The 54,736-nt window shown below is 59.1% G+C and carries 57 protein-coding genes, 6 pseudogenes and 1 other annotated feature (2 of these 64 running past the window's edge); of the genes and pseudogenes, 34 read left to right on the top strand and 29 right to left on the bottom strand.

The genetic code is table 11. The features are described 5' to 3' along the window. The 4 genes in view from QP027_RS12100 to QP027_RS12085 are tightly spaced (at most 30 nt apart) and all read right to left on the bottom strand, a layout consistent with a single transcriptional unit that may run on beyond the window. On the bottom strand, positions 1-7 hold the start of the coding sequence (locus QP027_RS12100) for a hypothetical protein (protein WP_284825119.1). Its footprint begins 578 nt before the window's first position; 7 of the gene's 585 nt are visible here — the first part of the coding sequence; the start codon lies at positions 5-7; the stop codon falls past the left edge of the window. Positions 8-37: 30 nt separating this feature from the next. Next, on the bottom strand, positions 38-247 hold the full coding sequence (locus tag QP027_RS12095) for a hypothetical protein (protein ID WP_284825118.1): 210 nt from the start codon (positions 245-247) through the stop codon (positions 38-40). Next, positions 225-1,403 (bottom strand): nickel pincer cofactor biosynthesis protein LarC, encoded by a 1,179-nt coding sequence (larC, locus tag QP027_RS12090; protein WP_284825117.1) that lies wholly within the window; start codon positions 1,401-1,403, stop codon positions 225-227. Before larC ends, QP027_RS12095 begins: the two co-directional genes overlap by 23 nt. 2 nt (positions 1,404-1,405) lie before the next feature. Then, the gene (locus QP027_RS12085) at positions 1,406-1,900 is read right to left on the bottom strand and encodes a TetR/AcrR family transcriptional regulator (RefSeq protein ID WP_284825116.1); all 495 of its coding nucleotides are present in this window, start codon (positions 1,898-1,900) and stop codon (positions 1,406-1,408) included. 68 nt (positions 1,901-1,968) lie between these two features. Here QP027_RS12085 and QP027_RS12080 point away from each other — a divergent pair, with 68 nt between their 5' ends. From QP027_RS12080 to QP027_RS12065, 4 genes are all read left to right on the top strand, one after another. Beyond that, positions 1,969-2,943, top strand: coding sequence for an alpha/beta fold hydrolase (locus QP027_RS12080; protein WP_284825115.1), 975 nt, complete (start codon positions 1,969-1,971; stop codon positions 2,941-2,943). A gap of 67 nt (positions 2,944-3,010) precedes the next feature. After that, positions 3,011-5,356, top strand: a complete 2,346-nt coding sequence (locus QP027_RS12075) for an ABC transporter permease (protein WP_284825114.1) — start codon at positions 3,011-3,013, stop codon at positions 5,354-5,356. Positions 5,357-5,378: 22 nt separating this feature from the next. Further along, positions 5,379-5,900, top strand: a complete 522-nt coding sequence (locus QP027_RS12070) for an ABC transporter ATP-binding protein (RefSeq protein WP_284825113.1) — start codon at positions 5,379-5,381, stop codon at positions 5,898-5,900. Continuing rightward, positions 5,798-6,130, top strand: coding sequence for an ATP-binding cassette domain-containing protein (locus QP027_RS12065; RefSeq protein ID WP_432418636.1), 333 nt, complete (start codon positions 5,798-5,800; stop codon positions 6,128-6,130). Before QP027_RS12070 ends, QP027_RS12065 begins: the two co-directional genes overlap by 103 nt. Here the strand turns inward: QP027_RS12065 and QP027_RS12060 are convergent. Next, positions 6,127-6,504 carry a cytochrome b5 domain-containing protein gene (locus QP027_RS12060; RefSeq protein WP_284825111.1) on the bottom strand — a complete coding sequence of 126 codons (378 nt, stop codon included), beginning with the start codon at positions 6,502-6,504 and terminating at the stop codon, positions 6,127-6,129. The two genes, QP027_RS12065 and QP027_RS12060, sit on opposite strands and share 4 nt — an antisense overlap. Positions 6,505-6,597: 93 nt before the next feature. On the opposite strand from QP027_RS12060, the gene QP027_RS12055 reads away from it, so the two are divergent. The 3 genes from QP027_RS12055 to QP027_RS12045 are packed head-to-tail and all read left to right on the top strand — an operon-like array spanning position 6,598 to position 8,886. After that, the gene (locus QP027_RS12055) at positions 6,598-7,143 is read left to right on the top strand and encodes a TetR/AcrR family transcriptional regulator (protein WP_284825110.1); all 546 of its coding nucleotides are present in this window, start codon (positions 6,598-6,600) and stop codon (positions 7,141-7,143) included. Positions 7,144-7,186: 43 nt separating this feature from the next. Continuing rightward, positions 7,187-8,107, top strand: a complete 921-nt coding sequence (locus QP027_RS12050) for an ABC transporter ATP-binding protein (protein WP_284825109.1) — start codon at positions 7,187-7,189, stop codon at positions 8,105-8,107. Further along, complete coding sequence (locus QP027_RS12045) at positions 8,104-8,886, top strand: ABC transporter permease subunit (protein WP_284825108.1); 783 nt, start codon at positions 8,104-8,106, stop codon at positions 8,884-8,886. Before QP027_RS12050 ends, QP027_RS12045 begins: the two co-directional genes overlap by 4 nt. A gap of 101 nt (positions 8,887-8,987) precedes the next feature. Here QP027_RS12045 and QP027_RS12040 read toward each other — a convergent pair whose 3' ends face one another. Further along, positions 8,988-9,392, bottom strand: coding sequence for a MerR family transcriptional regulator (locus QP027_RS12040; protein WP_284825107.1), 405 nt, complete (start codon positions 9,390-9,392; stop codon positions 8,988-8,990). Positions 9,393-9,480: 88 nt separating this feature from the next. On the opposite strand from QP027_RS12040, the gene QP027_RS12035 reads away from it, so the two are divergent. From QP027_RS12035 to QP027_RS12020, 4 genes are all read left to right on the top strand, one after another. Then, the gene (locus QP027_RS12035) at positions 9,481-10,983 is read left to right on the top strand and encodes a SulP family inorganic anion transporter (RefSeq protein ID WP_284825106.1); all 1,503 of its coding nucleotides are present in this window, start codon (positions 9,481-9,483) and stop codon (positions 10,981-10,983) included. A gap of 155 nt (positions 10,984-11,138) precedes the next feature. Then, complete coding sequence (locus tag QP027_RS12030; RefSeq protein ID WP_284825105.1) at positions 11,139-11,888, top strand: Crp/Fnr family transcriptional regulator; 750 nt, start codon at positions 11,139-11,141, stop codon at positions 11,886-11,888. A 91-nt stretch (positions 11,889-11,979) separates the two neighbouring features. After that, positions 11,980-12,201, top strand: coding sequence for a heavy-metal-associated domain-containing protein (locus tag QP027_RS12025; protein WP_284825104.1), 222 nt, complete (start codon positions 11,980-11,982; stop codon positions 12,199-12,201). A 151-nt stretch (positions 12,202-12,352) separates the two neighbouring features. Beyond that, positions 12,353-14,266, top strand: a complete 1,914-nt coding sequence (locus tag QP027_RS12020; RefSeq protein WP_284825103.1) for a heavy metal translocating P-type ATPase — start codon at positions 12,353-12,355, stop codon at positions 14,264-14,266. A gap of 145 nt (positions 14,267-14,411) precedes the next feature. Here QP027_RS12020 and QP027_RS12015 read toward each other — a convergent pair whose 3' ends face one another. The 4 genes from QP027_RS12015 to QP027_RS12000 form a co-directional block, all read right to left on the bottom strand. Then, entirely contained in the window at positions 14,412-14,627 is a 216-nt protein-coding gene (locus tag QP027_RS12015; RefSeq protein ID WP_284825102.1) for an NUDIX hydrolase, read from the bottom strand. A gap of 112 nt (positions 14,628-14,739) precedes the next feature. After that, a complete protein-coding gene (locus QP027_RS12010; RefSeq protein WP_284825101.1) occupies positions 14,740-15,585 on the bottom strand; it encodes an HAAS signaling domain-containing protein in 846 nt (281 codons plus the stop codon). Then, entirely contained in the window at positions 15,582-15,926 is a 345-nt protein-coding gene (locus QP027_RS12005; protein WP_284825100.1) for a PadR family transcriptional regulator, read from the bottom strand. The genes QP027_RS12010 and QP027_RS12005 overlap by 4 nt, the downstream gene beginning before the upstream one ends. Positions 15,927-16,053: 127 nt before the next feature. Then, positions 16,054-17,568: an SLC13 family permease gene (locus tag QP027_RS12000; protein WP_284825099.1), complete on the bottom strand. Its 1,515-nt coding sequence runs from the start codon at positions 17,566-17,568 to the stop codon at positions 16,054-16,056. Positions 17,569-17,754: 186 nt separating this feature from the next. On the opposite strand from QP027_RS12000, the gene QP027_RS11995 reads away from it, so the two are divergent. From QP027_RS11995 to QP027_RS11985, 3 genes are all read left to right on the top strand, one after another. Beyond that, the gene (locus QP027_RS11995) at positions 17,755-18,189 is read left to right on the top strand and encodes a DUF2871 domain-containing protein (RefSeq protein ID WP_284825098.1); all 435 of its coding nucleotides are present in this window, start codon (positions 17,755-17,757) and stop codon (positions 18,187-18,189) included. A 22-nt stretch (positions 18,190-18,211) separates the two neighbouring features. Next, complete coding sequence (locus tag QP027_RS11990) at positions 18,212-18,790, top strand: pyridoxamine 5'-phosphate oxidase family protein (RefSeq protein WP_284825097.1); 579 nt, start codon at positions 18,212-18,214, stop codon at positions 18,788-18,790. Between the two features lie 120 nt (positions 18,791-18,910). Further along, positions 18,911-20,341, top strand: a complete 1,431-nt coding sequence (locus QP027_RS11985) for an MFS transporter (RefSeq protein WP_284825096.1) — start codon at positions 18,911-18,913, stop codon at positions 20,339-20,341. Here QP027_RS11985 and yidC read toward each other — a convergent pair. From yidC to QP027_RS11970, 3 genes are all read right to left on the bottom strand, one after another. Then, positions 20,338-21,612, bottom strand: coding sequence for a membrane protein insertase YidC (gene yidC / locus QP027_RS11980; RefSeq protein WP_284825095.1), 1,275 nt, complete (start codon positions 21,610-21,612; stop codon positions 20,338-20,340). The genes QP027_RS11985 and yidC overlap by 4 nt on opposite strands. Positions 21,613-21,778: 166 nt before the next feature. Next, positions 21,779-22,066: a hypothetical protein gene (locus tag QP027_RS11975; protein ID WP_284825094.1), complete on the bottom strand. Its 288-nt coding sequence runs from the start codon at positions 22,064-22,066 to the stop codon at positions 21,779-21,781. 276 nt (positions 22,067-22,342) lie between these two features. Continuing rightward, positions 22,343-22,543, bottom strand: coding sequence for a hypothetical protein (locus QP027_RS11970; protein WP_284825093.1), 201 nt, complete (start codon positions 22,541-22,543; stop codon positions 22,343-22,345). Between the two features lie 127 nt (positions 22,544-22,670). Here QP027_RS11970 and QP027_RS11965 point away from each other — a divergent pair. After that, positions 22,671-23,385 (top strand): annotated as a pseudogene (locus tag QP027_RS11965) (IS6 family transposase). Positions 23,386-23,463: 78 nt separating this feature from the next. Next, a pseudogene (locus QP027_RS11960) lies at positions 23,464-23,622 on the top strand (SulP family inorganic anion transporter); the annotation flags it as partial. Here QP027_RS11960 and QP027_RS11955 read toward each other — a convergent pair. Then, positions 23,619-23,993: pseudogene (locus tag QP027_RS11955) on the bottom strand (NUDIX hydrolase); the annotation flags it as partial. The pseudogenes QP027_RS11960 and QP027_RS11955 overlap by 4 nt on opposite strands. Before the next feature lie 42 nt (positions 23,994-24,035). Here QP027_RS11955 and QP027_RS11950 point away from each other — a divergent pair. From QP027_RS11950 to QP027_RS11930, 5 genes are all read left to right on the top strand, one after another. Continuing rightward, a protein-coding gene (locus tag QP027_RS11950) for an IS3 family transposase (RefSeq protein WP_284825092.1) occupies positions 24,036-25,300 on the top strand; the annotation gives its coding sequence in 2 pieces (ribosomal slippage) (positions 24,036-24,327 and positions 24,327-25,300; 1,266 coding nt in all). Continuing rightward, positions 24,326-24,457, top strand: a sequence feature (AL1L pseudoknot). It overlaps the preceding gene by 132 nt. 390 nt (positions 25,301-25,690) lie before the next feature. Beyond that, entirely contained in the window at positions 25,691-26,611 is a 921-nt protein-coding gene (locus tag QP027_RS11945) for an ABC transporter ATP-binding protein (RefSeq protein WP_284825091.1), read from the top strand. Between the two features lie 30 nt (positions 26,612-26,641). Continuing rightward, on the top strand, positions 26,642-27,448 hold the full coding sequence (locus tag QP027_RS11940; RefSeq protein ID WP_284825090.1) for an ABC transporter permease: 807 nt from the start codon (positions 26,642-26,644) through the stop codon (positions 27,446-27,448). 17 nt (positions 27,449-27,465) lie between these two features. Further along, a complete protein-coding gene (locus tag QP027_RS11935) occupies positions 27,466-28,650 on the top strand; it encodes a sensor histidine kinase (RefSeq protein ID WP_284825089.1) in 1,185 nt (394 codons plus the stop codon). Next, a complete protein-coding gene (locus QP027_RS11930; RefSeq protein ID WP_284825088.1) occupies positions 28,647-29,270 on the top strand; it encodes a response regulator transcription factor in 624 nt (207 codons plus the stop codon). Before QP027_RS11935 ends, QP027_RS11930 begins: the two co-directional genes overlap by 4 nt. A gap of 185 nt (positions 29,271-29,455) precedes the next feature. On the opposite strand, the gene QP027_RS11925 is transcribed toward QP027_RS11930, so the two are convergent. Further along, entirely contained in the window at positions 29,456-30,469 is a 1,014-nt protein-coding gene (locus QP027_RS11925; RefSeq protein ID WP_284825087.1) for an alkylhydroperoxidase domain protein, read from the bottom strand. 135 nt (positions 30,470-30,604) lie between these two features. Between QP027_RS11925 and QP027_RS11920 the strand changes: the two are divergent. After that, a pseudogene (locus tag QP027_RS11920) lies at positions 30,605-30,745 on the top strand (IS1380 family transposase); the annotation flags it as partial. A 74-nt stretch (positions 30,746-30,819) separates the two neighbouring features. On the opposite strand, the gene QP027_RS11915 reads toward QP027_RS11920, so the two are convergent. Then, on the bottom strand, positions 30,820-31,434 hold the full coding sequence (locus QP027_RS11915) for an IS6 family transposase (RefSeq protein WP_432418596.1): 615 nt from the start codon (positions 31,432-31,434) through the stop codon (positions 30,820-30,822). 74 nt (positions 31,435-31,508) lie between these two features. Here QP027_RS11915 and QP027_RS11910 point away from each other — a divergent pair, with 74 nt between their 5' ends. Continuing rightward, positions 31,509-32,015, top strand: coding sequence for an aminotransferase class I/II-fold pyridoxal phosphate-dependent enzyme (locus tag QP027_RS11910; protein WP_284825086.1), 507 nt, complete (start codon positions 31,509-31,511; stop codon positions 32,013-32,015). A gap of 1,174 nt (positions 32,016-33,189) precedes the next feature. On the opposite strand, the gene QP027_RS11905 is transcribed toward QP027_RS11910, so the two are convergent. Both QP027_RS11905 and QP027_RS11900 read right to left on the bottom strand, forming a co-directional pair. Beyond that, entirely contained in the window at positions 33,190-33,471 is a 282-nt protein-coding gene (locus tag QP027_RS11905; protein ID WP_284825085.1) for an antitoxin, read from the bottom strand. Between the two features lie 498 nt (positions 33,472-33,969). Beyond that, positions 33,970-34,584: an IS6 family transposase gene (locus QP027_RS11900; RefSeq protein ID WP_432418596.1), complete on the bottom strand. Its 615-nt coding sequence runs from the start codon at positions 34,582-34,584 to the stop codon at positions 33,970-33,972. Between the two features lie 74 nt (positions 34,585-34,658). On the opposite strand from QP027_RS11900, the gene QP027_RS11895 reads away from it, so the two are divergent. Beyond that, positions 34,659-35,528 carry a hypothetical protein gene (locus QP027_RS11895; protein WP_284825084.1) on the top strand — a complete coding sequence of 290 codons (870 nt, stop codon included), beginning with the start codon at positions 34,659-34,661 and terminating at the stop codon, positions 35,526-35,528. Between the two features lie 166 nt (positions 35,529-35,694). Here QP027_RS11895 and QP027_RS11890 read toward each other — a convergent pair whose 3' ends face one another. After that, positions 35,695-37,416 (bottom strand): DUF5635 domain-containing protein, encoded by a 1,722-nt coding sequence (locus QP027_RS11890; protein ID WP_284825083.1) that lies wholly within the window; start codon positions 37,414-37,416, stop codon positions 35,695-35,697. 122 nt (positions 37,417-37,538) lie between these two features. On the opposite strand from QP027_RS11890, the gene QP027_RS11885 reads away from it, so the two are divergent. Beyond that, positions 37,539-37,748, top strand: a complete 210-nt coding sequence (locus tag QP027_RS11885) for a hypothetical protein (protein WP_284825082.1) — start codon at positions 37,539-37,541, stop codon at positions 37,746-37,748. 104 nt (positions 37,749-37,852) lie between these two features. Here QP027_RS11885 and QP027_RS11880 read toward each other — a convergent pair whose 3' ends face one another. Next, positions 37,853-38,254, bottom strand: coding sequence for a hypothetical protein (locus tag QP027_RS11880; RefSeq protein WP_284825081.1), 402 nt, complete (start codon positions 38,252-38,254; stop codon positions 37,853-37,855). A 333-nt stretch (positions 38,255-38,587) separates the two neighbouring features. On the opposite strand from QP027_RS11880, the gene QP027_RS11875 reads away from it, so the two are divergent. From QP027_RS11875 to QP027_RS11865, 3 genes are read left to right on the top strand one after another with little or no spacing between them, the layout of a single operon-like run. After that, complete coding sequence (locus QP027_RS11875) at positions 38,588-39,031, top strand: hypothetical protein (RefSeq protein WP_284825080.1); 444 nt, start codon at positions 38,588-38,590, stop codon at positions 39,029-39,031. Beyond that, complete coding sequence (locus QP027_RS11870) at positions 39,028-39,339, top strand: transcriptional regulator (protein WP_284825079.1); 312 nt, start codon at positions 39,028-39,030, stop codon at positions 39,337-39,339. Before QP027_RS11875 ends, QP027_RS11870 begins: the two co-directional genes overlap by 4 nt. A 43-nt stretch (positions 39,340-39,382) precedes the next feature. Next, the gene (locus QP027_RS11865; RefSeq protein WP_284825078.1) at positions 39,383-39,511 is read left to right on the top strand and encodes a hypothetical protein; all 129 of its coding nucleotides are present in this window, start codon (positions 39,383-39,385) and stop codon (positions 39,509-39,511) included. Positions 39,512-39,621: 110 nt separating this feature from the next. On the opposite strand, the gene QP027_RS11860 is transcribed toward QP027_RS11865, so the two are convergent. The 4 genes and pseudogenes from QP027_RS11860 to QP027_RS12385 form a co-directional block, all read right to left on the bottom strand. Continuing rightward, on the bottom strand, positions 39,622-39,972 hold the full coding sequence (locus QP027_RS11860) for a hypothetical protein (RefSeq protein ID WP_284825077.1): 351 nt from the start codon (positions 39,970-39,972) through the stop codon (positions 39,622-39,624). 398 nt (positions 39,973-40,370) lie between these two features. Then, positions 40,371-40,682 carry a hypothetical protein gene (locus QP027_RS11855; protein ID WP_284825076.1) on the bottom strand — a complete coding sequence of 104 codons (312 nt, stop codon included), beginning with the start codon at positions 40,680-40,682 and terminating at the stop codon, positions 40,371-40,373. Between the two features lie 140 nt (positions 40,683-40,822). After that, entirely contained in the window at positions 40,823-41,539 is a 717-nt protein-coding gene (locus tag QP027_RS12325; RefSeq protein ID WP_349293169.1) for a hypothetical protein, read from the bottom strand. Positions 41,540-41,650: 111 nt separating this feature from the next. After that, a pseudogene (locus QP027_RS12385) lies at positions 41,651-42,067 on the bottom strand (ApeA N-terminal domain 1-containing protein); the annotation flags it as partial. 463 nt (positions 42,068-42,530) lie between these two features. On the opposite strand from QP027_RS12385, the pseudogene QP027_RS11845 reads away from it, so the two are divergent. Together QP027_RS11845 and QP027_RS11840 are read left to right on the top strand one after the other, a co-directional pair. Then, positions 42,531-43,709, top strand: a pseudogene (locus QP027_RS11845) (IS1249 family transposase). Positions 43,710-43,863: 154 nt separating this feature from the next. Continuing rightward, the gene (locus tag QP027_RS11840; protein WP_284825074.1) at positions 43,864-44,517 is read left to right on the top strand and encodes a hypothetical protein; all 654 of its coding nucleotides are present in this window, start codon (positions 43,864-43,866) and stop codon (positions 44,515-44,517) included. 251 nt (positions 44,518-44,768) lie between these two features. On the opposite strand, the gene QP027_RS11835 is transcribed toward QP027_RS11840, so the two are convergent. From QP027_RS11835 to QP027_RS11820, 4 genes are all read right to left on the bottom strand, one after another. Then, positions 44,769-45,659: a DUF4231 domain-containing protein gene (locus tag QP027_RS11835; RefSeq protein WP_284825073.1), complete on the bottom strand. Its 891-nt coding sequence runs from the start codon at positions 45,657-45,659 to the stop codon at positions 44,769-44,771. Continuing rightward, positions 45,659-46,204 carry a TIR domain-containing protein gene (locus tag QP027_RS11830; protein WP_284825070.1) on the bottom strand — a complete coding sequence of 182 codons (546 nt, stop codon included), beginning with the start codon at positions 46,202-46,204 and terminating at the stop codon, positions 45,659-45,661. The genes QP027_RS11835 and QP027_RS11830 overlap by 1 nt, the downstream gene beginning before the upstream one ends. A 747-nt stretch (positions 46,205-46,951) precedes the next feature. Next, on the bottom strand, positions 46,952-49,537 hold the full coding sequence (locus QP027_RS11825) for an AAA family ATPase (RefSeq protein ID WP_284825068.1): 2,586 nt from the start codon (positions 49,535-49,537) through the stop codon (positions 46,952-46,954). 144 nt (positions 49,538-49,681) lie between these two features. Then, positions 49,682-50,470, bottom strand: a complete 789-nt coding sequence (locus QP027_RS11820) for a hypothetical protein (protein ID WP_284825066.1) — start codon at positions 50,468-50,470, stop codon at positions 49,682-49,684. On the opposite strand from QP027_RS11820, the gene QP027_RS11815 reads away from it, so the two are divergent. Then, entirely contained in the window at positions 50,435-51,421 is a 987-nt protein-coding gene (locus QP027_RS11815; RefSeq protein WP_284825065.1) for an NAD(P)-dependent oxidoreductase, read from the top strand. The two genes, QP027_RS11820 and QP027_RS11815, sit on opposite strands and share 36 nt — an antisense overlap. Continuing rightward, positions 51,414-52,637, top strand: coding sequence for an MFS transporter (locus QP027_RS11810; protein WP_284825064.1), 1,224 nt, complete (start codon positions 51,414-51,416; stop codon positions 52,635-52,637). The genes QP027_RS11815 and QP027_RS11810 overlap by 8 nt, the downstream gene beginning before the upstream one ends. On the opposite strand, the gene QP027_RS11805 is transcribed toward QP027_RS11810, so the two are convergent. Further along, positions 52,583-53,503: a LysR family transcriptional regulator gene (locus QP027_RS11805; protein ID WP_284825062.1), complete on the bottom strand. Its 921-nt coding sequence runs from the start codon at positions 53,501-53,503 to the stop codon at positions 52,583-52,585. The genes QP027_RS11810 and QP027_RS11805 overlap by 55 nt on opposite strands. 79 nt (positions 53,504-53,582) lie before the next feature. Between QP027_RS11805 and QP027_RS11800 the strand changes: the two genes are divergently transcribed. Both QP027_RS11800 and QP027_RS11795 read left to right on the top strand, forming a co-directional pair. After that, positions 53,583-54,500, top strand: a complete 918-nt coding sequence (locus QP027_RS11800; protein WP_284825060.1) for an EamA family transporter — start codon at positions 53,583-53,585, stop codon at positions 54,498-54,500. Then, positions 54,497-54,736 carry the start of an NAD(P)-dependent oxidoreductase gene (locus QP027_RS11795; RefSeq protein ID WP_284825058.1) on the top strand. It continues 429 nt past the right edge of the window, so 240 of the gene's 669 nt are visible here — the first part of the coding sequence; the start codon lies at positions 54,497-54,499; its stop codon lies beyond the right edge, outside the window. The genes QP027_RS11800 and QP027_RS11795 overlap by 4 nt, the downstream gene beginning before the upstream one ends.

Here is a 54,736-nt window from a genome sequence, read left to right as displayed (position 1 = left end):
CGATCATGGCCAGCCCTACTGCGGCGAACAGCAGAATCTACCGCCCCATCGGTCGGCGCGAGATTGCTTCTAGGACGGTATAAAAGTTCGCGGAATTGCTGCGGAAGCTGGGATCCCACGCGATGAGCAGCACCAGAAGGCCGAGCAGCCCGTACACCGTGCCGAAGACAGTGAGTCCAACACGCACAAATAACAGGTACCACCTGTTGTGCTGGACTGTGGCGCTAAGTTCGCGGACGGGCTTCACGCAGGGTAACTCTAGCGGAGTGCTCGGCAACGCGAGCGAGCATCTCTTTCACGGTAATCCCTAGTGCCTCGGCAGCTTGGCGCACGTCCTCAAACTCCGGCTGGCGGGTCTGCTCCACGCCATCGCGGGAGCCCACCTTCACGCGGATCTCATGCCCGTCAATCACCACTGCGTCGAAGTGTCGATCCAGCCCCTCCCGCTGCACAGTCCAGGAGCGCACGCCGAACGTCGTGGTGTGGGTGAACAGGATGTCCTTCGCGGCCTCGGCATCGTCGGTTAACACGTGGATCGTGTGCGCCGGGCGGCCTTTCTTCATCTGGATGTGGGTCAGCCAGGCGTCCTTCGCCCCAGCGTCAAGCAGCTTATCGACGACCACCGGCCACACACGCGGGTCCATGTCATCCACGTTGGCCTCGAGCTGGGTCAAGGTGCCGGTGTCGGGGTTCGCTGCCTCGAGCACGAATACGCGCACGATATTGGGCCGCGCGGGAAAATCCTTGCTACCAGCGCCGACACCGACGGTCCGCACGGTTCCATCCGGCATCGCGCCTACAGTCGGAGCAAAGTGACGCACCAAGGCAACCCCGGTGGGCGTGGCCAGTTCCCCTTCCCCACCAGCAAGGGCAGGCCAGCCCAACATAAGCTCTGCCACCGCCGGGACCGGCACAGGGATATCGCCGTGGGCTGCGGGGATGCGCCCAGAGCCCAGAGCAATCGGCGACGCGACCACAGTCTTGGCCCCCAGCAGCCGCATGCCCTCACACACCCCGACCACATCAGCGATGGAATCCAGGGCGCCCACCTCGTGGAAATGAACCGTCTCGGGATCGACGCCGTGCACGCGCGCTTCTGCTTGCGCGATCAGTTCAAATACACCCAATGCGGCCTCCCGGGTGTCTGAGTCCAACTCAGCAGCCCCGAGCATCTCCTTGATGGTGGCCCAGGTGCGGTGGGGTGGGTCGTCGACAAGCATGTCAACGTTCACTTTGGTGGCGCGTTGCCCGGCGCGGGTGACCGGGTTGGCGGAAAGACGCACTGAGCCTGGCACAACGGCATCGACCGCGGTTTGCAGAGCCTGAAGTGGCGCTCCGGCATCGACGAGCGCGCCGAGCAACATGTCACCGGCCACGCCTGCGGTCGCATCAATCCAGATCATGGTCACGACTCTAGCGCGTCGCGTACAACCGCCATCGCTTCGTCAGGGGTCAGGTCACCGATCAGCACCCGTTGGACAAGCCCGTCTGCCATTGCGATCAGGCTACGTGCCCGTGACCGGTCCCCCAGCACCCGCGTGACCTCATCCTCTTGGCCGCGTTTGGCGTCGGCGAGCAGTTCCGCGATCGCCGGCTGCACCAGGGCATGTGCCACGTAGGCGTTCCAGATGATGGCACCGTGGCGCGTGTTTTCGTCGTGTGGGATGACGTGGGTTATGGCGTGGTCAAGACTGCCATCGTAGAGCGCATTCGCGCTATTGATCATTGCGCGGCAGCTTTCGAGGATGAGATTTTCTTTCGTGCCAAAGTGGTGTTGCACCCGTCCGACCGAAACACCGGCCTGCTTTGCGACGACCCGCATCGTTACCCCGGGCAGACCTTGCTCAGCGATGACCGCCCAAACGGAATAAATGATTTCAGTGCGACTATCCAACTGCATATTGCCAGCCTACCAATACGGGCGTATCGTCAGAATCAATACACCCGTATTGGACTAAGGAGTAAGTCATGCGCCGACGGACGATAGCGGTCATCGGGCTGGTTCTTGCAGCCCTCGTGTGCGATCGCCTCGCAATTGCTCTCACCGCCGATCCAGACGTAGGCCATTTCCTCACATCAGAAGGCCACTCGAACTACGTCCATGCCTACGAAGCAGCCCTCGCGGAGGGCCCGGCGCCCGAACTCACCACAGACATTCCCACCACCTTTGGCACCGCCCACGTCCACGGGTGGAACCTCAACGCGACAAGCGCACCGATCGTGTTGGTTCCAGGGCGTGCGTCCGGCGCGCCGATGTGGAATGAGCTCATCCCAGCGCTGCCCCACGACCGCCCCATCTACGCCCTAGACGCCATCGGCGACGCCGGCTTGTCCACGCAATCGGTCCCACTGACCTCTATGGAAGACCAGGCAACGTGGCTCGCCGACGTGATCCGCGGATTGGACATCCGCCAAGCACATGTCGTCGGGCACTCATTCGGCGGCGCTACCGCGACGGCTCTGGCGCAGCACCATCCCGAGCTCGTCGAAACGCTGACGCTCCTTGAGCCCGCCTTCGTCTTTGCCTATCCGCCGGCCTCAGTGTTTTTCTGGGGAAGCGTAATCGTGCTCCCGCTACCGCAAACCTGGATCGATCGAGGCCTCGCGGAAATCGGGGGAACCACCATCGACGACGTCCGTCGGCGCACCCCCATCTCCGAGATGATCGATGCCGGCGCCCAGCACTACTCCGCAGCGCTGCCCACTCCAACGCCACTGAGCGACGACGCCCTGCACAAACTGGACATGCCCGTCTACGTTGGGGTCGCTGACACGAAGTCGCTCGCGGGCGGTGAAAAGGCCGTGCAACGTGCCTCAAGCCTGCTGCCCCAACCCACAGTGAAGTTGTGGGAAAACACAACCCACTCCCTGCCTTTTCAAGTGGCCTATCCCATAGGTGCTGAACTGCAGATCTTCTGGGCGGAGGCGGAGCTTTCCACGTAAAATATTAGGTGCCACGACCACCTCAGCTGGGAGCAGATCCGATGTCGGTTTCAGTATGTGATCAACGATGAAAGGCCTCAATTCTCGCTACCTCATGGGGGATCTCAAAGCGCACAAGGGCGTAGCGATCGCCTTGGCTGTGCTGCTCACCCTGTGTGCGGCGCTGATGGCGATCGGAGCCGGCACCTTGGAGCGGCTCTCCGGCGCGGTAGAAGCGATGAACGAGAACACGAAGCCACCGCACTACCTCCAGATGCATTACGGGGAGTACGACGTTGCCGCGCTCGAGGAGTTCGCGGCAGGTCGCGACGACATCGACCAGTGGCTCATCGAGGAGATGGTGGGTTTTGACTCGAATCTGATCAGCTTCACTGGCGGCGACTTTTCCTCATCCGTGATCGACAATCTTTTCGTGGCGCAGAATGAGGAGTTCGATTTTCTCGTCGATACGCGCAACGAACAGCCGGCCGATCCGCAGCCTGGCGAGGTATTCATCCCGATGGCCTACCACGGCCAGTTCCCCATCGACGTGGGCGATACCCTCGATGTTGCTGGCGAGCAGTTCACCGTAGCGGGCTTCGTGCGCGATGGGCAGATGGTGTCGTCGATGGCCGGCTCAACCAGGTTCTTGGTACACGAAAGCGCCCTAGACCAGCTGGCCGAAGCCGGTGGTCAACCCGAGATCATCGTCGAGTTCCGCGTGCCCGACCCCGCGAAAGACGTAGCCACCCTCCAATCCGCCTACGAAGGCAACGAGCAACTGCCGCGCAACGGCCAGGCCATCACCCACGCTCTGCTGAAGTTGATCTCGATGCTGTCATCGGGTGTGGTGGCGTTCGCGTTCATCTTCGCCTCGCTGATTCTCATGGCGATCGCGCTGCTTGCCGTACGTTTTGTCATCGGCGGCACGCTGGAAGATCAGATTCACCAGGTTGGCGTGCTCAAGGCGATCGGGCTTTCGCACCGGCACATCTCGCAGCTGTTCCTCATGCGCTATGTGGCGCTGACGGCCATCGGCTGCGTGCTCGGCGGCATCATCGGTTTCGCAACTCTTGGGCCTTTGACTCGGGGCTTCACCGAGAGCTTCGGTGCCTCACCGGTGAGTGCGTGGACTGTTATCATGCCGCTTATCGCACTCTTTGTCGTTGCGGCACTGGTCATTGGGCTGTGCTGGCTGATGCTGCGGCGTTTGCGCAAGGTGGAAGTGGTCACCGCGCTGGTGCACGGGCAGTCAAAGTACCGCCCGCCGCGCAAGGCGATTCCGCTGCGGCATGCCGAAGGAGGCGCCCTAAATTGGCGACTCGCCACCATCGACCTCATCAAAGAACGCGGCCAGTGGGCGCTCTTACCCGTGGTGTTTTTCCTCGCTGTCACGCTGATTCTGTTGCCCGCCACCCTACAGTCCACCTTTGGCAACCCGCAGGTCTCCGGCTACATGGGCGTGGAGGAAGCCGACGTTTCGATCTATAGTCCCAACACCTCAGATGCCGCCGACTCCCAACTGGCTTACGATGCCATCCTCGCCGGCCTCCGTGATGACCCCAAGGTCGCCGGCGTTGAGCCTTTTGCCACCGTGCTTTACTCCATCCCGGGCGAGAAAGGCTGGGACACTCTCCCTGTCGACGTGGGCGACCACTCCAACACCACGATCAAGTTCACCGACGGACACGCGCCTCAGCCGGGAGAGCTCGCTTTGTCGCTGCTCAACGCCGACAAGTACCAGGTCCAAGTCGGCGACCAACTGGAGCTGCGCAGCGCCGACGACTCCGTAAACACTTACCCCGTGGTGGGCATTTACCAAGACATCACCGGCGGTGGTTTCACGGCAATGCTAAACGACGACGCCCCTGCCAACGCCCAGCGCTGGTCGATCTTGGTCAACTTGCGCGACCCTGCCGACTCTGCACTCTTGGCCAGCCAGATCGAATCCGATTACGCCGACATGAACGTGGTGCGCTTCGAGGACTTCGCCGCGCAGACCCTGTCCTTTGCAACCGCCGCTTTCGGCTGGGCGACCATGATCGCCTGGATTGCGGCCATCGCCACAGTCGCGCTGATCACGTTTCTGTTTCTCAATGTACGCATCGCCAAGGAGCGTCGCCGCATGGGACTTCTCAATGTCCTGGGCTTTAGCACCGACGAACTCACCGGGCAGGTGTTTATCAAAGCTCTCGGCCTCGCCCTCCTCGGCATCGTCCTCGGCATTTTGTTCATGGTCACGCTCGGCCCAGCGATGGTCTCCGGTGCGCTCGCTATCTCGGGTGTGGGCATGCAGCAGATCGCCCTGTTCCCGACTCCGTGGCTGAATTACCTAGTCGTCCCCCTATCGCTGCTGCTCACCGGCGCGCTCGGTGTAGCGCTGTCCACTCAACCGATCCGTCACCTGTCCCCGAGCTCGTGGCTTCGCGCTTAGGTTCCCAGAAAGAGTAATCACAATGACACACGCCCTACTCCAAGCCTCCGACGTGACCAAGCAGTTCGATACCTCCGACCCGCCCACCGTCGTCCTGCGCGGCATCAGTCTTGACGTCCAGCCCGGCGAATTCCTCGCGATCATGGGCGCATCCGGCAGCGGTAAATCCACCCTGCTGTACGCGATCAGCGGTATGGACTCCCCCACCTCGGGCACCGTGATGCTTAACGACGAAGAACTCACCGCCATGAAACCCGCCCAGCTGGCTTCCCTGCGCCTGAACCACATGGGCTTTGTGTTCCAGCAGGCTCACTTTCTGGAAAACTTGAACGTCCGCGACAACATCGCCTTGCCGGCTTTGAAGGCCAAAAAGAGCGTATCGACGAGCGCGTCGACGAACTCATGGCCCGCTTCGACATCGACCACGTCGCCCACCACTCGATTTCGCAGGTCTCGGGCGGCCAGCTCCAGCGTGCTGCATTGTGCCGCGCCCTGGTTACGCAACCGGAGATCCTCTTCGCTGACGAACCCACTGGCGCTTTGAACAGCTCAATGACCAAGGAGGTGTTGGCCGCGTTCATCGACGTGCGCGATCAAGGAACCTCCATTGTCATGGTCACCCACGATCCGCGCTGCGCTTCCTACGCCGATCGGGTTATCTACCTGCGCGATGGGTTGATCGTCGACACGCACACGCCAGGGCCATGGACTCCCGAGGCGGAGAAGGAGCGCGAGATAGACACGCTGTCGTGGTTGGCGCAGCAGGACTTCTAAGGCGCTGCGCTGCCTATGACCGTGAGTTTTTGTAGCACGCCGACCCCGTGGCCGGACTGTAAAAACGGCTCGGTGAGGTCGCGTCCTGCGAGGTGTCCGTGGTGCAGTCCGCTCGGCCACTGTGTGCTTGCGGTGAGGTCGTAGACCACTCCATCGACAGCGATCCATGCGGGGTGGCCGTCTTTTCCGTCGGCCGCAGCGAGCTCGCTGGCGGTGATGGCGGTGTTGTCGATGAGTTGTTGCTCAGCCGCGGTGAATGTGCGGTTGAACTTGTCCGCGTTACCTGCCTGGGAGGGCGCAAATACGAAGAACAAGACCACCGCCACGATGACAACGGCTAGGACGATGAGTGTGATTTGGACGGGGCGTGACATGGGATTCTCCTTTTGAATGAATATTCTCGGTGTTCATTCATGAATATAGCAGGGGTATATTCATTTCGTCATGAATCTTCTATACTTGTGTTCATGAACACCCCCGCACGCCACGACGCCACCGATGCCATCCTCAGCGCCGCCGAGGCAGAATTCTCAGAGCACGGGTTCCAAAAGACCAGCGTGGCAGCCATCGCCAATCGGGCCGGGATCGCCGTTGGCACCGTCTACCTCGCCTTTCCGTCCAAGTACGAGCTGTTCAAGGCCGTGTTCTCCCAGCTTCAGCAAAGGCGCCAGGTCGACCTACTCAACCGACTGGACTGGTCCGACCCACGCACGGCGATCGGCCAACTCATTAGAGAAAACATCGCCGCTACCGCCAGCAACCGCGTCCTCGCAGAGTGGCACAGCGAGAAGATCGGGCCACAACTCCGAGCCGACATGGGTGCCGGCGACCTGTGGCGCTTCGAGGAGCTCTTCCAGCAATGGCACGACGCGGGCCTACTCGCCCCCACCGTGGACACCGCCATGCTCGCCGACCTCCTCGAAGTAGCGCGCGTTGTCGATCAAGCTGCGATCAGCAGTCCGGCGACGTTTGAGTTTTTGGTGGAGGCGGTCGTCGACAAGCTTTTTGTTTAGAAACCCCTACCTTTTCGGGTTCGACTAGAGAAGAATCTAAATCATGACCAATGTCATTCACGCCCAGGCTCTAGAAAAGAAGTACGGGCAGCACCTCGCCGTTGACGGCATCGACCTAAAAGTTGAGCGTGGCTCAATCTTCGGCTTGGTCGGCCCCAACGGCGCAGGCAAAACCACCATCTTGCGCATGCTGGTCGACATCATCCGTCCCACCGGCGGCGAACTCACTGTGCTCGGCGAAACACCGAGCCAATCCACCGCTGCGCTGCGCCAACGCATCGGCTACCTCCCCGGCGAGCTCAAATTCAACGACCGCATCACCGGCGAGAAAATGTTGCGCCACCTCGCCCGGATTAGCGGGCCGGTGGACCAGGTATTCGTCGACAAGCTTGCCCAGCGCTTGGGGGTAGACCTGACACGCCCCGTGCGCGCGCTATCCAAGGGCAATAAGCAGAAGATCGGGCTGATTCAAGCGTTCATGCACCTCCCTGAGCTGCTCATTCTCGACGAACCCACCAGCGGACTCGATCCTCTGATGCAGCGCGAGTTTTTGGCGCTGGTGCGCGAGGCCCGCGACAACGGCCAGACGGTGCTGTTGAGCTCGCACATCTTGAGTGAGATTCAGCATGCAGCAGATCAGGTCGCAGTGCTGGCGCAGGGCAAGATCGTGGCCAACGACAACGTGGCTAACCTGCGCCTGGCCAGCGTGTCGCGTGTGCGCGCGATCGTTGCTGGCATAACGGCGGAGGAGGCGCGCATGGTGCTCGGCGGCGTGCTAGAGGATGTCAGCGCTGAGGCCACCGGCTCGGGCGAGCTCGTGAGCGTTGAAGGTATGGTCCGCGGACAAATCGACAAGGTGGTCAAGGCGCTGGCGCGATTCGAACTGGTTGACCTGTCCATCGAAGAACCCGACCTGGAGGAATCCATCCTGGACCTGTACGCCCGAAAGGACGCGCAACGATGATCTTTTCACGACTTTTCGCAAGCGGCTGGCGCGGTCTCGTCGGCTGGGCCATCGGTATCGCTGCGGTGCTTTTCTTGTACCTGCCGCTGTACCCTTCGCTACAAACACCTGAGCTAGCGAAGATGATCGAGGCTTTGCCGCCCGAGATGATCCAAGCCTTTGGGTACGACCAGATTTCTTCCGGCCCCGGCTACGCGCAGGCCACGTTCTTTGGATTGTTGGGCTTTGTGTTGGCTGTAATCGCGTGCATCACGTGGGGCACGTCGTTCATCGCAGGTGCCGAGGAATCCGGCGACCTCGAGCTCACTTTGGCCCACGCCGTGGGACGCAAGCAGTACGCGTGGCAGTCCGCGCTGGCGTTGGTCGCCCGGATGGCAGTCTTGGCTGTGGTGGTATTTGTGCTGTTGCTGGGGTTGAATGAGCCATCTGAGCTGGAGCTTTCGACCCGCAACATGCTGGCCGTGGTAGTTGCTTGGGCGGGGCTCGGGTTGCTTGCTGGCGCTGCTTCATTGGCGGTCGGCGCCCTGACCGGACGGCGCAGCTGGGCGATCGGCGCCGGTACTGCCGTGGCTGTGGTCGGCTACATTTGCGATGCGATCGCTTCCATGAACGCCGACTTCGACTGGCTGGCCAAGCTGTCGCCGTTTTATTGGGCATATGGACAGACCCCGCTGGTCAACGGCTTCGACTGGGGCGGGCTAGCGCTGCTGTGGGGCTCGGTGGCTGCGCTCGTCGTCGTGGCGGTGGTGGCGCTGGACCGCCGTGACATCACCGGTTAGCGCAAAGTGACCTTTATGGATTGACCTTTACCGAGTGGGCCTCAGCCGGCTACTCGGTAAAGGTCACTCTGCAAAGGTCAGTTTAGCCTCAGGAGCCGCGCCTAACCCTCCAGTGCGTCAATAGTGCCAAGGAAGTCCTCCGCGTAGCCGATCTGCTTCTGCAACTTGGCGTAGCGCGCATGTGCTTCCTCACGGATCCCGGCAATCGTCGCCTCTGCCTGCGCCCTCTCGCTTGCCGACGACTCCCCGCGCACCACATCCGCCGCATCCAAGAAATCGCGCATCTGGTCCAGGCTGAAACCCAGCGGCTTCATCCGCCGGATGAGCAGGATGCGTTGGACGTCGCGGTCGTCGTAAAGCCTGAAGCCGCCGGCACTGCGCTTTGAGGGGGAAATGAGGCCGACGCTGTCGTAGTGGCGCAGGGTTGAGTCGGAAAGCCCTGTGAGTTGAGTGACCTCACCGATCTTCAAGCCAAGCTCCGACAAGGGCGCGCGCTCCTTTTGCATTTTTTGGTAGTACGACTAGAGTCGTGCACGTCGCAAACCCTCAAGTAGCTTGAGGGTTCCATCCTCCCCTGCACAACCCAGGAGAATCATGGCTCAATCTACCACGGGGACCCAGACCCACCCGGAGATCCCGCTTGGCGTAGGCAGCTCCTTCCGCTTCGCGTTTTCGTCCCCGGCGCGTCTGCGCACCGAGATCCTCGCCGGCCTGTCCGTCGCACTTGCGCTGATCCCGGAAGCGATCGCATTCTCGATCCTCGCGGGCGTCGACCCTGCCGTAGGCCTCTTTTCATCTGTAATCATGGCGATCGTCATTTCGTTTACCGGCGGGCGCCCCGGCATGATTACCGCGGCCACCGGCGCGATCGCCCTTGTCATTGCGCCAGTAGTGAAATCTCACGGCATCGACTACCTCATTGCCACTGTGCTGCTCGGCGGCGTTTTCCAGATCGTGCTCGCGGCGCTGGGTGTGGCCAAGCTGCAACGCTTCATCCCACGCTCCGTGATGATCGGCTTTGTCAACGCACTGGGCATCATGATTTTCATGGCACAGCTCGAACACCTGATCAACGTGCCCTGGGCTGTGTATCCGCTGGTCGCCGCCGGCATCCTGCTAATGGTGTTCTGGCCACGCGTCACCGCCGCGATCCCCGCGCCACTGATCACCATCATCGTGATCACGGCGATCGTTTTGGTCGCCAGCATCAACGTCCCGCGCGTGTCCGACATGGGCGAGCTGCCCGATTCCCTTCCGGAGTTTTTCATCCCCAACGTTCCGCTGACCTGGGAAACCTTCCAGATCATCGCGCCTTATGCCCTCGGTTTAGCCATCGTGGGTCTGATGGAATCGCTCATGACCGCCAAGCTTGTCGACGACATCACCGACACCCACTCCGACAAAACCCGCGAAAGCTGGGGCCAGGGCGTAGCGAACATCGCATCCGGTCTCTTCGGCGGAATGGGCGGCTGCGCCATGATCGGCCAAACGATGATCAACGTCCGCGAATCCCGCGCGCGAACCCGCTTGTCGTCGCTAGTGGCTGGCGCATTCCTGCTGGTCTTGATGCTGCTGCTTGGCGACATCGTGGGCCAGATCCCGATGGCCGCGCTGGTCGCCATCATGATCATGGTGTCCGTGGGCACCATCGACTGGCATTCGCTGCATCCGCGCACGCTCAAGCTGATGCCGCGCTCGGAAACCTCGACCATGATCGTCACCGTGATCGCTACCCTGGCCACGAGCAACCTGGCTGTCGGCGTGATACTGGGCGTGGTCACAGCATCGCTGTTCTTCGCGCGTCGCGTCGCCCATTTGGTGCGCGTGGACAAGGTCGAGCCGAACACCTACCAGGTGCATGGCCAGCTGTTTTTCGCCTCGTCCAACGACTTGGTCTACCAGTTCGATTACAACGACGAGGCCGACCACATCATCATCGACCTCACCGCCGCCGAAATCTGGGACGCTTCCACTGTGGCCACATTGGATTCCATTACGCAGAAGTTCCAGGACAAGGGCAAGACCGTGGAGATCGTCGGCATCGATGGCCCGAGTCGCTACCGTCTTGAGAGGCTCACCGGCCAGCTCGGCGACTAGTGCGCGGGGTGCCCGCGGCCGCTTCCCGGCCAAACTGACCTCCGCAGAGTGACCTTTACCGAGTGGGCCACAGCCGGCTACTCGGTAAAGGCCGTTGTGTAAAGGTCAATCTAGCGCGAGACGGCCCCGCGCCGAACATAGCTATCATGACAGACATGGCTCGAAACCCCGTCCGTCACAATTGCGCGCAACCACACCAGTGCTCCTTCGACGTGCGCATGAAGGTGCTGGCCCGCTCCCCGCTGACCAAGTACCTGACACCCGAGGAGCACCAGGCGCTGGACGCCCACCTCACCGCGTGGGCATGGGCAGAAGGCGACCCCATCATGATGACCGGCGAGGAAGTCACCGGCAGCTACATGATCGCGTCAGGGCGGGCCCGCATCACGCACGACACCAGCGACGGGCGCGAGCTCACCGTGGACATCGCGGTTCCCGGCGACCTCGTCGGCCCGCTCAGCACCGGCCCCGCGCCTGCGACCGAGACAGCGTGGGCGATGGAAACCACCTGTGCGCTGTATTTTTCCGGGGAGGCGCTGGGGACGATCGTCGAGAAGCATCCGCAGCTCGCTGTGTCCATCCTGTCGAAGCAGCAAACCCGCATCGCCCAGCTCACACAGCGCAAGGCGGGACTCGTGTCGCTGACGGTGGAGCAGCGCGTGGCCGCCGCCTTGCTGTATCTCGACGGCAAACTGGGCCAGAAACGGCGCGACGGTTCCAGCCTGTTGCAGGTGCGATTGCGTCGCGACGACATCGCGGGGCTGGCCGGGACCACCGTGGAGTCAGCATCGCGCGCGCTGACGAAAATGAAGAAGGAGGGGCTGATTGACTCGGGGCGGGAGTGGATTTCGCTCGTCGATAATGCTGCTTTGGAGCGCCTGGCCAGCGGATTGAGCGCTAATTGATCTAGGTCAAAGACCGAGCGCGGTTTCCTTCATAGTGTCAATCATGACAGCAGGCCACAGGGGCTCTGCGAATGAAAGGAAGGAAACCACAATGACCACCAACACCACTCTTCGTTCCGATGAATTTAGCTGCCCAAGCTGCGTATCCAAGATTGAGACCAAGCTCAATGGCCTTGATGGCGTGGACAACGCTGAGGTGAAGTTCTCCTCCGGACGCATCCTGGTCGACCACGACGCAGAGAAGGTCTCGGTGAAGGAGCTTGTCGACGCAGTCGCGGCCGTCGGCTACACCGCAAAGCCATCCGCTTACTAAACCCACTGCAGGCTCGAAGCCCGCTTAACGCATCGTCGCTAAGCGGGCTTTGTGCATGTCAGAGCTAATTTCGCGCTGATTGATCTGGGTCAAGGACTGCCTCGGCGCCAGGCCATAGCGTGTGAAGTGTCAGCAACTAGAACAGAAAGATGTGAAGAAAATGAAATCATGGCGAGTAGTGATAGTCTCAGGCTTGCTCATCGTGGCATCGTGGCTCACGCAAGGCAGGCTTTCCGACGCCCTCATGATCGCGGCCGCGGTTGTCGTCGGTTGGCAGATCGCGGTGTCGGCGATCCAGGCGCTGCGGATCAAGGTCATCTCGATAGACCTCTTAGTTATGGTGGCGGCCATCGGCGCGCTATTCCTGCAGAACTGGTGGGAATCCGCGGCGGTGACCTTCCTGTTCGCGCTGGGCAAGGCCCTGGAACGCGCGACGTTGAACAAGACCCGGAAGGCGCTGTCGGACCTAGTCGATGCGGCCCCTGAAACCGCGACAGTGCTTCGCGACGACGAGCCCGTGCAGGTGGAAATCTGGGAGCTGGTCCCCGGCGACATCGTGCTGGTGCGCAACGGCGAGCAGATCCCGGTAGACGGTCGAGTCGTGTCGGGCCGCGGTGGCGTGGACGAGGCAACCATTACCGGCGAATCCGTGCCGGCCGAAAAGGCCGAGGACTCCGAGGTTTTCGCAGGTACCTGGCTGCGTTCGGGAGTGCTGCGCGTGGAGGCAGTGGGCATTGGCGCGGACTCCACCCTGGCGAAAATCATCCGCCGCGTTGAGGACGCGCAAGATGACAAGGCGAAGACCCAGACGTTCTTGGAGAAGTTCTCCCAGTGGTACACCCCCGGCGTGATGGTCGCGGCCCTTTTGGTCGGCCTGATTACGCGAAACACCGAACTTGCGCTGACGCTTTTGGTCATCGCGTGCCCTGGCGCACTGGTGATCTCGATTCCGGTATCCATCGTCGCAGGCATCGGACGCGCAGCCAAGGACGGTGTGTTGATCAAGGGCGGCGAGTACCTGGAGACTTCGGCGAAGGTGGACGCGGTGGTCGTCGATAAGACTGGCACGTTGACCAACGGCACGCCAGTGCTTACCAACGTCGATGTGTTGGACCCGAGTTACTCCGCCGAGCAAGTACTGACGTTGGCGGCGCGCGCCGAGACCGCGTCCGAGCACCCGCTGGCCGAGGCGATCATCCGCGGTGCCGAGGACCGCGGACTGCAGGTGGACATGGTTGATTACGCCGAACCTGTGACCGGCAAGGGCATCCTTGCAGAGGTCGACGGTGTCTCGGTAACTGTGGGTTCCGCCGAACTACTCGAGGTTGCGCCTGATAATGCGCGCATCTTGGAGCTCAACGAGCAGGGCAAGACCGCAATGTATGTGGGTGTAAATGGTGCAGCTGTGGGCATCGTCGCCGTGGCGGACACCATCCGTGCCGATGCGCCTGCTGCCGTGGATGCGCTGCACAAGCGCGGGGTCAAGGTCATTATGGCGACCGGTGACGCCGAGCGCGTCGCCCGCAACGTGGCCGCTGAGCTGGGAGTTGACGAAGTCCGCGCCGAGTTGCTGCCCGAGGACAAACTGGACATCGTGAAGGAATTGCAGGGTCAAGGTCTCACCGTGGCCATGGTCGGCGACGGCGTCAACGACACCCCGGCGCTCGCCCAGGCCGACATCGGCGTGGCGATGGGTGCAGCTGGCTCCCCCGCCGCGATCGAAACCGCCGACATCGCGCTGATGGCCGACAAGCTGCCACGATTGCCATACGCGTTGAGTCTGGCTCAGCGTACCGTGCGCACCATGAAGGTCAACATCGGCATCGCGCTGTTCACCGTGGCTGTGCTGCTGGCCGGCGTGCTCCTGGGTGACGTCACCATGTCGATCGGCATGCTGGTCCACGAGGCATCGGTCCTGATCGTGATCGTGATCGCCATGTTGCTGCTGCGTCCGACGCTGCATGAGGAAGAGCCTGCGGGCGTTGGTGCCCGGGTGGCTGATGCGGAGGCGGCTGGCGCTGGGGCGGGCGCTGCGTCGGGCGCTGCGTCGGGCGCTGCGCGCTAACTTGGCAAACTGACCTTTACAGACCGACCTTTACCGAGTGGGCAATAGTCGCCCTCTTGGTAAAGGTCGGTCTGCAAAGGTCACTTTGGCGTTCGGGGGTCTCGCGGCGGCGGTGGTGCTGGTCAGACTGTAGCTCGCACTTTGGCTATTGCAGCAGGGGGAACACGAAATCGCGAAGAAGCGGAGCACGGGGCTGGTCAGGATGCACGGGAGCAACCCACGCGATTTGCTCGATTTCGGCGGCCGGTTGCTCAGTGACGTGCGAGGGGCTGCGAAAGACGGTCGCGATAATGTCGAAACCGGCCTCGTTCGCAGCGGAGGCATGGAACCGGACCGCGCTCTCTGTAATGATGTTCTCCATGCTCTCCTGCTTCTCCCCCCGCCAGACTGACCTTCGCAGACCGACCTTTACCATTGAACCGGATCCGGCCCACTCGGTAAAGGTCATTCTGCAGAGGTCAATGTGCGAGAAATTACGCCACACCTTCGCGGCGCCACACCGCGCGCAGCCCAGCGAAGATCGGAGCGGTGATCACAGCGACGGAGGCCACCAGCGACCCCAGGATCACACCGAGGGCGGTGTTGCCGGCGCGCTCGTCGCCACCAGCTTCAGCGACAGCGCCAGCGAGCTGACCAGTAGTGATACCCGCAGCGACGGAGGCCAGGGAGGCGGCGTTGAGGGAGTCCTCCCGGTCACCGCGCATAGCCGGGATCAGAGCAGCTGCGGTGGCGACAGCACTCACAAACAGGCTCAAGCTGAGTGCGTTCTTCGAGCATCTCGCTCCCTTAGGCGTACCGTCCATCGCCCACTGAGTGTGAACACTATCCGGCAATGAACGCCAACGACGCACCAGCATGCACCCCTGGGCGGCAGTCACCACAGCTGGTACCGCTTGAGCCGCTCGCAAAGCTGGCCGCGGAATGGAGGCAATGACGTCGTGGTCGATATCGTCGGGTTGGATCAGGCCGAGCTTCACCGCCACGGCTCCCCAGTTGATCGACCAGCCGATTCCTAGCTGGTGCGGTTGCAAGACTCGTGGGTCTTGTGGGTCCCACATCTTGCGGCGGGAGTCCCGAGAGAAGGCACCGAGCAGGTTCACGGGAACGAAACCCAAAAGCTGCGGCTCCCGGCGCTGGATCCCCGCCGCGACCTCGGCGGCGTAAACCTCCGGGGCGCCCAGTTCATCGGTGAGATTCGTGTCCGTGGCGAGGAGGTCGTCGATAAGCGAGCGGTGCTCAGCGACAATACTGTCGATCTGGCGACGTGGCATACGCTGCTCGCGCAGGGCTGCAGCAATGGCTTCGAGATAGCGGTTCATGGTGTGCGCCTTTCGGGGTGCAGGAGGGCGAGCATGTCCTCGGTGATTTGTTGGAAGTCGGAGGCGAGTTGGTCGCGCATCGCTCGGCCTTGCGGGGTAAGCGAGTAGTACTTGCGTGGCGGGCCTTTGGGCGATTCCTCCCAGCGGCTTGTGACCAGCTCTTTTGTGGTGAGTCGCGTGAGTAGCGGGTAAACGGTTCCGGACGGGGCGGCGAGGCCGGGGTAGCTGGAAAGTCGCTCGAGGAGCTCGGCGCCGTAGAGTTCTTCGCGGTCAAGCAGGGTGAGGATCGCTAATTCGATCGCACCTTTGCGCAGCTGGGTGGGCGGCTTCTTGGGGGCCATGGCACCTCCTAGGTACTTTGCATTACAAGGTACATGCTACACCGCGGTACATGGTATTGCAATGTACGTAATCGCGAACGAACCGTCGTCGCCTGAGCCCGAGCTTGGCGACGACAGCGGCCCCAAACTAGATAGACACTCCAAACACCAGCGGCACCAGGGTGTACATCACGATCATGATCAGGACCAAAGCCACCAGATTCATCCATACGCCTGCGCGCACCATCTGCTTGATGGTGATGTCACCAGAACCAAACGCCACTGCGTTGGACGGGGTTGCCACTGGGAGCATGAACGCCGAACAGACGGAGAGAGTCACCACGATCGTCATGACCAACGGGTCAATGCCCACGCCGACAGCAACTGCACCGAAGATCGGGAAGAACGCAGCCGCGGTTGCGGTGTTGGAGGTCAGTTCCGTCAAGGCGAGGCTGACCACCATGACGATGAGGATGATTGCCCAGGCTGGCAGGTTCGCAAGGCCAGCAACCTGCTCACCCACCCATTCGGAAAATCCGGTCTGAGTGAACATTGCCGACAGCGACAGACCACCGCCGAACAGGAGCAGCAGCCCCCACGGGACTTCCTTGGCATCTGGCCACTGCAGCAGGCGTGAGTACGCGCGCTCGCCACCAGTTTCACCATTCGGAACGATGAAGCACAAGATAGCTGCGGCAACGGCGATCTGTGCGTCGGAGAGGCTAGCTAGCCACGGCACGTACTCCGCCACGACGGGAATCTCACTAATGAACGGCACAACTACCCAGAAGATGATCGCCGCCGAGAAGACCGCTGCAACCCGCTTTTCGGCAGTGCTCATCGGTCCCAGCTTGGCGATTTCATTAGCGATGAGCTGCTTGCCACCTGGGATTTCATCCACCTCAGGGCGGTACACAAACTTGGTTAACACCAGCCAAGCCAACACAACCATGACGATCGCCCACGGCACGCCGACGAGCATCCAACGGCCGAAAGAAAGATCGAAGTCGTATGTTTCCAGCAAGAACGCCTTCATCAGCGCCATCGGGGGCTGCCCAATCGGAGTTGCAGTGGAGCCAATGGTCACGCCGTATGCCACGCCGAGCAGCAGAGACGCGGCAAACTTTGTGCCCCCGGCGTCTTTATCAACCGAACGCACTAGGTGCAGAATCGATGAGGCGATCGGAACCATGATCACGGCGGTCGCAGTGTTGGACACCCAGGCAGAAATGAACGCCGAGGCAATCATCAGTCCGAGCACGATCTGGGAAGGCTTTGTACCCACCAACCGCACCGTCAGAAGCGCGATGCGGATGTGCAGGTTGGATTTTTCCGTTGCCAATCCCAGTAGGACACCGCCTAGGACGAGAAAGATGACGGAGTTCGCATAGGGACTGGCCACCTCCTGCAGTGTTCCCATACCGAAGAGTGGAAACAGCACAATCGGCAGCAAAGAGGTCACAGGGATGGGTACCGGCTCGGTGATCCACCACAGCGCCATCCATAGTGCGCAAGCGGCTACTGCTTTGCCCGGAGTTTCGAGGGTGTCGGGGAGGAGGAAGAAAAGGCCCAGCCCCAGCAGCGGACCCAGCAGCATCGGAATGAGCTGATTTTTCCTCGGTGGCGTTTCGGGATGAGCTTGAGAACTCGTAGTCGTCGTCATAGCGGCTCCAGGATGGTTCGGAAAATTCTAACAAGCATAAGTTCCAGACAATATTCCCGGCAATAACTCGTGGGCAGGCCACCTTTAGTTCCACCCCGAAACACAAACCAATCAACCGTTCGGCTGACCGAAAAGCCAACCTGCCAGCCGATGTGAAACAAAACCGCAGATCATAGGCTTAAGGCTATGGTCAAGAACTTCTATGCTCCCTTGTCGTACATGGTCCTCGGGCTGCTCGCAGGCCTATTTTTCCGCGAGTACACCAAGAGAAACGACTTCCCACTCGATGATTTCTCCCAACTCAACGTCCTGCACACCCACCTGCTCACGCTGGGATTCATTGTGTTCCTCATCGTGTTGCTACTGGACGCGGTCTTCCACCTCTCCGGCCGCAAATCCTTTGCCGTCTTCTTCTGGACCTACAACATCGGCGTACTCACCACTGTCACCATGATGCTGATCCACGGCATGGTCACCGTCCAGGGCACCCCCGAGTCAGACATCTCCCCCGCCATCTCCGGCATCGCGGGTTTGGGCCACATCTTCATCACCATCGGACTCATGGCGTTTTTCGTCGCATTCAAGCCCGCGGTCGCAGAAAAGATGGCTAGCATGAACTAAAACCACCGGAGGAGGCCCCGCCATGGAAGACATCACCTATGAGCAGTTGGCTTACGACGAGCACGTACGCCGCCGTCAGAACACGCTTAGCACAACGCTTCCCACCAGGCAGGGGCCATTCGAATTTGATCCCCGCGACCTGAAACAGATCAAGGGCGCCGATTCATTCTTCCTTTCCACTGTCACCGGAAGTGGCTGGCCATACATCCAGCACCGGGGCGGGCCAGCGGGATTCGTCAAGCAGCTCAGCCCGACCACGCTTGCCTGGGCCGAGCTACGCGGAAACAACCAGTATGTGACCACCGGAAACCTCGACCGCGACGGCCGCGTCGCCATGTTCTTTATCGACTATCCCACCCGTCGCCGCCTGAAGGTGTTCGGGCATGCGCGAATCGTCGAGGATGATCCCGAGCTGCTGCGCTCTCTGACGGATCAGCCTTCGCGACGTGCGATCGTCGTCAGTGTTACCGCTACGGACAAGAACTGCGTGAAGCATATCCAGCCACGTTGGACCAAAGACACTATCGACGAGCGCCTGGTCCCTTATATCGAAGAAATCCGCGAATTGAAGGCGCGGATCAAGGAGTTGGAGGGCCAGTAGTTTCGAGTTGCGCACTTGCACCCCCAGTGCAGCTTTGGGCACTTCCCTAGTTTCACACACAAGACAATCCCGATTGAATGTGTCTGGTATCACAAATCACATTCACTCAAGGAGCGCACTATGTCCACCGCCTTAGAGCAGACCCCCAACCAGACTTGGGCGTCCGGCGCACACCGACGCACCATCTATTTGGTGCTAGCAATCGTCGGCATCTCGATCCTCTTCGATGGATACGACCTCGTGGTCTACGGTGCCGTTCTGTCCACGCTTCTCGACGACCCCTCCCACATCGGTGAGCTCTCCCCTGCAGTGGCGGGCACCCTAGGATCATGGGCGATGATAGGCGTGATGATCGGTGCCCTCGGCGCAGGTGCTGTGGGCGACCGCCTTGGTCGTCGTAAAGTAATGATCGTCGCAATCATCTGGTTCTCCCTGGGCATGGCAGCGACCGCGATGTCCACCTCGATCTTCGCGTTCGGCGCGCTGCGCTTTGTCACCGGCCTTGGTGTGGGCGTTATTGTCGCTACCGGCGGTGCTGTCATCGCGGAGTTCGCGCCGGCGAACCGCAAGAACTTGTTCAACGCGATCGTTTACTCGGGCGTTCCTGCAGGTGGCGTGATGGCGTCGCTGCTCGCCCTCGTGCTCGAGGACGCCATCGGCTGGCGCGGACTCTTCATGATCGGCGCATCCCCACTGCTCTTCCTCTTGCCACTGGCGCTGGTCGCACTGCCGGAATCCCCCCGCTGGCTCATGAGCCGCGGCCGTGCCGACGAAGCTGCCTCTACCTGCGAGCGCTTCGGCCTGCCAAAGGCGCAGTTCATGTCCGAACCAGTCGCGGCTTTGAAAGAAGAAACCAACTCCAAGCAAGCAGCTGACTTGAACAAGAGTGGCTTTGCCGGCATCTTCTCCCGCTCCTACCTGCCGGGCACCATTTTGATTGGCACTATGTCCTTCATCGGCCTGTTGTCCACCTACGGACTGAACACCTGGCTGCCGAAGATCATGCAGGCCAACGGTGCTTCCGCGCATGACTCCTTGTACTCTCTGCTTGCCTTGAACGGCGGCGCGGTACTCGGTGGCCTGTTCGCGTCCTGGATCGCTGACAAGATCGGTGCGAAGGCCGTGATTACCTCGACGTTTGGTCTGGCGGCGCTGTCCTTGGCGATCCTTCCGCAATTCAACACCGTCGCCCCGATGTATCTTCCGATTGCACTCGCAGGTATCGGCGTATTAGGCACCCAGGTGCTCACCTACGGCCTGACCTCGAACTACTTCGGCACCGCATCCCGCGCGGCCGGCGTGGCATGGTGCGCAGGTTTCGGACGCCTCGGCGGCATCGTCGGCCCACTGGTCGGCGGCCTGATCTTGGGCGCTGGCCTCGGCCCAACCTACGCGTTCTACATCTTCGCCGGCGCTGCGCTGATCGGCGCGATCTGCACCGCAATCATCCCGCGCTCCCCGGCGGCGGCGACCATAGTGTCCTCCTCCGAGGCGCTGACCCAGGAAGAGCGCGCACAGGCGCTCGCCGAAGCGAAGGCTGTCGCAGGCTAGAGTCGCCAAGTCGGCGGAACCGCTGGCACCTCAAGACGTTGCTTGCGCGGAATCACCTTCGCAACCCCGGTGCGCACCGGCTTGATTACCTTCATGACCTTCGCCAACACCCGCATGTACAGCGGGATTGGCGAAGGTTTTGGTCTGTGTTTACCCCGCCTGTGCTTCCCCGCGTTGCTTGCCCGCTGGATCTTCCTCGCCATCCGCAGCTGCGACTGGCGCTTCGCAATCGCCTTGTCCCGCGCGGCCTGCTGCTCAGCCACGGCGGCCAGTGTCTCCTCGTACTCGGTGAGCTCTTTGCGCAAATGCCATGCTTGACGACGACTCTTCGCGCGACGGATCTCCCGCCGATAACGTTTGATTCGTCGTAAAGCCCGCTCATGACGGGCCCGTTCCTGGGCAAGTTCGCGGCGGTCCGCCAGCCTCTTCCGCTTGTGCTCAGCGCCCTCCGGATAGCGCGCGCGCAGAATGACCAGGATGATGGTGGATTGGGTAAGCGTCCACAAGTTGTTGGTAAACCAGTACACGATCAGCGCTAGAGGCACCGGGCCGTGCAGACCGAGCCACAGCAAAAACCCCGGCACGATCAGGGACATGGCCAGGATGAATTTGAATCCGCGGCGGGCTATCTTCGATTCCCAATCCATCGTGTTGTAGCTATTGACCAGCGAGACGATCATATTCACGGCTGTAAACGAGACGGCTAGGACAAGAAGCGGGACCATAAAGTCGCGCGCCGCGCTAGCGGAGACACCAAGCCGGCTGAGTTCCGAGTCCGACATCGCCAAATACACGGGGATGGGGATGCCGTTGAAAGTTGACTGCTGAAACTGCTCAACGTCGGTGGCGCTCAAGATTCCGACGCCGCTGGCAAGGCGCTCCTGGTCGGGGCGGGCGATCCACAAAATCAGGCGGTACAGGCCGATCATGATGGGGATCTGAATTAGCGGAGGGATACAACCCGCGAGCGGTGTGTACCCATACTTCTGGTGAATTGCCTTCTTACCGTCCTCAAGAGCAAACACATCTCCTGGCTGGACAGACTCGCCGTACTGCTTCTCCAGCGCGGCTATCTCCGGGCGCATCAGCACCGACCGACGAGCCGAAAGACGCTGCCGCCACGCAATAGGCACGATCACACCACGCACGGTGACTACCAGCAAAACGATGGACGCAACCCAGGATTGAACCGCATCGATTCGCAACACACCGGCAAGAACGAGGTGCCACAGCTTCAAGACGAGAGAGACAAGGAAGACAAGAAGTTCCACTCGACTGATCCTTATTGTCGGACCGAATGCGCTAGGCTAGTAACGCATTGTCCATGAGATGCGCACAACCTCCCGCGTGCTGGCAGGCACAAACGGGAGGATTCAAGAAGTCTGAACGGAGACCTCTTTAGTGCAAAGTTGCCTTTGGGACAGCTTTGGGACAGCTTTAGGACAATGCTGCGAAGAGGCCTTCGAGGTCTGTCAGCAGGCTTGCGAACTCGTCGACTCCCTCGACACCGCAGTCGCCGCCTGGGCAGTCCTCGACTGGTGCGTAATTGTCAGCTGGTGCGTAGTTGTCAGCTGGTGCGTAGTTGTCAGCTGGTGCGTAGTTGTCAGCTGGTGCGGTTCCGCCGCAATCGCCGCCTGGTGCGGTTCCGCCGCCACCGCAGTTGCCGCCTGGCGCGTATGGGTTGGTTGGGGTGGTTCCTGGGCAAGCAGCTGTAGTTGCGTCCATGGTTTTCTCCTTCAAGTGGGTGTGGCTAAAGTCACGGGACTTTAGCAACTGACTGATGTTCGTGCCTGGCTCTGTGTGCCTGACGAACAAAAGCGTATCACCTGAATTTTGGCTTAATTTTGATTAAGTTTCTATCACACGACTTTCCCAGCTCGTTACATAAGTAGATTCGCATGCACCCTGAACCAGCCCAGCACGCCTGCGAAACATTGACGATAGCCCCAGTACCGCTCAATGCTTCTTTCAAATAACGAATAAGATTCTCTTACGCTTTTATTAGATAGAGTGATCCGAATTTGCCCGACGGCGCTCGGCCTGCCGGTCCTGGCCCATGCGATACACGGCTACAAGAATTAGCGCGACGCCAACAATCCCGAAGATCCAACCGAGCAAGCTCTCCAACATCAGCGCCGCGACGGTATTGAGCGCCAGCCCACAGACAACCAACGTCATGTTTTGCGATTTCCGGTCTTCCATAGTTAACCATCCTTAATGACAAGTTTCCTTTACATGACTCAATGTAAAGGACAGTTGCCATCTAGTCAATAGGGGTGCTGTTGCAAAGTTGGGGCAGTAGGAAGAGCGACGTGAAATAATCACAGCCATGGGTATCTTCTCCGGTCGTCATTTCCCCCGTGACATCATTCTGTGGGCAGTGCGGTGGTACTGCCGCTACGGGTGAGCTGACCTAAGATCTGGAGGAAATGGTGACTTCAGCGGGGCGTGCCGGTCGATCACACCACGATTCTCACCGCTGGGTCCAGAAATACGCCCCTGAGCTGGACAAGCGAACTCGGTGGTACCGGCTGGTACCTGACTGGCAGGCCAGTTCCTGGCGGGTGGATGAGACCTATATCCGGGTCGGCGGAAAGTGGTGCTATCTCTATCGGGCGATCACCGCCGGTGGGTATACCCTGGATTTTTACCTCTCCCCGAAGCGTAACGTCGCGGCAGCGAAGCGTTTCCTGGCCAAGGCCCTCAGATCCAATGCGTCAGCCGGGTATCCCAGAGTGATCAACACCGATAAAACACCCTCCCGAGCCAGGGCAATCGCCGAGTTGAAATCGGAGGGGATCTGCCCGCCAACAGTGGAACACCGGCAGGTGAAATACCTCAATAACGTGCTGGAAGGTGACCACGGTCGATTAAAGCGGATCCTCGGGCCGAAAGGTGCATTTAAGAACAGGACGTCTGCATATCGGACGTTGAAAGGGATGGAAGCGATGCATTCATTACGGAAAGGGCAGGGCACGATGTTTGCCTACGGGCAACCGAACCCGGATGCGGTGATCGTCAACCGGGTGTTCGAGACGGCCTGAGAACGCCCACACGCAGCGGCCATCAGGGAATGAGAAACTGAGTCTTCGCTGCTCTCCGCCCAACTTTGCAACAGCACCGACATGATGATAGCCGAGATTTGGGATGCCTCCACCGTGGCGACTTTGGATTCGATCATCCAGAAGTTCCAAGACAAGGGAAAGACAGTAGAAATCATTGGCCTGGATGGGCCGAGCGAGCAACGCCTCCAGCAGCTATCCGGCAAGCTCGGGGGCTAATCGAGCAGCGGAAACACATGATCGCGGAGCAACGGAGCCAACGGCTGTTCAGGGCGAGTAGGATTCACCCACGCGAGCTGCTCAATCTCTGCAGCTGGCTGCGGAGTAACGTGCGCCGCACAGGTGAATACCGTCGCGGCGATGTCGAAGCCGACTTCGTTGGCGGCGGAAGCCTGGAAATTGCCAAGCAATTCGAGCTGGTCAGGCGCCAGGACCACTCCGATTTCCTCACTGACCTCGCGGAGTGCGGCAGACAGCGCGTCTTCGCCTAGTTCTGGCTTTCCGCCAGGGAACATGAACTTCTCCGTGCCTCGCTTGCGCACAGTGAGAACTCGGCCGATCTCATCGCGGAAGACAACTGAGGCGGCCTGGGTTGGTCGGAGACTAGGTTTTACCCTAGGAGGACGATCAGCATGGCACGACCCAGCAAGTACGACACCGCCACCCAACAACGCGCGGTACGCATGTACTTCGAACGTCTCGAAGACGGCGACATCTCCAAAGCAGCCGCCCGCCGAGAAATCGGCGAACTACTCGGCGTAAAGGAATCCACCCTGCGCAACTGGGTCCGAAAACAAGAACAACAGGAACAAGCACCCCAGCCCGGCTCCCTGTCCTACGAGCAGCTCCAGGCTGCCTACGAGGAGCAGGCCAAGGAAGTCGCCAAACTGCGACGAGCCAATGACATCCTCAAGACGGCGTCAGCTTTTTTCGCCCAGGCGGAGCTCGACCGCAAACTTCGGTAGTCGTGGATTTCATCCGCACCTACCGGAACCGCTTCGGGGTCGAGTCAATCTGCGAGACCTTGACTGCCCACGGCATCGCGATTGCCCCGAGCACCTTTTACGCCCACCAGTCCCGCGGCTTCGGCCCCACCGACGCCGAGTTGGATGAGGCCTACGCCGCCCACCGCATCTACCGATTGTGGGAGGACAACCGCAAGGTCTATGGCCGGCGCAAGCTCTGGAAAGCAGCCATCCGTGACGGCATGCTTATTGGTCGTGACCAGGTGGAACGACTGATGAAGATCACCGGTATTCGTGGTGTGTCCCGCGGGATGCACCGCAAGAAGACGACCGTGGCCAATCCTGCGCACCGCCGGCACCCAGACCTGGTGGACCGTCGGTGGACCTACCCCTGGCATCCGGATCAGTGGTGGATCGCGGACTTCACCTACGCCTGGACCAGGGAGGGCTTTTGTTACGTCGCCTTCATCGTCGACGCCTACTCGCGGCAGGTCCTCGGCTGGGTGGTCACCACCGTCATGGACACCAGGATGGTGCTCATGGCCCTGGAACACGCGTTGTTCAGCCGCAGACGCACCCGCATGGATTTCACCGCCACCGGCATCGTTCACCATTCGGACGCTGGGGTCCAGTACACGTCGCTGGCGTTTACCGACGCGCTGGCAGACGCCGGACTCCAGGGCTCGATCGGCTCGGTCGGTGATGCCTTGGACAACGCGATGATGGAGTCGACGATCGGACTGTACAAAACTGAGCTCATCGACCTCGACCCCGCACGCACATGGAGGGATGCCCGGGAGATCGAAACGGAAACGGCATCCTGGATCTATTGGTATAATCACCAGCGTCTGCACTCGTCGATCGGTGACGTTCCCCCGATCGAATACGAGCAGGACTACGAGGACATCAACACCGCACGAAAAGCCCAGTAAGGCTTTTGCCCGTAGTCTCCACAAAACTCAGGCCGATTCACAACCGCGCTCACTGTGATGATGTTATCCATGCTCACCCTCTCCCGCGCCAAACTAACCTTTGCAGATTAACCTTTACCGGGTGGGCCAAAACCGGCCACCCGGTAAAGGTTAATCTGCAAAGGTCGATCTGCGAATGAGATAGGGCGTGTCTCCTAAAGTACTCGGCCAGGTGGTAATCGCGCGCAGGACCACCGCATTAAACGCTAGGAGCCGACCGGATAGACGGTGGCTGCAGTCCAGAGTCGCGGGGCATATGACATTTGTCCTTGCCAGACTGTGACATTAGATTGCGAAGCTCCTGACATATTGCACTACCTGCGACGTTGATCTCTCGGCAGTATGAGTGCCATGAATAACTCACCGATAATAAATGTCCACGGACTTACCCACACCTACGGCAGCGGAGATAAGGCCTACACAGCTGTCACCGACGCATCGTTCACGGTTGCTCGAGGAGAGGTCTTTGGCCTGTTGGGGACCAACGGTGCTGGAAAGACCACCACACTCGAGATTTTGGAAGGCCTCACTGCCCCAACCAGCGGCGAGGTCACCATCTTGGGTGCCGATCCTCTTGCTGACCGCAAAACTCTGCGCCCCTACCTCGGCATCATGCTGCAATCTGGTGGACTGCCCACTGAGCTGACGACTCGCCAAACACTACAGATGTGGGCGGGTACCTGTGCTGCTCCGTTAAGCATCGACGAAGTGCTCGCCGATGTTGACCTTTCCCACCGCGCCGACGTCAAGGTTGGTCAGATGTCCGGTGGTGAACAACGGCGCCTCGACCTCGCCTGCGCTCTCGTCGGGGACCCTCGCGTTCTCTTTCTCGACGAACCGACCACCGGCCTCGACCCAGAATCACGCCGCAACGTCTGGTCGCTCCTCGAACGGCTCAAATCCCGGGGCGTGACCATGATGCTGACCACCCATTACTTGGAGGAAGCAGAGCGACTCTGCGATCGTGTTGCCATCATGCACGGCGGAGAGATTGTTGTGGCCGGCACGACTCCAGAGATCGTCGCGTCGGCAAGCAGTGAAATCACCGCAGTGCTCCCACCGAACCATCCGCCACTGCCGGACTTGACCGGAGCCCATACCACTCTCGACGGCACACACTTGACTATTTCGACTGACCGAATTCAGCACCACACTGCGGAGCTGCTGGGTTGGGCAGATGACCATAACCTCGAACTCGGTCGCTTTACCGCCAGTACCGCCAGCCTCGAATCGGTGTTCTTGTCTATCGCCGACCGTACCGCCCTGCAATAACAACGCAGATTCGAATCCAAGGAGAATGTCATGAACACCACTACAACCTACTCTCACGTCGATAAACGCCCCGAGAATGCGCCACCACGCCGGGGCAGCTCCGCCCGCCGTATTCGCGCATTGATCGTTGCCGAACTGCGTCAATTCCTCGCCAACCGCACCCTCTTGTTTATGGCTGTGCTGCCACTGCTCATGTCATTTGTTTTGTATGCGCTCATCAGTCGGCAAACGAACGAGACCACTGGGCTACAAAACACCCTCAGCGATGTGCTGATCCCATTTGTCCTTCTTTTCGTGCAGTTCTATCCGGTCATCTCTGCGGCAACCACCCGGCGTGATGAGAAAGTGCTCAAACGTCTGCGCACTGGGGAGTCCCGCGACCATGAAATCCTGGGCGCCCTTGCGGTTCCCGGAACGATTTTGTCGCTACTGACCATCGCTGCCTACAGCGTGTTCGTGATAATCGACGGCGCACCTTCCATCGATAATCTTTTCCTACTAGTTGCAGCTGTCCTGCTCGGGCTCGTAGTGTCCGCGACCGCAGGATTGATCACGGCTTCATTCACCAAGAATGCTGAAGCTGCCCAGATGACCTCGATGCCAGTATTCCTTATCGCTCTGCTCGCAATGCCGGGACTGCGCAGATTGTTCCCCGACAAAGTCATCGAGGTCATCGAATACACCCCGTTCGCATTGGTCTACGATCTAGCGTTGGCTTCGTGGCTGGACGCACCAACCCTCACCGCAGCGCTCAGTGATCTTGGGGTGCTCACCGCGTGGGCGATAGTTCTCGTATGGTGCGCGACCTGCTACTTTAAGTGGGAAACAAACCGCTAGAAGGTACCCCTGCAAATATGGACCTGTTTACTTTGCGCCATTGGAATGAGCTCGACTCCGCCGAACAGTACATCGCTTATTCAAGGTATTCGGTGCTTTTTACTGCCGTTCCAGCGCTCATGTTTGTCTCGGCAGTGGCGCTTGTTCAAGTAGCAGTCGCGCACGAGCTGAGCGCCTTCCTGATTCTTTCCACAATCGCCGCACTGCTGGTGGTGGGCATAACGACCACCTGGGCGGTGGCGGTGCATCCAGCGTTCAATTCGATACCTAGGCGCTCTGCCGGCACGGCTCAGAAGGTCTTGGTCGCGGTGCAGGCCGTCACAGCCGGGGTTCCTTTAGTAGTTATTTTGCTGGTTGACTTGTCAGACGCAACCAGAGTTGCTTTGGCTACAGTCGTGCTGTGTGGGGTGGGGTCGGTGGCACTGCTCCCGTGGTCGTTGACACGGGTCCGATGGGCGGTCGCCGTTGGGGCAGGACTTTTAGCAGGCTGGGCCGCTGAAGTAACGGGCGGAAGCTGGTTCGTCGGGCTCTTCTTCGCCAGCCTAACCGTGCTGACCGCCCTGACAGTGTGGACCATTCGTCTTTTTCGTGAGATCGAACGAGCTCGAGCCACTGAAGCCCAGTTGAAAGTCGCCGAGGAACGGCTGCGTTTTGCACAAGAACTCCACGACACACTCGGTCAGCACTTGGCTGCAATGAGCATAAAAGCAGAACTCGCCCGAGCGCTTGTAGCGCGCGGGGACGAGCGCGCAGATGATGAGCTCTCCGAACTGCAGAAGCTAGCGAAACTCTCAGCCACAGAAATGCACGAAGTGGTCACCGGTTACCGGAAGGTCAATCTCGCGACCGAAGTGGCCGGCATGGAAGCATTGCTTGCCGATGCCAACATTGCTCTCACCATCCGCGGCGATGTATCGACAGTACCCGATGAGGACCGGAATCTCACCGCCTGGTTCGTGCGGGAAGCAGCGACGAACATTGTCAAGCATTCCAACGCTCGTCATGCCACGCTGACGCTGAAACCGGGGAGCGTCACGATGGTGAATGACGGAGCTCCGAATTCCATTGGTCCGCAGCGAGGACTGGACTCACTGCGTCGCCGCGCCACGCGAGAAGGATCCAGCATTCATCTGGAGCATAATGCCGACACGTTCCGAGTGCGGTTGGAATTCGAAGATCGATCGAGAAAGGAAGTGCGATGATCCACGTCGCTGTCTGCGATGACGAATCACTCGTGGCAAGCTCGTTGTCGACACTGTTGTCCCTGGAAAGTGACCTGGAAATCGCGGTGGTCGCTGGCTCTGGCGAAGAATTAATCGCCTGGTGGAAGAAAGCAATGGCCACCGGTGCCTCACGTGCCGATGTGGTAGTGATGGATCTCAATCTCGGTGGCATTGACGGAATAGACACAACCAGGCAACTACTCGCTCTCGATTCCGCACCGCATGTACTCGTTGTCACCAGCCACGCCCGACCCCGGGCGTTAAAACGTGCACTCGCCGCTGGTGCGCGGGGTTTTTTGCCAAAAACCTCATCGGCTGCGGATTTTGCCGCCGCCATCCGGACGGTGCATGCCGGTCGTCGGCACATTGATGCTGACATCGCTGCGCAGGCAATCTCCTTGGGGGAATCGCCGCTTACCCCGCGGGAGGAAGAAGTTCTCAAGGCTGCCGGTACCGGCGGCACAGTTGAGGACATTGCTGCTCAGGTACATCTGGCGGCAGGTACGACGCGCAACTATCTGTCATCTGCAATGGGAAAGGTTGACGCTGCTAATCGTTTCGAGGCGTTTCAACGCGCCCGCGAACTGGGTTGGATCTAGGGCATGTCTCCCAAAACCTTGGGCCGCGTGAGCACGGGTGATCGAGGCTCCGCGGAGACGTTTCAGTCGATTTTTCCTTCCGCATCAGCCACAGTCAGCAGTTTGGTCAAGACGCGAAACTGACTCGTGGTGCCACTCACCGATCCAGTATCGCACCACCAGCCCACTTATTTAGGAAACGCGATCTAGTACGTCGCGTGCCCCAGTGACAGCATCAATCGGTTCGCCCAGTTGAAAAACGCAGTGGCATACAGGTGATCGAGTAGCTCAGCATCATCGAAACCGACAGAATGCAGCTTGCCGACGACCACCTGGTCGTACTCCATCGGTGTCCTCGTGAGAGCTCGGGTCGCATCGCGCAAAGCGTTCCACCGCGCAGTGCCCAAGTCAATGTCAGCACCATCGAAGATGAGACGGTCTAGGATCTCCGAGTCCGCGCCTTCTTCCTTAGCGCGCTGTTGATGCACCGACGCGCAGTAGGGGCAACCGTTGAGGCGCGAAGTGATTGTTGCCGCTAGTTCACGTTCGGCACGCGAAAGCCCGCCCTGGATGTTGTAGAAAATATCCAGGTCAGTCAGCGTGCGTGCTTTCAACGCCTGCGGGTTGCGCACAAGCAAACGGAAGTACGGCATGTTTGCGCGCTCGGGTTTGATCAGTGCTTCATGATGTTCTGCTGTCAGTTCAGACTTTTTCAAGTCTTTGACCCAAGGTTTCCACCCCAGCTGCGCAGTAGAGAATTCGTGAGGAGTGGTGATGATTGGGCCACGGCCGCCCGTCGACGCAACATCAAGTCCGCCGATGGTTTGAATTCCATGCACAACGCGGAGTTGGAAGGAAAGAAAGCTGATGAGTTGCGCCAGGGTGACGATCTCGTTTTCGTCGAAAAGCTCAAGCAGGGCGCCGACATCGGCCGCAGTGGCGTCGGCAGGTCGCAGGACCAACAGGTCAGCGAACTTGATGGCGGCATCCTTACGTGCTGGATCGGTCGCGGGGTCTTCTTCCGCAAGCTCTGCGTAGAAGTCAACAGCGGTGTCGTGCAATCTGGCCACGTGTTCGGCCACGGCGTAGCGTTCGGGAAGGGCGTTGGGGTCGTCGAAAAGCACGTCGAAGGAGCGCTGGGCGTTCGCCTTTGCATTGGGGCGTGCCTCGCGAATGGTGGCGAACTGGTTGTTGGTTAGAAGATCAATAATGTCGGTCATAAGAGTCCTTTAGCCCGGATCCACCGATGTAGTTCGGGTTCCAGCGGCGTGGGAATAAAAGAAATGCTCTTCTGATCTGGGAAAATACGACTTGTCTAAGGTCCGTATCCCACATCAAGAAAGAGCATCTCGTAGATGCAACTATCTCACACTCCCGCTGCGGTGTCAGCATCATTCGATGACCCGAACCTCGTGTCCGCATCCGGTCTGGTTCCGGTCATGCGGCTGGCCGATAAGGCCGGTCTATCCACCCTGGCACAAGACCGGTTGAGGGTGCTGTTGCAAAGTTGGGCGGAGAGCAGCGAAGACTCAGTTTCTCATTCCCTGATGGCCGCTGCGCGTGGGCGTTCTCAGGCAGCCTCGAACACCCGGCTGACGATCACCGCATCCGGGTTCGGTTGCCCGTAGGCAAACATCGTGCCCTGCCCTTTCCGTAATGAATGCATCGCTTCCATCCCTTTCAACGTCCGGTAGGCGGAAATTCGGTTTTTGAACGCTCCCTTCGGCCCCAGGATTCTTTTAAGTCGGCCATGATCTCCCTCGAGAACGTTGTTCAGGTATTTCACCTGCCGGTGCTCCACCGTCTGAGGGCAGATTCCCTCCGCCTTCAGCTCGGATATTGCCTTGGCCAGAGCTGGTGCCTTGTCGGTGTTGATGACCCGCGGGGACCCGGCTGACGCATTGGATCTGAGGGCCTTGGCCAGGAAACGCTTCGCTGCCGCAACGTTACGCTTCGGGGAGAGGTAAAAGTCCAGGGTATACCCACCGGCGGTGATCGCCCGATAGAGATAGCACCACTTTCCGCCGACCCGGATATAGGTCTCATCCACCCGCCAGGAACTGGCCTGCCAGTCAGGTACCAGCCGGTACCACCGAGTTCGCTTGTCCAGCTCAGGGGCGTATTTCTGGACCCAGCGGTGAGAATCGTGGTGTGATCGACCGGCACGCCCCGCTGAAGTCATCATTTCCTCCAGATCGCGGTAGCTCACCCGTAGCGGCAGTACCACCGCACTGCCCACAGAATGATGTCACGGGGGAAATGACGACCGGAGAAGATACCCATGGCTGTGATTATTTCACGTCGCTCTTCCTACTGCCCCAACTTTGCAACAGCATCGGTGGGTTTGTATGCTATGCCGAACCGGTCGCTGCGCTACTGCGTAACCAGTCTCGGTCTTATGTCTATTCGACATCAAATGCTGCTTCTATCATGGCAGCTACTGGCGAAGCTCTTCGTGTCATTGATGACGAGCCAGTCATTGGTGATGCACTTCGCTGTAATGAGCAGAGGTTGAGGGAAAAGATCGGTGTGCCTGGTAATGGGCCAATTATCCCTGTTCACATAGGGTCTGAAAAACATGCAACTATAGTCTCGGACAAGCTTCGACAGAGAGGCTTTCATGTTCCAGCGATTCGTTATCCTACGGTCCGTCGTAATGAGGCGATTCTGCGAGTAACTGTGATGGCTACTCACACTAAAGAGCACATTGATCGCCTTAGTGTTGCGATACAGGAAGTGAAAGACAGTCTTGGATTTGCTGACTAAATACTGCAATTCGCTCAGGTGAATGAGGGTGTATTTGCGGTGGTCACAAGGATTCCTAAAGCGCTCATTTTATAGCCTTGCTGTTGGTATGGATTGCCACTCCATTAATGGGTGATCAAGCACCTCTATGGATTCAGTGGGTGTACTAGTGCAGCGTCTCTTGATGCCATGGTGATTGAATCACGCAGAGAGCCCCAAGATACTTTGGATATGAAAATGCTTAATTACTTGCGAACTCAGCAAATAGTGTCAAAAATCCGTATGCACCATAAAACCGGACCGAGCGATCCCATGCTGTGGGTTCCAGATGCTTGCTGTGGAGCGATCGTGGATTATAGGTGTGGTGTCCCGGAATTTTATTCCTACATTGAAGAAAAACTACCGTTCATCCGATTTAGAAAGCGCACAACCCGGGCCCCATCGTCCGGTGGGATGTCCCGGGTTTTACTTCTCCGCAACACGCATGCTGTGGAGCTCTGATGACATTATGACACGTTGTGCATCGCTAACTGCTTGTTGAGAGCTTGTTAACTGTCTGACTCTTTTTTATTTCACGAATTTTTCGAAAGGCGATGAAGGTGATCACTAGCCAATTTACGGCAAGCACTACGGTCATGAACGAAAACTCGAAAGCAAGAATTCCCCCCAAAGCTATACAAGCTAATATAAAGCTCGTAACCGCCAAGGACATTTCTTTTTTCTGTTGTGTCAACATACCACCCTACCGACCCTTAATGAAATAAAACTTCCTCAAAGAATAACGCTGAGGTTCGCTTTGGTCTTACTTGCCGATCTGAGCGCATTCATACGCAGTCAGGCCTGCAGCGCCGCCTGCTATCAGGATCGCTGGCCAAGCAGTAGCGCCACCCGTCAATGGAATGCTTGCAATTGCGCCGATAGTACCAACTGTACCATTAGGAGAAGGCCCTACGGGCCTTAAACGAACACGGGCGGGGAGACGGCGCGAAAAGCGACGAATGCAGCGACAGCACGAGGACGTGACAGGAAACGTCGGGAACGAAAATAAAGGGGGACAAGAACGCCGTAGGCGTTCGCGTCAGCGCCTCAACACAGACACGCCGTCAGCATCTCCCGCGATGCCGCGCGCACCACACAACGAACGGTGCCGATACCGAATGCACGCGCGTGACGCGTCGCCTCTGATGTCGTGCGGCTACTCCTGGACGCCGTCGGCGAAGCGACGCGTGGAGTAGTTTTCCGCGTCCTCACTCGCACGTGCTGATGTCTTCAACACGTTCACAAGTGCACGCTGTTGGCGACTGTCCAACGCGTCCCACTCGTCAACGAGGACGGCAACAATCCGCGCATGCGCGCGCTCGCCGGAACTCAACGACTCGTCGGACGGGTCAACGCGCGGGACTCCCGTGTCCCGAAGCAAAGCATCAATGTTCGCAGTAAAGTCACGGCCCCAGCAAAAGAATTTAGATAGCGTCATCGCCGACTCAAATGTGTCCGCCGAAAAGTCGCGCAGCGTGATCCTCTGCCCCCGCGCTCGCACCCGCTGACGCCTCTAGCACGTCCCGAAGGCAATCGGAACCAACGCGCAGAACGCCAGAAACGCGAGGGCACCACCGAGCACCTGCGTCGCACGGATCAGCCTAGGGTAACCGAAATCGTTCGGTCTAAGAGACCAGGACATCACACCTGCCCCCAACACAAAAAGGAGCACCACCGTGCGGATCGTATGCCACGTGGACTCCCACCAAGAAGGTCCCTCAGAAGGAGCCTCCGTATAGAAAACTTGGGCCAGTACTAGCGAGTCAAAAAGGTATTCCATGCGTACATACTCGCAGAGGGGTGTGCACACGCACCGAGACCGCAGACGCACCGGTGACACCACGCGCACAACACAACGGGTGCTGTTGCAAACTTCAGGCGGAGAGCCGTGACGACCCAGTCTTCATCCTCTGATGCTCGCTGCGGGTCGGCGTTCTCAGGCAGCCTCGAACACCCGGCTGACGATCACCGCATCCGGGTTCGGTTGCCCGTAGGCAAACATCGTGCCCTGCCCTTTCCGTAATGAATGCATCGCTTCCATCCCTTTCAACGTCCGGTAGGCGGAAATTCGGTTTTTGAACGCTCCCTTCGGCCCCAGGATTCTTTTAAGTCGGCCATGATCTCCCTCGAGAACGTTGTTCAGGTATTTCACCTGCCGGTGCTCCACCGTCTGAGGGCAGATTCCCTCCGCCTTCAGCTCGGATATTGCCTTGGCCAGAGCTGGTGCCTTGTCGGTGTTGATGACCCGCGGGGACCCGGCTGACGCATTGGATCTGAGGGCCTTGGCCAGGAAACGCTTCGCTGCCGCAACGTTACGCTTCGGGGAGAGGTAAAAGTCCAGGGTATACCCACCGGCGGTGATCGCCCGATAGAGATAGCACCACTTTCCGCCGACCCGGATATAGGTCTCATCCACCCGCCAGGAACTGGCCTGCCAGTCAGGTACCAGCCGGTACCACCGAGTTCGCTTGTCCAGCTCAGGGGCGTATTTCTGGACCCAGCGGTGAGAATCGTGGTGTGATCGACCGGCACGCCCCGCTGAAGTCATCATTTCCTCCAGATCGCGGTAGCTCACCCGTAGCGGCAGTACCTGCGCACTGCCCACAGAATGATGTCACGGGGGAAATGACGACCGGAGAAGATACCCATGGCTGTGATTATTTCACGCCGGTCTTTCTACTGCCCCAACTTTGCAACAGCATCGTTCTCGGCCAGGAAGACCAACGCCCACCAGAGGTATCAATGTCCGAGGAGCAGTTGAACTTCTTGGAAACTCGCCTGAACTCCTGGACCGATTTGAACAAGCAGGTCCTGATCCTGTCGCACTTCCCACTGGGCGAAACCACCGGCGGTACCTACCAGCCGCAGTACTCCACTCACCACCAACACAACGATCGCCTGACCACCTTGATGGGCGACTTCCCTAACGCCGTCTGGGTCTCGGGCCACACCCACTACCCTGCCGAAGCTGGCGACGCCTACATGCAAAAGCGCGTTCCTGGTGGCCACCCTGACGGTTTCTGGAACATCAACACCGTTGACATGCACAACGGCTGGGATGCCGAGGGCGAGAACACCGAGACCGCAACCGAGATTGTCACCGGCGACGACAACTACGGCACCAACCTGGATGCGTACGATGATCGCCTCGTGTTCACCATGTACGACTTCGGCGCAGTCGCCGAAGGCGACGCGGACCAGATCCTCGACGAAGTTCGCACTCTCACCATTCCGAACCCGCTCTACACAGGTGAAGTCCTGGACGGCGAAGCAGCCCCCCTGCCAACCACCGACGCACCAGAAACTCCTGTTGAGACTGAAGAGCCTGAAACGCCTGAGGAGCCAACCGAAGAGCCAGAAGCAGGCTCGAGCGAAAACTCTGGCCTCATCGGTGGTCTTGTTGGGGGCATCGTCGGCGCCCTGATCACCATTCTCGCAATGATGGCCGCACCAGCTGCCCTCATCGAGCAGCTCCGCGCCCTGACCCGCCTCTAGTTTCCCGCTTATCGACGATCCCTGCGGCCAGTTCGTGCGCTTCGGGGTCGGCATTCGCACAGAGACGGCCGTTAATCGCCAATTCCCTCAGCATTTCTCATCCACTGTGAGATTAGGCACCCCTCTAATCTCACAGTGATTCGTCGAAAAGCGAAAAGTTGGCGAATTAGGGTTGAGCCGTCTCGTACCGTGACGATCTTCCCTTGCCTTTAGGCACCAAGTCTCCTGCAGCTACGAGGTTGTCCAGTATCTTCTTTGCAGTTCCTCGGGCCATCCCGCTCAACGTCATGAGGTCGCCCGTGGTAATCCCCGAATTCTCTGCCAACCACAACTTGATCGTCGAGTAAGCAGCGTCCTCATCTGTCCCGCGGTATGCGACAAGCGGAGTGACCAGGTCATGATCCTGCTCGAGGATCTCAAGCACCTTTTCGCCGAGCAACCACGCATCGCCAAAGCGTTGCAAAAATGGTGCACCACGCACAACCGTTTGCAGCGCGACCTGCAGAGCGACTCGCGCAGCTTCTTCAGAAGATTGCAGAGCACGAGCTAGCGATGAAATCGTAAGAAAAGGCTTATGAAGCAGCTGATGCAAAATGATGCTCAACCGATAGTCATCCCTGCGTTCGGCCGGCCGCACCGCGTCCATCACTTCTAAAACAGGCCGTTTCGGCTGTCCACCGACCAAGGTGACGTGTACATAGGGACCCGCAACCTCTTCAATCACCGGTACCGTATGCCCGAGACTAATCATGGCGCGATACATTCGATCTACCCCAACACCTTGCTTATCGACGAGCCCTACTGCCCGAAACAAGTCCGCGAGAGCAGGGTATCTAGCTTCTCGCTGGCTCAAGATATTGTGCTCGTTAACTTCGCCGATGAAGCCACCCGGACTGCGCACCTCAAGCATGGAATCAGCATCCGTCCATCTCACGTCTGTCGGAGCCATCAAATTCCAATCCCGGTGGATGACACCGTTGAGAATTGCTTCGCGCACGGCTGTTTGCGGAATGCGGTCAATCTGCCGATGGCTCAGCCCCGTTTCCACAGTGATCTTTGTATTCATAATGGCTAACGCAGACTCGACGGCATCAATTTGTTCGACGAGTGACAATTCCTTAGCGGGCTGAACGCGGTTGAGAACTTGACCGCTGGGCACATTGAACTGAGTGAGCTCAACTGCGACTCGTCCCAACGATGTGAAAAGTAACGCTGCCGCCTCCGACAGGTGTCCATCACTTCGCAAGGCACCTAATTCACGAAGGAAGTCCATGTCAGTGATGTCTTCAACGCCGCGCCACCGACGAGCGATCCCTAATGCCCCTGGACGAACATCGGCTGCCGTCTTTGTTGATGCTGATGCCAGCGGATCGTAGCCACGCACAGTATCCCGATGCTGCCACCATTCGGATCGGTCTACTTCTACGCATCTATCGCTTACCCTCCATCGCAACCTGCCTGAAGTATCTTCAACAGGTTCCGAGGATTCTGCTACATAGATGGCCAGTACGCGCAGCCCCTCAACGGAATAGTCTTGAATGCTGGGGGCAACGCCAACGCCGGAATGGATTCGTTGCCGAAGCTTTTCGATATCTAACTCAGTACCGATGACCCTCCCGGTTTTGTCCTCCACTCCGACAATCAGCACGCCGCCGCCAGGAGAGTTGGCCATGCACGCAACTTCATCAGCAAGCTTTGTGGCAGCTACCTGGTTATCAGGTTGGCCGGGAAGCAGATCTCTCCCTTGACGACGTCCCGCTTCTTCTTTGAAATCGATCGCCTCAGACTCCGTCGTCATTTGGAGTGCTCCATTGGAGGAAGTCTTGAGAATATCGTCGACCATTTGCTCCAACTGACGACGACGCTCCAGTCCACGCTGCACGACCATTCAACCACTGCCTTCGAAATGTTAGTTTAGGGACTCCCTTAATCTAACACTCAATTGACAAAAATCGATTTATCGACAGATTAGAGACTCCATAATCTCACATGTTCTGTTAAACTGGGCGAATGTTGGTCGTTCAGGGCAACAGCATTGGTGACAGCAGTACAGTTGGTCTGCGATCCTACTTGCCAGTCGAGAGCAGATTTACCTCCACCGGGGTGTTCCGCGGTGGCACCGTCGTCGATAAGCGCAAGTCCTTCGTTGGCGTTGTCATGACAGACTACGGTTGCTTCTGGCCCCGCACCCCTATTGACCAAGGCCAGGTAAAGCTATAGACACGGACAGGACCTTGCTTAATAGCATCGTCGGAAATGGCGAGGTAGCGGGATCCTCCCGCATCTTCCAGACCAGACATTCCGCCAAATGGCGCTGCGGCGGATCAGACGAATTTGCTGGCTTCGCTTCCGCTGCTGACAAGTTTTGCGGCCGCTTCGAGAATGCGGAGCAGTTGGTCGTCGTCAAGCTTGACTGGAACTGCGAGCCAATCGCCTGTGCGAATTGCCCGCGCAGCCTCGATCGAGAGATCACTCAGCCCTGCGGTGTCTTCACGATGGAAGGCTTGCTCCACTTCGGTTGCCCAATCGAGAACCGCGCGTTCAAAGTCTGAGTATTCGATCGTTTCGGCTGAGCCGTACTCAATGTCTAGAACCTGCCCGCAGAACACGATGCATGTCACCGGTCCCCTTGTCGTGACAAGGTGGCCGGCACGTTCTGCGGCTTGGAAAGCGTGTCGCTGGAGCGCGGTAATGACACCCGACTCATAGACGGAGTGTCTAGGCACTTGTGGCCGGTGTTTCATACAATTCCTTACTGACAACCGGAGACCGGACAGGCTGCCCAATGGCCTTGGTTCATCTCTACTTCATTAATTGATTCCTCACTTGATGCAACATCTACGGGCTGTCAAGCCTATAGCCTGCGATGATATATACACTATCCACAACGCATCAACTTTTATTTGCAATTTCCCGGGTCACGTGGTGAATAATTTTCCTTGCTGCGGAAACACAACCGGCAAGCTTCGGCCAGTCTGCACAAAAACACACTTTACAATCCGTTAAGCGCTTAATAGAATGTAAAATACAAGGTCTCTCCACCAGCCAAGGAGAAGCTCATGACTCGCTCACCTGAGTTCACCAAAACCGCGCAATCTGCCCGTCGTCGGGGCGGAGCTATCGGAATAAACAGACGAGAAGCGACGCTCTGGATGGTTTACCTCGCCTGTTTAACCGGTGTACTTGTAATCAACCTGGCAAGCACATATTCGGAATGGGGCGGAATCATAAATTTCACGACAGTCGGCCTCTTTATTTTCATCTCTTACCGTTTGACCCAGGCGATATATGTCACCGCCAAGGCACGGCCACACGGTTTTCAACGCCTCGTACTCGGAATCTTCTTCTGGATAGTGGTAGTAGGAACCGTATTCTCTGTCATTTGGCACACCAACCTAGGGCCGGAAGATATTCCATGGCCATGGATCGTTCCCGCGACTTTGACGGTCTTCATTCCACCAGTCGTCGCAACGCTTATCTTCTTTAAACGGGCACCGAAATGAATCTTGCAGAAGCCCGCAATCTGATCGATGGAACGATCCATTCGCCTGTGCGACTTAGCATCATGGGCGCGCTAAACAGCGTGGAATCCGTCGATTATCAGACACTGCTCACTAGCCTCGGCATCAGCTATTCGCTGCTGTCGAAGCACCTCGCGATTCTAGAAGAAGCCGAACTGGTTGTTGCGACCAAGGCATTCATCGGCAAGAAACCCGTCACCCGAATGAAAATGACTAGCGCTGGCAGAAGAGCATTCGACGCGTACCTGCAGGCTCTCGACAGAATCGTCGCTGGTCTACAGACCAACTAAGCTGGCCTTTCAGGCTCCACACAATGTAAATAGTCTCGTCTTCATGCACCTCTATCTAGTCTCCGACACAAACAAGCCCGACTTGCTGCGCACCCGCATCGGTGACGCGCTGCGCCATGAACGTCTCACCCAAGGCAAAACGATCAAAGAACTTGCCGACCCACAGAGATAAACGAAGCCCCGAAACACCGAATCAGAACGATGTCTCGAAACTTCACAATGGACTGGGCTTCCTTTCGAGGTCACTGCTTTTACTGCTTGACACATTGACAAACGACCCACTCACCAAGGAACGTGCCATCCATATGTCGTTGCATACTCAGCCCCAAACGTGAAATTGTCCCAGTGGTTCCACGGAGTTTCCCTCACCCCTGCCGAAAGCACCTCGCTTGCGTCCCAGATTCGACTCTTGTTGCGCCCGCCAGAATCTGCGCCCATGAGTGAGAAGGAGTTGGCAAGCGTCTTGAGTTCGTGGTCTTGAAGCGCGAGCCTCGAATAAAGTGAGGTGAGGAACGATGCCAAAACATCACCTTCACGGCGTGCAGGGTTAAGTACGAACGCGGATCGAATCTCCATGGAGTTAAGCATGTCGATTGCGGCTTGTTGCTCTCCCGCCGGAAGATCCTCAAACATTTGCGGGTGCGAGGGCACTGGAGGACGAACACTCGTAATGTGATTCCAAGTACCCAGATCCGGGACACAAACAAGATCTAGCGATGCAATCGGGTGCGCGGCAAAGCTCTGATCAGCTTCAAAAAGTTGCTTGGATACGTTGTAAAAGGGATGAGAAGAAGGCTTTTTCCATTCATGCGAGCTCGCGAGCAGCCCATAAATGAACGGTCGCGTCAGCTCTTTCCTCGGAGTGCCTTCCCTTGGAGCCAACGTGCGTTGCAGACAGGCACAAGACTGCGCAGCTTGTTGAATCGACGAACTCTTAAGTGTTGATTTCACTGAGAATGCCGCGGCGAGACCTCCCACCAGAATATGCGATTTGGATCGCAGGGATCTCGGATAACTCGGTCGAAGGACAACTATGTCGTCTCTTCGGGTGGCTCACCATTATCAATCTCGCCAACTATGTGCTTATTCTTGACTACTTCATACTGTGGCGGTAACCAACTCTCGAGGAATGTGGCCCATGCCGCTTCAACCTGCATGCCGGATTCCTGGACTCGTCCGGTCGTCATCGATAGGCGTGAGAATACTTCATCGTACTCATCCGCCATCTGCGAGGAAGCCGAGTTTAGCCACCGCAAGTGCTGGCCCGATAGCGGCTGAGGGTGTCCACCGAGCTTGCTGAACGTGTATTCCTCAGCGTCATCGTAGGCAATGCTCTCGCTCAAGACACCCTCATTTCATTGTCGCAGCCGAAGGCTAATCTAGAACCCAACTGCACATTTAACCTGAACTCAACCGCTTTGCATATTTGATGACCATCAACTTATGTAGCAGCAACCAACCTACAGTGGCTTTTCTGCCTAAATCAGGAAAGATCGCCATCTTGTGCTGCTAGCTCAGCCTCACGCTCCTTAACGTGCATTTTAAGGTTCTCACGGTAAAAGCGATATCGCTGGTGTTCGCCGAGCGCGTCTGCAATCTCCTGGTCGGAGAACCCTGCATGAGACAAGAGGCACAGCCTCAGAACCCAAATCGCGGATGCTTCCGCAATTAGCCAGTTGTAGAACTGCTCGTCGAACGAACGCCCCGTGTTGTGATGAGCAAGATCATTGCGCGCGTTTCTGACTACTTCATCCCAATTCTCGACTGGACTGGTAATCTCGGGGTCAATACGCATTGCTATCCTGTGTAGGTCACGCACACGTTTGACGTAGTCCCTCTTGCTTGAATCAATAATGCGCTTATGGATTCCCTCGATAAGCGAACATGCCACGAGTCCCTGGACCTGCATAGCCTCGCCTTTAACTGGATTCGCAACAGCTGCGGCGAGGCCGTCCATAGACTGCTCGATCTCTAGCCACTTTGCGAGCCGCTTCAAGGTTACCGCCGATGGAGCGAGCAGGTTCTTCGGATCTGGTGACGAGAGCATCCCCGAATCCTGTCCTTTGTTTTTCACTTCAAGCCAGTCTGCCTGACCTTGACGACGGACTTGGATTCGAATTGGTGTGAGGTCGACGTCTACGGCCAGCTTCATCAGGGTCATCACCGAATGGACTACACGGTCTGACGAGCGAAGAGTCATTGTGGACGACGGTCGAAATTCCAACCACACCAGACCATCTTCGGTTCGTTCACACACAATCTCACCGGCCCCGCTCACCGCGCTACCAGAGTCTGGCATCTGCCTCCACCATGCGGAGCTATCGAGGATAAAACGTACAGCGCTAAGTTTCGCAGTATTCCCGTCTGGCATGTGCGCCCCAACAATTAAGGTGTACGGGTCCCAGGTCTGCTCTAACATTGCTGCTATGTCAAACACGTTGCTTGGTAAGTGCTGCAAGTATGAGTCGACACACGTGACTGGTCCCGCCTTGGTATCACCAAGCAATGTGCGCGGCACCCCGTCCGCAACGATCCGAGCCGGGTCCCCGCTGTTTGTTAACGCCACCCCCATAGTAGAGATCTCTATCGGATTTGCCAGCTCGTCAATGAGGCGGGATTTCAGCGTAACTCTCGCCCGAGAGCCTGGCTCCCAGATCAACGTTCCCTCAACATGTTTGTCGGGGTTCTGAGGTGACCAGAACTCTCCCTTTGTCTGTAATGGCCCCATGCATTTACCCTAGCCATGCCCTCCGACACACAGTTCTACTGCTCTGAACAGCATTGCAGGCAATTCGATATCTGGTGGAAATCCGACAAGTTTCGCATAGCCATAACATCAGCAAGTTACGCCTAGGACATAAGCGACTCCATGACTAAAGTCAGGCTCGGGCCCCAATGTCGATCTGGCTTTATCCGCAGGACCTATTACCTGGAACAGCCCTATCAAACAGCGGTCCGCGCTTCAGCCGATGCCCAGATCTAGGACTTGCACCCGCAATCCCCACTCCAACACTCCACAACCCCCACGAAGGGTTATGCGACAAAATGTGTGTCCAGTGAACTGGTGTTTGCCCAGCTCCTTGGTCAAAAATGGTGGGTTTATAATGATCTGCCCCTTATAAATACCTCGGAGTCGTTCAATCCCGGACCTGGTTGTAGTCGTGTGGTAGTAGGTTCGGTTCCCTTAACGGATGAGCAAAAACCGACCTCACTGCCCGGTATGTCACGGGCCAACCAAACGTAATGGAACCACGTCAAAAGGCACGGTACGCTGGCGTTGCAAGAACAAACAGTGCGGCGCTTCAGCGTCTCACTCCCGACCGGACAAACGGCTAAGTTCAGATTTCGCGGTCTTCATCGACTGCATCTGCGGCAAACAATCCATGCAAGAAGCCGCCGATACAAAAGGGATAAGCAAACGAAGCCTTGAACGCAGGTTTCGCACGTTCTGGTTTATCGATATCCCACACGAGTGCGACAACTTCCGCATCTACGACTAGGTCTTTATCGACGGAACCTACACAGGAGCCGGATGTCTTCTCATCGCCGCCACACGCAACTACGTTCTCAATTGGGTATGGGCACGATACGAAACAACTGCGGCCTATCAGCAACTTCTAGAGCCACTACAACCTCCCCTCATGGTGGTACTCGATGGTGGTCGCGGTGCGTACTCTGCAATCAAACGAACCTGGCCAACAACCCACATCCAACGATGCCTTGTCCATGCCCAACGCGTCGTTCGCAGGTACGTCACCTCCCAACCACGCACCGATGCTGGCAAAGCAATCTACAAGCTTGCACTCGACCTCACACGCGTACGCACGATTGGCCAAGCGGCGCAATGGACCGCCCACCTGCAACAATTCAACACCGTCTACCGAAGCTGGATGGACGAAAAGACACTCAGCATCACCACCGGCAAGCGTGAATACACGCACCTATCCGTGCGCAAGGCCTACAACAGCCTGACACACCTTTCCCGGCAGCAATGGTTGTTTGCTTTCCTCCAACCGCCAGATACGCCAACGACCAGCGGATTTGAATGGGTATCAACGACCAACCACCTGGAAGGAGCGATCAATTCACAGCTCAAACTACTGACAAGACTACACCGCGGAAGAGCAGGTGAGCGACAAAGAAGAATGCTCGAATGGTGGCTCCATCTGCACACCGAACAGCCCAGACCACCCACCGAAATAGCCAAAGAACAAAACTGGGGGCGCGATGCACTCGCCAAAGTTAACACCACGCCCCGCAACGAAAACCAAGCCGACCAGCAAACAGGACGACCAGCTCTCTACGACAACGCTATCCCAACCGAGTACAGCCACAACCTAGGCGTACAGAAAGGATGGATAGGAACCTAACCCCGACACGGGGTAACAGCCCCGGACACACATTTTGTCGCATAACCCCAATTAATTACCCGAAAAACATCAATAACCCCGGCGATTTACTCCTACTTGCGTAGTGCAGGGATCGCTCCGGGGCTTTCAGGATTAAGACTAACACAGATCCGTAATGAATACACCAAAACCAGCCCCGGCACCGCTATCTGAGTGGTTTTCATCTGCGCGAATGAGCCGGTACGTCGACCATCCTTCACCAGAAGCTCTCTACCTTTGGAATACTCACCTCACAAAGACCTATCTCGCTGACATCGAGCATCTCGAAGTGCTCCTCCGAAACTGCATCCACACGACCCTAACCAAAAGATACAACGAACGATGGTTTGACAACGACCGAATAAACTTTAGCGATGAAGCAAAAAAGAGCATTCGCAAGGCGAAGAGACGAGCTGGAGGGAGAGAAGCGCCACCAGGGAAAATCATCGCTGAACTCAGCTTTGACTTCTGGCGCTTCCTTTTAAGTAGCCACTATCAGGCGAGCATCTGGCCTCAGGTAGAAAAAGCCTTGAAACAAAAACCCAACAGCAGACAGCAGTTCGAAGCTCTTGTAGTCATCGTCTACAAAATGAGAAACAGGTGCTCTCACCACGAATCAATCGTCCAACAACGCGATATACTTCGTGAAATCACACATCTCAACTCCGTTGATAACGCCATCTACATGGTGGCAAGCTTCATTGATCCTCATGCCGCAATATGGATCAAAGACAACTCCCGCGTCCCCGCTATACGAGCACAACGACCTAGTCGTATACCGCATTCCTAAGGCAGGTAATAGAGGCCATCATCGACGTTGGCGTGCACCCGAAGTGGACACTCGATACTGCTGTGCTTTCTGGGGAGAGTCCACACAACGTTCGAAGGCCAACGGCGAGCGAAGGCAGCCGGAAACTACCAAAGAATCTGAGGCACTCTGACTCACAAGGCCATTTAGAGGCAGAGATGTTGGAGTCTTCCAAGAGGTTCCACCCCTCGGGATCGATTAGAAGGACTCCTGCCCATGCAGCGCCTTCCGGATTACACCTTCGGCTGTTTCCCTGTCCTAGATGCTAGCCACATTGTGTGCTCACGACTGATAGCCTCTTCGGCATCCGCAGCCACTAACGGCCAGTCATTCTCGGGGACGGATTTTAACTTGTCGGCCTGTATCGCAAGCTCCATTGATGCCATAGAATAGGCCGCGGCGAGCGGCGAGAACTGTTTCACCGCTGCCCACGCCGCTCCCGCCATAATGAAAGCAGCCATGAGGCCCGCGAAGTCCACTCCCCACCCCCCAAATACCCTCAAAGAAGCGAACACAAGGGCGACTACCTCGGCGCTCACGAGCGCAACACGCCAGCCAGTAGCGCACTTCCGATTGACTTCCGCTTTTTTCGCATACCATCTCTGCTGGTCCTCCGTGCGACCCTTTACATATGCCTCACGGCGCTCGGCGAAAGCAGCCCCACGCAAGGCTTGCATCCCAGAGGTTACGAGCGGACCAGGTGTGGTGATCGTGATTCGATCTGATACCCCTTTACCAATCTTGGCGAAGCGCTCGCGCAGCAAGTTCGAAGCCTCCGTCGCATCCAACGCGACGGGGAAAGGGTCAGCCCCCACGGCGTAGCGCCATGCCAGCGTTTTTGCTGACTCAGCAAGCGCCCGACCGTCGTACCACCTTTCCGCTGGCTTATGCAACCATGCGGCAAGTTCCGCGATTAGCGCAGCCATGAAACCGAGTAGGACCACGAGTGCTGCCAGATCAAGGCCTCCAGCGTTAAGCGAAAAAACTGCCCCGAGTGCTGCCAGAATACTCCCGCCCAGGCGCAAACGCTCGTATATCAAAGTCCACTTCTGTCCATTCCTTGACGCCTCGTCGGCATCTCGCCAGAACCCCGGAAGGTCAGCATCAGTCAGCGGTCCAGGCATTAGCAGGAGGAGTTGTAGGAACGGAGTTCTCGCGAATTGTCGACTAGGTAATCCCTCGTGCTGCGACACTCATATGCGGTTTCGATCATGCTTGCAAGGCCACTGGCACTGGAAGGATACTTCCACCAACGGGCGTATCCGTTCTCCCCGTCCACATTGTCCCCGACTCGTGCAGGTAGTTTCTTGTCGTAGTAGTCGGCAGCTGAGGGGAGAGTGATGGCCAACAGCCCACTTCGAACGGCGGTCGCCGTGTTGCGCAGGGATGCCGCAACCTCCCAGTCAACGAACTTCCGCGCCCATGTGCACTTGCCCACCATAACGATGGTCACGGACGTGTCTCGGAGGTACTTCTCCCGAATCCGATCCTTGATGTAGTCATCATCACTGCTGTGGATGATGTCGCCAGCCATGCTTGCCCCGATGCCGCGCGCGATGAGCACGTCTTGGTCATGATCGAAGTCCTGAATGAACTGCTGCACCTCATACTCATCGTCGTGATGATAAGAGATAAAGCACTTCCGACGCGTGTGACTCCCCAAGCCCATGAACGTTCCTCCTCCAGACCTGCCTCTGTACAAGCCACTACGCCAAGAATACAGATGGCACACAACGGAACGGCTTCGGCTCACCGAAGGACTGATGCGCGATCAGGCGCCTGTCGCGAATCAATGAGGCGTGATGATTTGCAAAAGTCCTTGTCCTCGGTCGGCACATGAAAGCCGTCGCATTCGGCAACTACAACCTCCAAGGCAAGGGCGAAATCGTAACCATGCTGCAACGCGCACGCCTCAATCCGGCCCATCGTCTCGAGGACTGTCTCTTCGGTGCTGTTGCAAAGTTGGGGGGAGAGCAGCGAAGACTCAGTTTCTCATTCCCTGATGGTCGCTGTGCAGGGGGCGGCGCCGCAGCCCCTGACCTCGGCGCTCCTCTGTGGTTCCAGAGGCTGCCAGCGGCGCTGGCAGCCAATGTGGGATGGGCACTGGGGATAGAATCGCAGGCCACGACCGGGTGTGCTTTCCATCTGACGACGAGTCCAGGACAAGCGCACAGCACGGATGGTGCTGTCGATGATCACGAAACCAGACGACGCCGTGACTGACCGTCTCCACGCGAGCTGAGGGCGCTTGAGCTGCTTCGACTTGCCGAGCTTGATGCCGTGGTGGCGGACCTCGCAGCGACCGTTGTGGTCGAAGCCAGCCTTCGCTCTGGATCAATGGGCTTCGCCCAGCGCGCGCACGAACTCGACCACGCTCTGTAGCTGCCCGTGAGCCGCTTCCACGCCGATCCGCCGCTCAGGCTATGTATGCCAAGCGCGCTGCTTTCGCCTTCTCCCAGTCTTCCTGCACTTCGCTCACAGTCGGCTTGGTGCTCATGTACTCGGCAGCGTGAGAGTGTCCGGTCATTCGCTCGCAAGCACGATCGAAAAGGGGTTCAATAACTGCGACGGCCGCATCGAGCCGAGCGCTGTCGATCTTCGACAGGCGGGTCATCATGATGTTCTTGCGGTACCGCTGTGTGACGTTCTGGAGGAGCTCCTGCTCGACGAAGGCTTCGCACCAAGCGCGAATGAGGTCGTAGGTCTCTTTGATGAGTGCATCCTGCACCACCGGCTCAGCGCTCGTCATCACTTGAAGTTTGACGTTGATCCGCTTGGCCAGATCGGCTGGCGTATCGAGCCTCGGCTCGACGTCCGGAGCCAGGATTCCCTTGGCCTCTCCGCCGTCGCGCACCTCGTAGATTCTCGTCCTGAGCTTCTTATTCTGCCTAGCCGCCATCAGCGCTGACGCGAACATGATGTTGTGCGTCAAGACAACGACCTGATGTGTCTCGGCGAGATTCTGGATGCGTGCAGCAACCTCATCAAGTCTGCGGTAGTCGAGACTTGTCACCGGGTCATCGAAGATCAGAGGTGCTTTGGTCCCTCGCATCCGACTCTCGGCAAGAAAGTCGGCCAGTGCCAACACCTTCTGCTCACCCTCCGAGAGCACCGCAGAGGGCTTGTAGGAGGCGACCGCCTTCTTACGTTGCGCCTGTCCGCTGCGCCCTTGGAAACGAAGTGCGACGTGAGGCGCTCGGAGGCGAGCGCACTCCTCTGCGAACAGCGTCTCGAAGTTCTTGTTCACGAGGTCTTCGCTGGCAAGTTTGGACTGGACCGTGAGCTGCTTCGCCACGCCGCCTGAGATGACCCGTGAGAGCTTGTCGAGTTGTTGCGCTCTTCGCGCGCGTCGGACATACTCGCGGGCTGCGACGATATTCCGGTTCAACTCAATGCGTGCAGCGAGCTCTGAAAGTTCCTTCTGTTTTTCGGTGAGCGCGGTTGCCGCATTTGCTTTGTCCTCCGACATCTGCTGGACCGCCGCCTGCACAGTAGCCAGTTCGGTTGCGACCCTAGACGCCACTGTTTCTGCGCTCTCTAGGAGGTTGCCTCCAGTCACGGGCTTCCCATTCGCGGTATCCTGAGCGGCCGCCCGAGCCGCCGCGAGCACCTCACATGCTTGAGCGGCCCATGCCGGTGGGTCTTCACCATCCCGCTGTTCTGTGGCGAACTCGTTCGCGCGGGTTAGTTCGGCTTCGTCGAACCTGAGGCTGGAGTTGCGCACCTCGGTATACGCGGCCTCGACCTGACGGGCTAGCGTTTCATCGAGGAATGTGCGATAGCGAGTCAGCAGATTCAAGGCCGTCGGGCTGAGCTCCTGCATGCAGTACAGGCACTTGTCACCGGCAGTTGGATAGTGCTCGCGGTCAAGGTGTTGGCGGTACGCGTCTCCCGCAACGATGAACTCCTGCCATTCCTCATCTGCTGGGCCTGGCAGCTCATCCTGACTGAAGAGTCGCTCTCGCGCTTCCGTCCTTCGATCTTCTGCTTCCTGGAGTTTCGTCCGGGCTTTCTCATAGACGACCGCATCGAAGTTCATTGCCGTTGTAAGCACGCCTTGAAGCCGATTGAGGTGACGTCCAGTCTCCTGCGTGCTGGAGAGAATCGCGTCGAGCGAGTTGGAACGCAATGCCGCGATGTCACCTTCGAGACGCTCGCGGTTGGCCTCGGCACCTTCGGGCAGCGTTGCCAGGGCATCAAGCTCCGCGAGGTCTGTGGTAGCGCCCAGGGTCTCGATTACGGGATACACCTTCGTACCTCGCGTAAACCTCGACAACAGAGGGTTGCTCCCCAGCGCCAAGGCCTTGACCTCGGCTGCGATCCGTTGTTGAATGCCTTGCAGCCCGGCAGCGACGTGACCAAACAGTGCGAGTTCGGCCGGCGTGTAGACGTAACCCAGATCGCTGTCAACGTGCAGCGAAACTGTGCTCGCGTCAAAGACGCTGATGCGAGTGAATGGTGCAAGGCCGGATTCGTTCTTCCACACCACCGAGGAGTCCGTGCCAGACAGTCGGTACTGGATGGTGGCGCTGGGCAACGGCGGGCTGTCGAAGTAGGCGGTGTGCGCGTTCGGCAGGATATCCTCAGCGGTCCGCACAGCCGAGATGCGCTTCAGTATCCGTGCATATCCAGTCTTCCCCGATCCGTTTTGCCCAAAGAGCACAGTCAGTTCCGGGTCGAAGTCAAGTTCTTGGTCTGCGGCGAGTGCATTCACGCCTTCGATGTTCGCCAAACTCACGAGTTCGAGAGTCTCCTCTTCCGCAGCATCCGCAGCGACAAGTTCAAGCTTCGGGACTTCCGGGGCCTCGCCATCGCCAAGCCCCTTCTCAGCGAGGAAGGTGGCGTAGGCGACGTCCAACAACGCATCGCTCGGTGCCTGGCGCGAGAGGATCGTTTCAGCGGTGATCTGACGCACCCATGCGTCCTGACCGTTCGCCCAATCCACCAACAGGCGTCGGGGCGTCGCATTCCCCAAGTTGACTGAGACCTCTGGAGCGGCCACGTCTACCTCCGTCCTGGCGTACGGTGTCAGGAAATACGTGTCACCGGCCCAACTCGAACTGTCATGGTGCTATCCATCATGCCCGAGCAGCGGGGGTCAGGCTGAACGACACAACGGACGCGCCGCTCCGAAGCCCACTCTGGCTCACAGCGACGGTCCCGTGCGCTGCGTCCGAGCGCGTCGAGAGCCTTCTTGATCTTGTTCGACGCGAGCGACGTTCAGCGATCGGTCGAGGGCTGCCCGGGCCCGTGCAGCGTCGATCTTCTGGGCATCTGACTCGGGTGAGGTGCGAAGGGGTGCATCGTCAGTGATCTGGTAGCGGTCTCGGTAGGCGGCGACGACCAGGGCGCGGCGTCGCCATTGCTGCCGCTCCCGACCGCCGGCGGGTATCGGACCGAGTGCCATAGCCCATGGTTCTTGCGTCTGCAGGGCGGTGTCGAGGACGGCTTCTGCTCGGGTTTCGATGAGGTGGCAGCGCTCGGTCAGAGCCCGTTGCATGTCGGAGGTCATGGGGCCGGCGGCTTCGGGAATCAGCCCGGCAATGAGACGCGGTGCCTGTCGGGTGCGGCCGGAGCCGGCGGGTCGAGCAGTGGCGTTGGCGAGGCGGTGGTGGATGACGGAGGCGATGTCGTCGGCGTCAGCGAACCCGCGAGCCTTGATGAGGCGTGGCAGGAGGGTGTCGACGTGGTGGTGGTTAGCTTCGGCCCGGCGCAGTTCCGCAGTCAGGGCGCCGAAGGCGTCGGAGTCGATGACGGCTTGCGCTTGGTCGGTAGTGAGGCCGCTGGTGGTGACGAGGGTGGTCCAGCGGTCGTGTTGGGCTGCGGCGGCGATGGTTTCGTATTCGGCGGCGAGTTGAGCGATCGAGCCCCACCGCTCCTGCTCGGCGGTGATGGTCTCGTGCGCCGACAGCTCAGCACCGCTGTGTTGGAGCACGCCGTAGAGGACCGTGCGGGCGGTGGCCTCGGGGTTGTCGCCCGGATGCGCCGTGGCGTGATCGTCGGGACGGTCGAGGATGACGTAGGCCCGGTTCGATTCCCGCCCGCGCGTCATCGCGACATACAGGTTCTCCCGCGTGGTGGTGGGTTCCACCCGGACGTGGACGGTGTCGGTGGTGATGCCTTGGGCGCGTCTGCCGCTCCAGGTCCTGAGGGAGGTTTTGGGTCTGCGGTGGTGTTGTCGGTGTTATCTGACGACGCTGCGGTACGTGAAGTCTTCGTGGAGTCATCGGCCCTGTCTGCGATGCAGCCGGGCTCGGTGCACGTGAATCTGGCGACGATCAGCCCGTCACTTGCCGCAGAGGCAGCACGGTCGCATACTGCGGCAGGCTTGGAGTACGTGGCGGCACCCATGTTCGGTGGGGTTCCGGTGGCTGAAGCTGGCCGGCTGAATGTCGTCATTGCCGGGCGTGTTGAGGCAGTGGAGCTCGCGCGTCCCTACTTGAGAGAGTTCAGTGCGGCGCTTTGGCCGGTGGGTGATGATCCTGCGCAGGCGAACGTACTCAAGGTGGCGGGCCAGGTTCTGATTGCGTCGGCGATTCAGGCGATGGCAGAGGCCGTGAGCATCGTTGAGCGCTCCGGTGGCGATGCCCACCGGGCGATTGAGGTGCTGACCTCGACGATTACTCCTGGTCCGGTGTACTCGATGTACGGGGCCCTGATCGCGGATGCTTCCTATGAGCCTGCTCGTTTCACCCCGATTCTGGGACGCAAGGACGTTGACCTGGCACGGCATCTGGCAGATGCTGTGGGGCTTCGACTCCCGCTGGGTGATTTGCTGTCTGAGTTGTTGAGCGAGGCTATTGCGTCCGGCCATGCGGCGCGGGATTGGGCTGTGCTGGCTGACATGCAGCGTCGACGCGCGGGCGCCGGATGTCACGATGAGTAGAAGCTCGGTTGGCTCCCATGGTCGTCTGCCGTGGGCTGCGCTTCTGGCGCTTTCGGCGTCGGGGTTCCTCGCGATCTTCACTGAGACTATTCCGGCGGGTCTGCTGCCAGATCTAGCTCGTGGGCTGGGCGTGTCTGAGTCTGCTGCTGGCCAGTTGGTGACGGCGTATGCCATGGGGTCGGTCGTCGCGGCCATTCCCCTGGTCGCGTGGACGCAGCAGGTGAGCCGCAAGAAGGTGTTGCTTGTTGCGGTGGGGACGCTGGGGGCGTTCAACTTGGTGACGGCAGTCGCGCCGTGGTTCCCTGCGATCCTCGCGGCTCGGTTTGTGGCCGGTGCCGCGGCTGCGCTGGTGTGGGGTGTGCTTACTGGGTATGCGCGTGGGCTTGTGTCTCCGGACTTGCAGGGTCGGGCGCTGGCGGTCACGGGTCTCAGGCAGCCGATTGCCTTGGCTGGCGGGGTTCCGCTGGGGTCGTTCGCAGCATCGGTCATGGATTGGCAGTGGGTGTTTGTTGCGATCTCGATCATTTCCGCGGGGCTCGCGCTGTGGATCGTGGCCGTCGTCCCTGACATCCCGGGGACCACTCTTCGACGACTGGCCCCGCTGAGGCAGGTGGTCAGGCTGCCCGGGGTGCAGGTTGTGCTCGGCGTGACCGGTTGTTGGATTCTCGCCCACAACATGCTCTACACCTACGTCGCTCCCCTGCTGAACCAGACGGGGTTGCGTCTTGATGTGGGCCTTGCTGTGTTCGGGGTGGCATCGATGGTGGGGATCGGCCTGGTCGGCGTGGTGATTGACCGGGCGCTCCGCCTGGTCACCTTGGCGTGCATCGCCACGATGGGTGTCGCTACGGACGGATGGGTCGCTCCTGAGGCGGGGGTGGTGCTGGCCGTCGTGCTCGTGGTCGCGTGGGGGCTGAGCTTCGGTGGTGCTCCGGTCCTGCTTCAGACAGCTCTTGCTGATCGCGCAGGTGTGCACACCGACGCGGCACAGTCCGTGTTCGTCACCGTGTTCAACCTGGCGGTCGCCGGTGGCGGCTTCGTGGGCGGGCTCATCCTCTCGGCAGCGGTGCCGGTCGGGATTGCCACGTCATCGGCGGGACTCTGTGTCGTAGCCGTAGTGGCCGTGAGCATTGCACGGTGGGCGTTCCCGCCAGGTAGACGTCACGATGGCGACTCGCCAGTTGGGACCGCGGAGTGCTCGGCGCACTGTGATTGATGGAGGGTGACGGCGTCGAGGAACGCGGTGGTGGCGGGGCTGGGGTTGAAGTCGTTCCAGGCGAGGTATTCCACTCGCCGTGGCGCGTCCTTCACGGTGATGGCTGACAGCGTGTGGTCTGCGGGGACAACATGGGCGGACAGGAGAGCGGCTGCCAGTCCGTTGCGGATGAGTCCGAGGATCAGGTCGATGGTCATCGCCTCGAACGCCACCTCGCGTTGCAGACCGGCCGCACTGAATGCAAGGTCGGCCTGTGCCCGGCCGGCGGTACCGCTGGGAAAGTCGACGAACCGTTCATGCGTGAGGTCCTCCAGGGTCACGTGCGTGCTCGACGCCAGTGGGTGTGCCGCTGGCAGTACCGCGACCAGGGATTCTCGCGAGAGCTCCTTGGTGGTGACCCCGTGCGGGGGTATGCATTCGGCCAGTCCGAGGAAGGCGACGTCGAGGCGGCCGGAGCGGATATCGCCCACGAACTGCTCGCTGCCTCCGGTGCGTAGCGCGATGTGAACCGCGGGGTGCTTGGTGTGAAATGACGCGAGCAGGTACGGCACATCGACGGCCGTGACGGTGGGTATCACCCCGATGCTCAAAGACCCACGCACCTCGCCACCGGCTGCGGCGGCGTCGGCGACGGCACGCTCGGCAGCGGCCAGGCTTTGCCGTGCTGCCTCCACGAAGGCCTCCCCCGCCGGGGTCAGTTCCACGCGGCGTGAGGTGCGCGCAAAGAGCTGGATCCCGATCTCCCGTTCGAGTGCCTTGATCTGGTGGCTGAGCGCGGACTGGACCACGTAGCAGCGCTCGGCGGCTCGGGTGAAACTCCGTTCCTCGGCGACTGCCACGGCATAACGCATCTGCTGCAACTCCATTCATCCATGATCCATGTGCATGCCAGGAATGACAAACATGCGTTGGACTCATGATCGTGTTGGTGTGAAGGTGGATCACATGACCACCACGATCGCACCTAGCACGGACAGCACAACGACTCCCGCCGTACGTACCGGCTGGATTGCCGCGACTGCGCTTGCCCCAATGGTCTGGGGCACCACCTACATCGTCACCACCCACCTGCTCCCACCGGGACATCCCGTGTTCGCCGCGCTGATGCGCACCCTTCCGCCCGGGCTGATCGCCCTAGCCATTGCCCGCCAGCTCCCCCAGGGCAACTGGTGGTGGAAGAGCCTGGTGCTCGGCGGACTGAACATGGGGGCGTTCTTCCCCTTGCTGTTCGTGGCAGCTCAGCGTCTGCCCGGTGGGGTCGCTGCCACCTTGAGTGCCGTGCAGCCGATCGTTATCGCGTTCCTCGCCGTCGTGGTCCTGCACGAGAAGCTCTCCGGTTGGCGGCTGCTGTGGGGCGTGGTCGGCATGGTGGGCGTGGGCCTTGTGGTCCTCGGACCGGAGGCCGCGCTGGACCCGCTCGGCGTGATGGCCGGCCTCGCGGGTGCCATATCGATGGGGACCGGCGTCGTGCTCACCAAGAAGTGGGGACGCCCCGCGAACGTGAACGCGGTCGGGCTCGCGGGATGGCAACTCACCGCAGCCGGGCTGATCCTGCTGCTCCCCGCGCTGGTGATCGACGGCATCCCGCCCGGCATCGACGCCGCCGCGCTCGCCGGATACGCATGGCTTGGCCTCGTCGGGGCGCTGCTGACCTACACGATCTGGTTCGCAGGCATCCGCCATCTGCCCGTCACACCGACCGCCCTACTCGGGCTGCTCTCACCCCTGACAGCTGCGGCACTGGGCGCGCTCATCGCGGGAGAAGCGCTCACCGCGATCCAGCTCGTCGGCTTCGCCACGGCACTGATCGCCCTGGCCTCGGGGCAACTTCCACCACCCATTCGACGAAAGGACAACGCATGAAGATCGCCATATTCGGAGCCACGGGCATGGCAGGTTCTACCATCACCGACGAAGCCGTCCGACGCGGACACCAGGCCCTCGCCGCATCCCGCCACCCGCGCGAGGACGCCTCACCCCACGTCGAATCCCGAGCCGTCGACGTCGCAGACATCGACTCAGTAGCCGCTGCTCTGGGCGACGCCGACGCGGTCGTTGTCGCAGTCCGCCCCGCGCCGGGCCAGGAGAGCACTCTGCCT

This window comes from Corynebacterium breve (assembly GCF_030252165.1).
Lineage (GTDB): Bacteria > Actinomycetota > Actinomycetes > Mycobacteriales > Mycobacteriaceae > Corynebacterium > Corynebacterium breve.
This window is presented reverse-complemented; position numbering and strand designations above follow the sequence as displayed.

Excerpts from the sequence above, each read along its gene's own strand:
- larC (WP_284825117.1), bottom strand. The coding sequence starts at position 1,403 with ATGATCTGGATTGATGCGACCGCAGGCGTGGCCGGTGACATGTTGCTC.
- QP027_RS12085 (WP_284825116.1), bottom strand. The coding sequence starts at position 1,900 with ATGCAGTTGGATAGTCGCACTGAAATCATTTATTCCGTTTGGGCGGTC.
- QP027_RS12080 (WP_284825115.1), top strand. The coding sequence starts at position 1,969 with ATGCGCCGACGGACGATAGCGGTCATCGGGCTGGTTCTTGCAGCCCTC.
- QP027_RS12075 (WP_284825114.1), top strand. The coding sequence starts at position 3,011 with ATGAAAGGCCTCAATTCTCGCTACCTCATGGGGGATCTCAAAGCGCAC.
- QP027_RS12070 (WP_284825113.1), top strand. The coding sequence starts at position 5,379 with ATGACACACGCCCTACTCCAAGCCTCCGACGTGACCAAGCAGTTCGAT.
- QP027_RS12060 (WP_284825111.1), bottom strand. The coding sequence starts at position 6,504 with ATGTCACGCCCCGTCCAAATCACACTCATCGTCCTAGCCGTTGTCATC.
- QP027_RS12055 (WP_284825110.1), top strand. The coding sequence starts at position 6,598 with ATGAACACCCCCGCACGCCACGACGCCACCGATGCCATCCTCAGCGCC.
- QP027_RS12050 (WP_284825109.1), top strand. The coding sequence starts at position 7,187 with ATGACCAATGTCATTCACGCCCAGGCTCTAGAAAAGAAGTACGGGCAG.
- QP027_RS12045 (WP_284825108.1), top strand. The coding sequence starts at position 8,104 with ATGATCTTTTCACGACTTTTCGCAAGCGGCTGGCGCGGTCTCGTCGGC.
- QP027_RS12040 (WP_284825107.1), bottom strand. The coding sequence starts at position 9,392 with ATGCAAAAGGAGCGCGCGCCCTTGTCGGAGCTTGGCTTGAAGATCGGT.
- QP027_RS12035 (WP_284825106.1), top strand. The coding sequence starts at position 9,481 with ATGGCTCAATCTACCACGGGGACCCAGACCCACCCGGAGATCCCGCTT.
- QP027_RS12030 (WP_284825105.1), top strand. The coding sequence starts at position 11,139 with ATGGCTCGAAACCCCGTCCGTCACAATTGCGCGCAACCACACCAGTGC.
- QP027_RS12025 (WP_284825104.1), top strand. The coding sequence starts at position 11,980 with ATGACCACCAACACCACTCTTCGTTCCGATGAATTTAGCTGCCCAAGC.
- QP027_RS12015 (WP_284825102.1), bottom strand. The coding sequence starts at position 14,627 with ATGGAGAACATCATTACAGAGAGCGCGGTCCGGTTCCATGCCTCCGCT.
- QP027_RS12010 (WP_284825101.1), bottom strand. The coding sequence starts at position 15,585 with ATGAACCGCTATCTCGAAGCCATTGCTGCAGCCCTGCGCGAGCAGCGT.
- QP027_RS12005 (WP_284825100.1), bottom strand. The coding sequence starts at position 15,926 with ATGGCCCCCAAGAAGCCGCCCACCCAGCTGCGCAAAGGTGCGATCGAA.
- QP027_RS12000 (WP_284825099.1), bottom strand. The coding sequence starts at position 17,568 with ATGACGACGACTACGAGTTCTCAAGCTCATCCCGAAACGCCACCGAGG.
- QP027_RS11995 (WP_284825098.1), top strand. The coding sequence starts at position 17,755 with ATGGTCAAGAACTTCTATGCTCCCTTGTCGTACATGGTCCTCGGGCTG.
- QP027_RS11990 (WP_284825097.1), top strand. The coding sequence starts at position 18,212 with ATGGAAGACATCACCTATGAGCAGTTGGCTTACGACGAGCACGTACGC.
- QP027_RS11985 (WP_284825096.1), top strand. The coding sequence starts at position 18,911 with ATGTCCACCGCCTTAGAGCAGACCCCCAACCAGACTTGGGCGTCCGGC.
- QP027_RS11975 (WP_284825094.1), bottom strand. The coding sequence starts at position 22,066 with ATGGACGCAACTACAGCTGCTTGCCCAGGAACCACCCCAACCAACCCA.
- QP027_RS11970 (WP_284825093.1), bottom strand. The coding sequence starts at position 22,543 with ATGGAAGACCGGAAATCGCAAAACATGACGTTGGTTGTCTGTGGGCTG.
- QP027_RS11945 (WP_284825091.1), top strand. The coding sequence starts at position 25,691 with ATGAATAACTCACCGATAATAAATGTCCACGGACTTACCCACACCTAC.
- QP027_RS11940 (WP_284825090.1), top strand. The coding sequence starts at position 26,642 with ATGAACACCACTACAACCTACTCTCACGTCGATAAACGCCCCGAGAAT.
- QP027_RS11935 (WP_284825089.1), top strand. The coding sequence starts at position 27,466 with ATGGACCTGTTTACTTTGCGCCATTGGAATGAGCTCGACTCCGCCGAA.
- QP027_RS11930 (WP_284825088.1), top strand. The coding sequence starts at position 28,647 with ATGATCCACGTCGCTGTCTGCGATGACGAATCACTCGTGGCAAGCTCG.
- QP027_RS11925 (WP_284825087.1), bottom strand. The coding sequence starts at position 30,469 with ATGACCGACATTATTGATCTTCTAACCAACAACCAGTTCGCCACCATT.
- QP027_RS11915 (WP_432418596.1), bottom strand. The coding sequence starts at position 31,434 with ATGATGACTTCAGCGGGGCGTGCCGGTCGATCACACCACGATTCTCAC.
- QP027_RS11910 (WP_284825086.1), top strand. The coding sequence starts at position 31,509 with ATGACGACCGGAGAAGATACCCATGGCTGTGATTATTTCACGTCGCTC.
- QP027_RS11905 (WP_284825085.1), bottom strand. The coding sequence starts at position 33,471 with ATGACGCTATCTAAATTCTTTTGCTGGGGCCGTGACTTTACTGCGAAC.
- QP027_RS11900 (WP_432418596.1), bottom strand. The coding sequence starts at position 34,584 with ATGATGACTTCAGCGGGGCGTGCCGGTCGATCACACCACGATTCTCAC.
- QP027_RS11895 (WP_284825084.1), top strand. The coding sequence starts at position 34,659 with ATGACGACCGGAGAAGATACCCATGGCTGTGATTATTTCACGCCGGTC.
- QP027_RS11890 (WP_284825083.1), bottom strand. The coding sequence starts at position 37,416 with ATGGTCGTGCAGCGTGGACTGGAGCGTCGTCGTCAGTTGGAGCAAATG.
- QP027_RS11885 (WP_284825082.1), top strand. The coding sequence starts at position 37,539 with ATGTTGGTCGTTCAGGGCAACAGCATTGGTGACAGCAGTACAGTTGGT.
- QP027_RS11875 (WP_284825080.1), top strand. The coding sequence starts at position 38,588 with ATGACTCGCTCACCTGAGTTCACCAAAACCGCGCAATCTGCCCGTCGT.
- QP027_RS11870 (WP_284825079.1), top strand. The coding sequence starts at position 39,028 with ATGAATCTTGCAGAAGCCCGCAATCTGATCGATGGAACGATCCATTCG.
- QP027_RS11865 (WP_284825078.1), top strand. The coding sequence starts at position 39,383 with ATGCACCTCTATCTAGTCTCCGACACAAACAAGCCCGACTTGCTGCGC.
- QP027_RS11860 (WP_284825077.1), bottom strand. The coding sequence starts at position 39,972 with ATGTTTGAGGATCTTCCGGCGGGAGAGCAACAAGCCGCAATCGACATG.
- QP027_RS12325 (WP_349293169.1), bottom strand. The coding sequence starts at position 41,539 with ATGACTCTTCGCTCGTCAGACCGTGTAGTCCATTCGGTGATGACCCTG.
- QP027_RS11840 (WP_284825074.1), top strand. The coding sequence starts at position 43,864 with ATGAATACACCAAAACCAGCCCCGGCACCGCTATCTGAGTGGTTTTCA.
- QP027_RS11835 (WP_284825073.1), bottom strand. The coding sequence starts at position 45,659 with ATGCCTGGACCGCTGACTGATGCTGACCTTCCGGGGTTCTGGCGAGAT.
- QP027_RS11830 (WP_284825070.1), bottom strand. The coding sequence starts at position 46,204 with ATGGGCTTGGGGAGTCACACGCGTCGGAAGTGCTTTATCTCTTATCAT.
- QP027_RS11810 (WP_284825064.1), top strand. The coding sequence starts at position 51,414 with ATGAGTAGAAGCTCGGTTGGCTCCCATGGTCGTCTGCCGTGGGCTGCG.
- QP027_RS11805 (WP_284825062.1), bottom strand. The coding sequence starts at position 53,503 with ATGGAGTTGCAGCAGATGCGTTATGCCGTGGCAGTCGCCGAGGAACGG.
- QP027_RS11800 (WP_284825060.1), top strand. The coding sequence starts at position 53,583 with ATGACCACCACGATCGCACCTAGCACGGACAGCACAACGACTCCCGCC.